We start from the raw sequence: 56628 nt of genomic DNA on the forward strand, positions 1-56628 counted from the left end.
AACGCAGCGTCGCCGAGTATTTTGATTACTACAATCACGAACGGCTGCATTCCAGCATCGACTACCAGACGCCCTATCACCCTCACCAACAGCTTCTTCAACTTAGTGCCCTAAACTGTCCAGCGTAACTAGACCACCTCAAATTTATATGAGCTTTACGCTCTTATACATACTGCAAACGACTTCTTGCAGTATGTGGAATCCATTCTCTTCATACCGCTATCGATTTCCAACGCTGCCTGTCAACTTCCTACGCTACCGCCAGCGCCAGCAGCAGCCCCGCCAGCGTAGCCCCCAGCTTGGGCCAATTCAGCCGGTGCTCGGGGCTGGTTTCGAAGAGGATGGTGGTGGAAACGTGCAGGAAGTTGCCCGCCACGAGCCCCAGCAGCGTGGCGTAGAGGCCGCCGCTCAGCAGCTGTTCCAGCGCCACGTAGTTGCTCACGAGGATGCCCACCGGCGAGGCCAGCGCAAACACCAGCAGCCAGGGCCACACCCGGTTGAAGCTGCCAAACCGCAGCCGCAGCAGCGTGGCCAGCGCAAACGCCGCCGGCATGTGGTGCAGGGCCACGCCCACCACTATGGCGTAGAAGTTCTGGCTCATGTGGCCCACCTCGGGGGTATGCACCAAGATGCTGCCTTCCAAAAACGAGTGCACCACCAAGGCGCCCAACAGCAGGAAGGGAACCCGGGCGCCCGCGTCGTGCGGGCCGTGCGCCGGTTCGTGGTGCACGTGGCCGTGCTCTACGCCCTGCGAAAGCACTTCCAGCAGCAGCTGGCCAAAAAAGCCGGCCAGCACCCAGTAGCCCACGCGCGTGGGGTGCTCGGGGAGCATTTGCAGGGCTTCGGGCAGAATGTGCGTGACGGTGAGCGTGAACAAGTACGCCCCGCTAAAAGCCAGTAGCGGCTTCAGCCACTGGCTGCCCCGCGCCACGGGCACCCGCGCCGCCGCCGCGCCGGCGCCGAGCACCGTGAGCAGCAGCAAAAAAATAGCAAACCCCATCAGAGAAAAATGAAGAATGAAGAATGAAGAATGAGGAATGAATCGGGCCCGAGGGCTCGTTCTTCATTCCTCATTCTTCGTTCTTCATTCAAAGAAAGCGGCCGGCTTGCTCCCGTTAACCGGTGAGCAGCGCGGCTACTCGAAAAGACGTTGCGGCGACGTGGCCAGCCGCTTAGCGCTGTACCTCGTGGCCGTCCGCCGTGGTGTCGGCCTGGCTGGACTTGCCGGCGTCGTTCATCTTGCCGCGCTTGCGCAGGCCTTCCTCGGCGTTGGCCGTAATGGCCGACTCGGCCGACGGCTTGGGGCGCTGGTCCAAATCAGCTGCCGAGCTGATGGGCTTGGTGATGGCGCCGCCCTTGGCCTGGTTGGGGGCGTACACGGTGTTCTGGTCGAAATTGTCGGACGGCCGCGTGCCGGGCGCAATCATGTCGAGCGATACTTTGTCGTCGGGCCGCCAGTCGGAGGGCTCGCTGCTGCAAGACGACAGGGCCAGAGAAGCGGCAGCCGCGGCCAGCAACAGGGTGTGGGTCAATTTCATCGGGGTAAAATTAGCAGGGTAAGAAAAGACGAGATAACGTGGGCCGCGCAGCGCGGCCCGGCCTCCCAAAACGGCGGCGAGCCTTACACGGTTGTGGCGCCGGCCTCGGCCGGCAACAGGTTTTTGCGCCGCAGCAGGGCCTCGAACAACTTCACATCGTTGGGCGAATTGAAGATGCGCTGGGGCAAATGTAAAAACACCGGCACGTCGAACGTGCGCGCCAGCCACAGGCGCCACGCCGCCAGGCCTTCCGGCGGGGTGCCCGGCTTGAGGTAGAGCAGGTAGGCGTCGGGGTCGCGACGGGCGCGGCCTATCATGTCCCAGGTCAGCTGCATGGCTTTTTCGGGGCCCACGCGCAGCAAGAGCTGCTTCTGGTCCATCTCGAAGCTCATGCGCTCAAACAAGGGCTTGCTCTGCTCCATCTGCGTCACGCCGGTCACCTGGGCCGAGCGGAACAGCACAAACAGCACCGTGAGCACCACGGCCAGCACCAGCCACCACCACGAGGGCGCAAAAATGGCGGGCAGCAGGCCCAGGGCAAACGGAATCAGGGCGTACACCCAGTCTTTCTTCCACACTTCGCCCATCACCATGCGGGTGTAGGCGTCGGTAGTGAGTTGCGATTTCTTGGTGCGAATGGCCAGCGGCGAAGCCTGCTGGGCCTGGCGGAAGCCGCCGCCTCCGCCGCGTTGGTTGGGTTGGTTCATGGTTGGTTGTCAGGTGTTAGTTGTCAGGTTCCTGCTGTTGGTGTCATCGGTGTTTCCTGACAACTAACAACCAATGACTGACAACTAGTTTAATACGCTTTCAAGCTCAAATCGAGGCTTTTTACGGAGTGGGTGAGGGCGCCCACCGAGATGTAGTCGACGCCGGTGCGGGCCACGCTGGCAATGGTTTGCTCCGTGATGCCGCCGCTGGCTTCCGTGGGGAAACGGCCGTCGATGAGCGCCACGGCTTCGCGCAGCTGCTCGGGGGGCATGTTGTCGAGCATGATGCGGGCTATGCAGCCAGCGTCCAGCGCCTGCTGCACTTCGGCCAAGGTCCGGGTTTCGATTTCGATGGGCATCTGGCGGCCGGTTTGGGCCAGGTAGGCGCGCGAGGCGGCAATGGCCTGGGCCACGCCGCCGGCATAGTCCACGTGGTTATCCTTCAGGATAATCATGTCGAAGAGCCCGTAGCGGTGGTTCACGCCGCCGCCAATGAGCACGGCCCACTTCTCGCACAGGCGGAAGTTGGGCGTGGTTTTGCGGGTGTCGAGCAGTTTGGCCTTGGTGCCGGCCAGCAGCGTGTTGAGGTGCGCCGTGTAGGTGGCGATGCCGCTCATGCGCTGCATGCAGTTGAGCACCAGCCGCTCGGCCGTGAGAATGCTGCGCGCGGGCCCTTCCACCGTGAAGGCGATGTCGCCGTGTTTTACCGGCGTGCCGTCGGCGAGCAGCGGCGTGAGGGTCAGGGCCGAATCCACGGCGTGGAAGATGAGCGGGGCCAGGGCCGCGCCGGCCAGCAGGCCTTCGCCCTTTACCAGCAGGTGGGCGCGGTTGTGGGCGTCGGCCGGGATGGACGACAGGGCCGAATGGTCGCCGTCGCCCACATCCTCGGCCAGCGCCGTGCGGATGAAGGTAGCCAGCGCCTCGGGCGTGAGGTAGGAAGCTTGGGGGATTTGCACGGCGCAAAGGTACGCCCCCTGCCTTTGCGGATAAAAACGAACTGCCAGAAGAACCGCCCGTGCGGCGACATAAAAAAAGCCCCAACCTGGAAAGGTTGGGACTACAGATTATTCTTTAGTAAAATCCATGGTGTCAATCTCGGGCGCCCCGCGGGAGGGCTTCAGCTTGACGAACACCCGGTAGGTGCCGCTGGCGCCGGTATAGCGGCCAATGGCGTACTGAATGTGCTCGCGGCTCTCGCCCTGGTGAATAAACTCAAAGCTGCTCGGCGCATTCTTGCCAAAAAAGTCTTTCACGACGATTTCGGCCTGCGTGGAATTGTAGGTTTTTTTATCGCCGTCGAAGCCAATCTCTACGGTAGAGGCCAGGTACTGCGACAGCTCGCGGGACGAACCGTTGCGAATGGCGCTGCGCACCGGCGCCAGGTTGTCGGCCTGCGCCTGGGCGGCGCCGGCACCAAAGAGGAATAGCCATCCTAAAAATAGCGTCCTAATCAAATAACGTTTCATTTATCGGAGTAATAAGTGCGTCATGCGCGGCGGGTTGAAAGCGAAAATGGTGCCAGTAAGTGAAAGGGACTGTTAAACAATCCGTAAACCAAGTTAACGGCCAAGTGGCCGCAACGTTGGGCAAGAGGCAACAGGAAATAGCCCGCGAAGGTAGATAATTCCAACCTGAAGGCGAGGCACCCGTATCTTTACGCCATGAATAAACAGGTTTTGTTGGTGATTCTGGACGGATGGGGAATTGCGCAGAATTCGGCGGTTTCGGCGGTGGATGCAGCCAATACGCCATTCTATCACGCGCTGTTGCAGCGTTTTCCGCATAGCAGGCTGCAAGCGTCGGGCGAGGCCGTGGGCCTGCCCGAAGGCCAGATGGGCAATTCGGAGGTGGGCCACATGAACATCGGCGCTGGCCGGGTGGTCAACCAAGAGCTGGTGCGCATCGGCAAGTCCATCCGGGAGCGGAAGCTGGGCCAGATGCCGGCTTTGGTGAAAGCGTTTGAATACGCCGTGGCCAACGATAAGCCCCTGCACCTCATCGGCTTGCTGAGCGACGGCGGCGTGCACTCGCACATCGACCACGTGAAAGCCCTGTGCACCATTGCCTACGAAGCGGGCGTGCGACGCGTGTACGTGCATGCCTTCACCGACGGCCGCGACACCGACCCCAAAAGCGGCGTGCGCTACCTCAACGAGCTGGAGCAGTCGCTGGAACGGAGCGGCGCCAAAATCGCCTCGGTGGTGGGCCGCTACTACGCCATGGACCGCGACCGCCGCTGGGAGCGCGTGAAGGTGGCCTACGACTTGCTCACCCACGGCATCGGCACGCCGTCGCAAAACCTGATTCAAACCATTCAGGAGCAGTATAAAGAAGGGGTAACGGATGAATTTCTGAAACCCATCGTGAAAACGGGCGGCGACGGCCAGCCCCTGGCCACCATTCAGGAGGGCGACGTGGTGCTGTGCTTCAACTTCCGCACCGACCGCGGCCGCGAAATCACGGAGGTGCTGACCCAGCAGGACATGCACGCCTTCCAGATGCAGCGCCTCAACCTGCACTACCTCACCCTGACCAACTACGACGACACGTTTGTGGGCGTGACGCCGGTGTTCGAGAAGGACAACCTGGACAATACGTTGGGCCAAGTGCTGGCCGCGCACGGCAAAACCCAGATTCGCATTGCCGAAACCGAGAAGTACCCGCACGTCACGTTCTTCTTCTCGGGCGGCCGCGAGACGGAGTTTGAAGGCGAAAAGCGCATCCTGCGGGCCTCGCCCAAAGTGGCGACTTACGACCTACAGCCCGAAATGAGCGCCGCTGACCTGCGCGACGCCCTCATCCCAGAGTTGCAAGCCAAGTCGGCCGACTTTATCGTGCTCAACTTTGCCAACCCCGACATGGTGGGCCACACCGGGGTGTTTGAAGCCGTGGTGAAGGCCGTGGAAACCACCGACGCCTGCGCCCAGGCCGTGGTGGAAACGGCCCTGGCCAACGGCTACGCCAGCATCATCATCGCCGACCACGGCAACGCCGAGTTCATGCGCAACGCCGACGGTTCGCCCAACACCGCGCACACCACCAACCTGGTGCCCTGCATCCTGGCTGACCCCGATTACGTGGGCACCCTGGCCGACGGCAAGCTCGGGGACCTGGCTCCCACGATTCTCGAATTGATGGGCTTGCCCCAACCCGTGGAAATGACGGGTCAGAGCTTGTTGCGTCGCAGCGTTGCAACTGTACCGAATGCGTAAGCGCAAGGCCAGGCCAGTAAGCCTTGTACCCCGAAATTTCATTTCGGCCCGTCAATACGTTTCCATGGGCCGAAATGAAATTTCGGGGTACTCGTTCCTAATAGGACTGGTAGCGGTGTGGACGCTGGCCGGCTGTGGCGACTCCGCGCCGGCAGCCGCGCCAAACCGGCGCCCGCTGTACTTCGATGTGAAGGGCTTGCTGACGCAGCAGGTGGAGCAGTTGGCCCAACGCCGGGCTGCTGTGACCAAGCAGGTTAGCCTGCGCGGTGGCGCTCTGGAAACGGTGCGCGTGCCCGCTGTGAAGTGGAACGATGAGCTGCAAATCTTCTTTCAGGCCGACATCAACAAAGCCGCGCTGCGAGGCGCCTACCGCGTCGACTCGATGCCGATGCCCAATGGGCTTTTGCGCCGGACCTACACCCGGCTGCCCGGGCAGCCCAATGCGCCCGTGGCCCGCCTGACCGTGGTGCAGCAAGGCGCGGTGGCGCAGGAAGTGGCCGCAACCATCGTGCAGGACAACCCGCTGTTTTCAGCGCAAAAGCAACTGCGGTTTCAGCTGCAGGACGGCAAGCTGCGCCGCTACGAGGTAGTGGGTACCCAGAAACTGGTGCTCTTTGACACCCTGCGCTACGCTGCCAGCGGGCAGGTGGAGTAGGGGAGCAGCGTGGGTAGCCGTTGCTCTATGGCTTGAACTCGTAGGCACCCATGCTCGGCTGCGCGAGGCGTTGCAGGTTCAACAAATCCGGTAAATGCGGGGGAGGCCCCGCGGCCACACTCCGACGGACTGCCGACGGCGAAGTGAGTTGCAGGCTATAGTCGGGGCGACTGCTGACCAGCGACGTGCGCTTAAATAAAGGGTCCTCGTTGACCAGGTTGTTGGCGCTCGCGCCCCCTATTACCGAGGGCGTGGTGGCGTATTCCTTGGTTCGCAGCAAGGAGTTGGTGATGACGACCTTGTAATCGGCCGCCGTGCCCGTGTAGTTTTTAAAGAACAGCTCGTCGTCGAACGAGCCCCACACGATGGAATTGCGAATGCGGATGTCGGTGAACAGCTTCACCCGCTCGTCGGTTGCTTTCTCGTTGGTGAAGCTGAACGAGGAGGTTTCGCGGCGGAAAGAAGGCGTGAAATTGGCCACCGTGCAAAAGTTGAAATCGTACACGCCGCCGCCCACGCCCACCACAGCGTACTCACCGCAGTTCGTGAACAGGCAGTTGGTGGCCGTGACGTCGCCCGAGTAGCTGATGACCCCACCGCCGGCGCTAGCCGTGGCATTAGCGAAGGATATATTGGAACCCGATATGTTCTTAATGACCGTGTTTTCGAGCCTCAGGTTGGGGCGCGCGTTGGGGTCACCCTCGGGGTTGAAAAGCAGTGTGCCAAATGTGGCGTTCTTGATTTCGGCGTAGCGAATGCGGTTGCCGCTGCTCCCGGCCGTGAACACAATGCCGCCCCACTGGCCTGGTATATCTGCGTAGAACGGCTCCAACCGGTCGCCCTGAAAGCGCACAATGTTGGGGTTGGTGGCTTTCACCGTATCTGTCGGGCCGGTGCCGGGCAAGAAGTTCTGGCCTACCAGCAGCCGCCCGCCTACCAGTAGGAGGGCGCCAGCGTGGGAGTAGATGCGGGCGCCACTCGGGATGGTGAGCGTTGCCTGGGGCTCAACCAGCACGCCGAAGGTGGAAGGCGCCGTTTGACCGCGAAGCACCTTGCTGGCATTGAAAATGACGTGCGGCTTATCGGTGCGCCAAGTGGTGTTGGCACTGATGATATCGGCGCGGTGGAAGTAGGCGTTTTGCCCATAAGCCACCAGCTTGGCGCTCTGCTCGTTGCCGTTGGTGCGGAAGCGGACTTCATCGGTCACAATGAACTGCTTGGGCGTTGTGGCCTGGCCGTTGTCGCCGAGCACGGCGCGCACCAGCACCAGCAGGCTGTCTTTGCCCCGAATGGTCACGCCGCCCACGGCAGGGCCCGCGTCGCCGTTGATGACCAACGAATACGTGCTGCCCGCGGTGCCGCCCAGGCTCACGTCGGTTTTTACGGCGCCCGCGTTGCGGTTGTACACCCACAGGCGTTTCGTCACGGTTTTGATGGTGGTGAACACCGTGTCAAAAAGCACCGTGTCGGCCGCTAATTCCAAGCTGCCCGATGTTTGCACCATGTCTTCCTTGGGCTCGCAGCCGGGCAGGAAGGTGAGCAAACAACTGAGAACGATGAACAGCGGGAAGAGGTGACGCATAAGGTAGCGAGAGGCGGTCAACTCCCCTCCTTACCAAGGGAGGGGACGCGGCGCAAAGCGGCCGCTGGGGTGGTTGTGAACGTTGAACGAAGCCGGAACGACCGCCGGAACGAAAAAGTGTGCTTGTGCTCCGCCGTGCGGGGTTGGGGAATGTTGACCCTGAGAACCGTTCGTCCATCGTTCAACGCCCACAACCACCCCCGTTTTTGCTGCGCAAAAACTCCCCTCCTTGGCAAGGAGGGGAGTGTGCTGGTCCTACTTTTTACTTCGTCACGCCTTCCTGCAGGCGCTCGGCGCTTTCGGCGATGCGGAGCTGCTCCACAAAGTCGTCCACGTTGCCTTCCATCACGCTGGCCAGGTTGTACACCGTGTAGCCGATGCGGTGGTCGGTCACGCGGCCCTGGGGGTAGTTGTAGGTCCGGATTTTGTCGGAACGGTCGCCGCCGCCAATCATGCTTTTGCGCACCAGGCCGTCGGCTTCGTTCTTCTTGGCCAACTCCATCTCGTACACGCGGGAGCGCAGCACGGCCAGGGCTTTGTCGAAGTTCTTGAGCTGCGACTTCTGGTCCTGGCACTGGGCCACGAGGCCCGAGGGCAAGTGGGTGAGGCGCACGGCCGAATAGGTCGTGTTTACAGACTGGCCGCCGGGGCCGCTGGAGCAGAAATAGTCCTTGCGAATGTCGCTCATGTTGAGTTCGATATCGAACTCTTCGGCTTCCGGAATCACCACCACCGAAGCCACGCTGGTGTGGATGCGGCCCTGGGTTTCGGTGGCCGGCACGCGCTGCACGCGGTGCACGCCGCTCTCAAATTTGAGCTTGCCGTACACGTCCTCGCCGCGCACGCCCACAATGATTTCCTTGTAGCCGCCCGCCGTGCCTTCCATGGCGTCGATGAGCTCCATTTTCCAGCCCTGCTTTTCAGCAAAGCGCATGTACATGCGTTGCAAGTCGCCGGCAAAAATGGCCGCTTCGTCGCCGCCCGCGCCGGCCCGGATTTCCATGATGACGTCTTTCGAGTCGTTGGGGTCCTTGGGCAGCAGCAGGTCTTTGATGACTTCTTCGAGGCGCTCCTGCTCGGGCTGCAGCTCGTCGAGCTCGTCCTTGGCCATCTGGCGGAAGTCTTCGTCTTTCTCGGTGGAAACCACCGCGCGGGCGTTTTCAATGTTGCTGAGCACGCTTTGATACTTGCGGTACTCGGCCACAATCTTGCCCAAATCCTTATATTCTTTGTTGAGTGCCTTGTAGCGTTTTAAGTCCGACATAACGTCGGGCTGCATCAATTCCTCGTTGACGTTTTCGTAACGTTGGCTGATGGCTTCTAATTTATCTAGCATCGGGTGTTCGGTATTTAGTCAGTAGTCTGCAAAGATACTGAATCTAAACACCGCTATGTAGGCCAGACGTTCCTTCGGAGCAAGGGTCAGGCAGCAAGACACGCGAGCCAGCGCCCTTTGTGCCCTACACCGCTGGCTGACCGGCAGAGACGACGCACCCACGGTAGCCTATGTTTCTCAACATAAAGGCAAAAGCTGCCGTGTTTTGCAGTAGCTTGCTGGAGAAATTCAATTTTAGCTATAATTAATTCCAGCCGCGGGAAGTAGCTCTCTGCGTGGTGCCGCTTGCTGCCTATGCGCTACACTGTACTGCTTCTGAGCCTGTGGCTGCTGATTCCAGCTGTTGGGGCCACTGCCCAAACCCCCGACACGCTAGCTCCGCTGGTCAAAAGCACGCGCTTGCTGTTTGGCAAAGCCTGGCGCGTGCGGGCCGGCGACAACCCGGCCTGGGCCCAACCCGGCTTCGATGCCAGCGCCTGGGACACCCTCAACCTAGCCCAACTCGACGGCCCCTTGCCGCGAGCCACCCAAGCAGAGGTGTACTGGCTGCGGCGGCGCTTCCGGCTCGCCGACAGCCTGCGCCAGCGGGCGCTCGTGTTCCAGCTTTACCGGTTGGGCACGGCCGACGTGTACCTCAACGGCCGGCTGCTGACCGACAGCACCCGCCGCAACCGGGTGCGGGGCCTGGGCCAGGCCCCTGGCCTGCTGGAAGTGCCCGCCCAGGGGCCGGCCGTGCAGGTGCTGGCCGTGCGCTACCGACCCTGGCAGCCGCCGCGCTGGCTGCTGGGGGTGCCGCCGGGGCCACGGCTTTCTATGCGGCTGCTTACCGGGCCGCAGCAGCAACAGGGGGAGGCCGAACGGGCGACTGCGACCGCGCTCTATTGGGTGATGGCCGCGGTGTTTCTACTGCTGGCCCTATTGCATTACACCTTCTACCTCTACAACCCCACGCAGCGGGCCAACCGCTATTTTGCCCGTTACGCCCTGGCCCTGAGCTTATCCTTCGGGTGCACGACCTACGGCGGTGCTTTTACTGCCTTGCTGCCGTCGTGGCAATGGGCCCTGGCCGTTTGGGTTGTGCAATTTGGGTTGCTGTGGGGGGGGCTTCTGTGGTTCGTGCGGGCCGTGTATGCGCTGTTCAGCTTCCGGCCCGGCCGGGTGTGGGCGGGCCTGCTGCTGAGCGGGGGCGTACTGCTGCTGGCCCAGCTCACGACGCTGGTATCGCGCTGGTACCTGTACCCGCTGCTGGTTTTTGGGGTGCTGGTGCTGGCCGAGGAGCTGCGCCTGACGGGGCAGGCCCTGCGCCGGCGCCGGCGCGGGGCGGGCCTCATCGCCGGCGGTTTCGCCGCCGGGCTGCTGCTGATGCTGGGCTACATCGGGCTGCGGGTAGCGGGGATACGGCCGCCGGGCGTGACGGGAGACCTGATGCTGTTGTCCAGTGTCGTATTTCCGGCGCTGGGCATCTCCTTATTTCTAGCCCGCGAGTTTGCCCTTGATTCCGAGTTGCTGCTGGTCAAGTTGGGCGAAGTAGAACGGCTTTCGACTCAAACCATAGCCCAGGAACAGGAAAAGCAAGCCCTGCTGGCCGCCCAGAACGAGACCTTGGAGCAGCAGGTGCAGCAGCGCACCGGCGAGCTGCAACGCTCCCTGACCGACTTGCGCGCCACCCAGGCCCAACTGATACAGAAAGAAAAGATGGCTAGCCTGGGCGAGCTCACGGCTGGCATCGCGCACGAGATTCAGAACCCGCTCAACTTCGTCAACAACTTCTCGGAGGTATCGAGCGAACTGATGAGCGAGCTTGAAGAAGCCCAGGCCGCCGGCGACGCGGAAGAGGTCGCGGCCCTGGCGGTGGACGTGCGGCAGAACCTGGGCAAAATCACCGAGCACGGGCGCCGCGCCGCGGCCATCGTCCGCGGCATGCTCGAACACTCGCGCACGAGTGCCGGCGAGCGGACGCCCACGGACGTCAACCGCCTGGCCGACGAGTACCTGCGCCTGGCCTATCAGGGCCTGCGCGCCAACGACAAGACTTTCAACGCCGCGCTGCACACGGATTTTGCGCCAGAGCCGGCCCCGGTGAACATCGTGGGGGCCGACGTGGGCCGGGTGCTGCTCAATCTGTTCGGCAACGCGTTCTACGCCGTGCGCCAGCGCCAACGGGCCGGTGAGGCGGGCTACGCGCCCACCGTGAGCGTGTCGACCCAGCGGGTGAACGGGCACGTGGCCATCCGGGTGACGGACAACGGCACGGGCATGTCGGCCGCGGTGCAGGCCAAGATTTTCCAACCCTTTTTCACCACCAAGCCCACCGGCGAGGGCACAGGACTGGGTTTGTCCTTGAGCCACGACATCATTGCCCAAGGCCACGGCGGCACCCTCACCGTGGAAAGCGCGGTGGGCGAGGGCACCGCCTTTACCATTTGCTTACCCACTTCCCCCGTTTAGTCAATGCGCGCATTTCTACTCCGCCTCTTTTGCAGCCTGGTGTTGCTGTTGCTGTTGGGTCCGGCGGTACGGGCCCAGCCTAGCCCGGCCGACAAGGCCCAGTTCCAGCGCCGGCTGCGCGCCATCCGCTTCGACCACCGCTACTGGGACGCGCGGCCCGATTCGTTGCGGCGCGTGCTCGCTAGGCAGCGCGTGGACTCGCTGCGCCTGCAAACTATTGAGCACCTGCTGCACATAACGAGCACGACGGAGGCGGAAGACCAGGATGCCCTGGCTTTGGCCGCCCGGCTGCACTACCCCGAAGAGGAAGCGTTGCACCTGATTTTGGCAGGTGACAAACTAGCAGCCACGAAACCCCTGAATCTGTCAGCCTTGCTTGATAACGCACAGGCTGTTGTGAACTACTACGATGCCCTGGGGCCCGCCCCGCAGCCCTTGCTGCTTGCGAGCGTTCGAACTATCTACGACCATTTGCAACAGCCGGAAGCAAAGCGGGTGTACTTCCAGCAAAAGCTGGCTTACTACCAGCAGCACGGGCCGGTGGAGAACGTGGCCACGTGTTACCGCGTCCTGGGTGGCTATTACGGCTCGCAGGGCGACTACAACCAAGGTATTAGCTACCGGCTGCGGGCAACTGAACTGTACCGCAACTTCTCCAATTTTTGGCACTACAATGAGATTGGCGTGATTGGGGCTCAGTACGCCGATTGGGGCAACAGTGCCCGCGCCTTGCCCTATTTGCAACAGGCGGCTAGCTGGCGGGGCGTCAGAACTGGTAGCTGGGCATTCCTAAACCGCAGCATTGCCAGCATCTACCAGCGGCAAGGGCGCTACGCGCTGGCCCTGCGTTACACAACTCTGGCGCTACGCCCCCGCACGCCGAGCGACACGGTGGCAGCTAGTGAGAAAGCCGTGGGCCTAGTACAGCAAAGTGCTGTGCTGCTGGCCTTGGGTCGGGCGGCTGAGGCGCGCCCCTTGCTGCAGCACGCCCAGCATCTGGTTGATTCGCTGCAACTACCTCTGTTTTCAAGTAGGGGGAGCTGCGAATTAAATGCCACCTGGGCAGGGTACTACGCGGCCACAGGCGACTACTCCCGCGCGGAGGCAGCCTGGCAAACGGCCTACCGCCAAGCCCAGCAGGAACACCAGACGCCGTTGCGCTTGGCCTACCTGCAGGCCCTGGCTCGCTTCTACCAGCAGCGCGGCCAGCCCGCTCGCGCTACACCGTATGCCCTGGCCGCGCTGAGCCTGACCGACACGCTCAATACGGCCCAAGCCGCTACCCGCGTGGCCCAGTACGAACTCACCCAAGCTGACCGCGCCCAAGCCACGCGCATTGCCGGCCTGCGCGCCGAGCAGGCACAAGCCGCCGCCCGGGCGCGGCGCCAGCGTTGGGTGCTGGGCGGCGTGCTGGTGGTACTGGGGTTGTTGGCCGGGCTGGGCTTCGTGCTCTGGCGCGCCAACCGCCAAAAGCAGCGGGCCAACGCGGCCCTCAACCGCCTCAACGAAGCCGTCACGGCCCAAAAAGGGGAGTTGCAAGTGCAGCGTGACCAGCTTGATACTTCGCTCACGGAGCTGCGCACCACGCAGGCCCAGCTCATCCAGAAGGAGAAGATGGCCAGCCTAGGCGAACTCACGGCCGGAATCGCGCACGAAATTCAGAACCCGCTCAACTTCGTCAACAACTTCTCGGAGGTGAGCGCCGAGCTGCTCGACGAGCTGGCCGAGGAGCAAGCCCGTCCGGAACGCGACCCGGCCCTGGAAACGGAGCTGCTGGGCGACTTGCGCAGCAATTTGACCAAGATTACGGAGCACGGCAAACGGGCGGCGGGCATCGTGCGGGGCATGCTGGAGCACAGCAGCCCCAGCACCGGCGAGCGCCAGCCCACCGACCTCAACGCCTTGTGCCAAGAGTACCTGCGCCTGACCTACCAGGGCCTCCGCGCCAAGGACAAGAGCTTTAATGCAGAGCTGAAAACGGATTTGGCGCCCGACTTGCCGCTGGTCGAGGCCGTGGGGGCCGACCTGGGCCGGGTGCTGCTCAACCTGTTCGGCAACGCCTTTTACGCCGTGCGCCAGCGCCAGCGGGCCGGTGAGGCGGGCTACGCGCCCACCGTGAGCGTGTCGACGCAGCGGGTGAACGGGCACGTGGCCATCCGGGTGACGGACAACGGCACGGGCATCCCCGACGGCGTCAAGCAGAAAATCTTCCAGCCCTTCTTCACGACCAAGCCCACGGGCGAAGGCACCGGGCTGGGCCTGTCGCTGAGCCACGACATCGTGACCCAAGGCCACGGCGGCACGCTCACCGTGGAAAGCCAGGAAGGACAAGGCACCACTTTTTCCCTCAAGTTGCCCAACGTCCTCTCGTCCTGAGCACCCAACCGAACAGGCAGTCATGCCGAGCGCCTATTCGCTACGTGAGCCGCCGCTAACGTTTTGCTTAACCAGCTCACGGTCCTGCTTGGCGGCTATGGTCCCTTCGCTCAACTCGGCCCAAAGGCATACCGGCGATGTACAACTTGCACGGCCAAGCAGTACATTGCGCGGGTCTGTACCGCCTCGCCCGGAAGGGGGAGGGGTCGCGGACAGGGGTTTCAGCAACGTTTCTGGCCCGGGCAACCTGTTTTTGCGCTCCTTCGGCGCTCCGAGGCCAGTTGGGTAGCGGTTGGTTTAGGCCGGCTGTGGGCTTGGGTGCTGCGGCCGGAGCGGGCGCAATTCTCAAAGCGACATCCCGCTTATGCAAGTATTGAAGTTTGGGGGCACCTCCGTGGCCTCCGCCGAGAACATTCAGAAATCCATCGCCATTGTGGCCGCTGCCGCGGAACACGGCCCGGTGGTAATGGTCGTGTCCGCTCTCGGCGGCACCACGGATGCGTTGATTGGCGCCGGCCGCATTGCCGCGCAAGCCGACGAGACCTACCGCGAGGCGCTGCAGCAGCTGGAGCAACGGCACGTAGCCGCCGCCCAGCACTTGCTGGACAATGCCGGCGGTCAGCCCACCGCCGTGGCCCTGATTCAAGCGCAGTTTGAGGAGCTGCGGCACCTGTGCAACGGCATTTTTGCCCTGGGTGAATTGTCGAACCGCACCCTCGACAAGTTGATGAGCTACGGCGAGTTGCTGTCGTCGCGCCTGATTGCGGCCGCGGCCCAAGCCCAAGGATTAGATGCGGAGTGGGCCGATGCCCGGCAGCTTATCCAGACCAATTCCCGCTTCGGCATGGCTGAAGTGAACGTGGCCGCCACTGAAAGGTGCGTAGCTGATTTCAAGGCCAGCACTTCGGCCCGTATCTGGGTTGTGCCTGGCTTCATTGCGGCCGACGCCCACGGCACGGCCACCACGCTCGGCCGCGGCGGCTCCGACTACACCGCCGCCCTGTTGGCCGCGGCCCTCAACGCCGACAAGCTGGAAATCTGGACCGACGTGAGCGGCATGATGACCGCCGACCCGCGCCTGGTGCGCAACGCCCGGCCCATTGCGCGCATTTCGTACCACGAGGCCATGGAGCTGTCGCACTTCGGCGCCAAGGTGCTCTACCCGCCCACCATTCAGCCGGTGATGCGGCAAGGCATTCCGCTCTGGATTAAAAACACCTTCGCGCCCGACGACTACGGCACGCTGGTGGAAGTGGAGCCGCCCCGCGCGCCAGCCGTCATTCAGGGCATTTCCAGCATCGGCAACCTGACCTTGCTCAACCTGGAAGGCAGCGGCATGGTGGGCATTCCGGGCTTCTCCATGCGGCTGTTTGCGGCCCTGGCCCGCGAGCGCATCAACGTGGTGCTCATCACCCAAAGCTCGTCGGAACACTCCATTTGCGTGGGCGTGAACGCGCAGGACACCGAGCCGGCCCAGGTGGCCGTGGACGAGGAGTTTGCCGTAGAAATTGCGGCCGGCCGTATCGAGCCGTTGCGGCCCGAGCGGGGCCTGGCCATTGTGGCGCTGGTGGGCGACAACATGAAGGACCACCCTGGCATCAGCGGCAAGCTATTCGGCGCGCTGGGCCAAAACGGCGTCAACATTCGGGCCATTGCGCAGGGCGCTTCGGAGAAAAACATCTCGACCGTCATTCGGGCCGAAGACGTGCGCAAGGCCATCAACGTGCTGCACGAAGCCTTCTTCGAGGCCACCAAGAAGCAGGTCAACCTGTTTATTCTGGGGCCGGGCAACGTGGGCAGCAAGCTGCTGGGGCAACTGGCGCAGCAGCAGCAGCACCTGCTCGAAAAGCTGGGCCTGCAGGTGCGCGTGGTGGCCATTGCCAACAGCCGCCACTGCCTGGTGAACGAAGCCGGCCTCGACCTCACGGCCTGGCCCGAAGCGCTGGCCGAAGCGCCGGCGCAGTCGCTGGAGGAATTCACCAAGCTTATCATCGACCGCAACCTGCGCAATTCCATTTTTGTGGACGTGACGGCCAACCCCGCCGCGGCGAGCTGCTACCCCGGTTTGCTGGAGAAAAGCATTGCCGTGGTGGCTTGCAACAAGGTGGCTGCTTCCGCCGATTACGCCAGCTACGCCCGCCTGAAAAGCCTCTCCAAGGAATTCAACGCCAGCTTCCTGTTCGAAACCAACGTGGGCGCCGGCCTGCCCGTCATCGGCACGCTCAACGACCTCACGCGCAGCGGCGACGTGGTGCGGCGCATGGAGGCCGTGCTCTCCGGCACGCTCAATTTCGTGTTCAACAACTACGACGGCAGCCGGCCCTTTGCCGAAGTGGTGCGCCAGGCCCAGGACGAAGGCTACACCGAGCCCGACCCGCGCCTCGACCTGAGCGGCAGCGACGTGGCCCGCAAAATCCTCATTCTGGCCCGCGAAGCCGGCCAGGTAATGGAAATGAGCGACATCACCATCGAAGGCTTCCTGCCACCAGCGTGCATGGAAGGCGACGTGGAAGCTTTCTACGCCCAGATGGCCGCGCACGAACCCCATTTCCGGGCCCTCTACGACGCGGCGCAAACGGCCGGCAAGCGCCTCAAATTTGTGGCGCGCTACGCCGACGGCCGCGCCGCCGTGGGCCTGCAAGCGGTGGCGCCGGGCCACGACGTGTACGACCTGCGGGGCAAGGACAACGTGGTGCTCTTCTACACCGACCGCTACGTGGAGCAGCCGCTCGTAGTGAAAGGCGCCGGCGCCGGGGCCGAAGTCACCGCCTCCGGCGTATTTGCCGACATTGTTCGCGCCGCAAGGCTGTGAGCCAATGAGGAAGGAAGAATGAGGAATGAAGAATTGCTTCGCCTGATTCATCGGTAACAATTCCTCATTCTTCATTCCTCATTCTTCATTGATGACTGTTCTTGTTCATTCTCCTGCCACGCTTTCCAACCTTGGCTGCGGCTTCGATGTGCTGGGCTTAGCCCTTGAAGCTCCCTACGATGCCATTCGCCTGCACCGGACCGATGAGCCCGGCATCCGCATCCAGCACCTCGACTCCTACAACCTGCCCACCGACCCAGCTCACAACGTAGCCGGCGTTGCCTTGCAGGCGCTGCTACGCCAGGTGCCGGAGCAAATAGGTTTCGACGTGGAAATCACCAAAGGCATTAAACCAGGTAGTGGGGTGGGCAGCAGCGCAGCTAGCGCTGTGGGCGCGGTAGTGGCCGCCAATGCCTTGTTGGGACACCGGTTCAGTAAAATGCAGCTGGTCGATTTTGCCATGGAGGGCGAGGCCGTGGCCTCAGGTGCCCGCCATGCCGACAACATTGCGCCGGCTATGTTTGGCGGCTTCACGCTGGTGCGGGCTCTTGAACCGACGCTGGACATCGTGGCCCTGGCTGCCCCGCCGCTGTGGGTGGCCGTGGTGCACCCCCAGATTGAAGTGAAAACCAGCGACGCCCGCAAAGTGCTGCCCACGGCGGTGCCGCTGGGGCTAGCGGTGCGCCAGTGGGCCAACGTGGCCGGGCTAGTGGCCGGCTTTACTACTGCTGATTATGAGTTAATTGGTCGCTCGTTGGACGACTACATCGTGGAGCCCGCGCGCCTGCCGCTCATCCCCGGCTTGGCCGAAGCCCGGGTGCGGGCCCTGGCGGCGGGCGCCATTGGCGGCGGTATTTCCGGTTCGGGCCCGTCCATTTTCATGCTGAACAAAACCGAGGCGACGGCGCAAGCCGTGGGCGACGCCATGGGCAGCGTGTTCACAGAGTTGGGCATTGCGTTTAATGTGTACGTAGGGCCGGTGGGCACGGAAGGCGCGCGAGTAATACACGAATTATAATTTCCTATCATTTCACTCCGCGGACCTCAGCGCAACCACTGCGGACCTCCGCGAGCAACTGCGCTCAACCGGTTTTCTCGCAGAGGTCCGCAGTGGTTGCGCTGAGGTCCGCGGAGGCAAGATGTTCTCTTCAAATGAAATACTACAGCCTTCGCCATCAGTCCCCGCTGGTTGATTTTCGCCAGGCCACCATCACCGGGCAGGCGCCAGACGGCGGCCTGTATTTCCCCGAAACCATCCCGAAGTTCTTGCCCGGCTTCCGGCGTGAGCTGCGCACGCTAAGCAAAGCCACCGTAGCTCTGAACGTGATGCGCCCCTATGTGGGCAGCGCCATAGCTGAAGCCGACTTGCAGCGCATTTGCGCCGAGGCCGTGGACTTTGAATTCCCCTTGGTGCCGGTGGCGGAGGGCGTTTCGGCCCTGGAGCTGTTCCACGGGCCTACGCTGGCGTTTAAGGACGTGGGCGCGCGGTTTATGAGCCGCTGCCTGGGCTACTTCGCGCAGCGCGGCGACACCCCGCCCGTGACCGTGCTGGTGGCCACCTCTGGCGACACGGGCGGGGCGGTGGCCAGCGGCTTCCTAGGCGTGCCGGGCGTGGAAGTGGTGATTTTGTACCCCGCAGGCAAGGTGAGTCCGGTGCAAGAGCAGCAGCTCACCACGCTGGGCCAAAACATCACGGCGTTGGAAGTAAACGGCACGTTCGATGACTGCCAGGCGCTGGTGAAGCAGGCGTTTCAGGACCGTGAGCTGGCCCAGCAGCGCTTTCTTACTTCGGCCAATAGCATCAACGTGGCGCGCTGGCTGCCGCAGCAGCTGTACTACTGCTTTGCCTGGCAGCAGTGGCCGGCCGAGGCGCCCGCGCCGGTGGTGGCGGTGCCGAGCGGCAACTTTGGCAACCTGTGTGCCGGGCTGCTGGCCCAGGCGTCGGGGCTACCGCTGGGGCACTTCATTGCCGCCTGCAACGCCAACGAGCCCGTGCCGGCCTACCTGCGCACCGGCACGTTTACGCCGCGGCCGGCCGTGCCCACGTTTTCCAACGCCATGGACGTGGGCAACCCCAGCAACTTTGTGCGCATTCTGGAGCTGTTTGGCAACGACGTGACCAAGCTGCGGGCCGCGCTGCACGCCGAAACCGTGAGCGACGAAGACACCGTGGCGGCCATTCGCAGCGTGTGGAACGAGCGCGGCTACCTCCTGGACCCGCACGGCGCCGTGGCCTACACCGCGTTGCGGCGCTACCAGGCCCAGCACCCGGAGGCCGAAGGCCTGCTGCTGGCCACCGCCCATCCCGTCAAATTTCCTGACGTGGTGGAACCCATTCTCGGCCATGCCATCGAATTGCCAGCCGTGGTGCAAGCCTTGCAAGGCCGCGCCAAACGAAGCGTGCCGCTGGCGGTTAACTACGAAGAACTCAAAGCCTATCTGATGTAGAACGTGCTGCGGCGCTTTCCGGGTTTGCATAAACGGCATGCTACACTCAAATTTGAAGACCCTTTTTCACCCACCTTCTTTGCTCGCCGGGATGGCCAGCGCGGGAAAAACGCTTTTTTGGCTGCTTGCGCTGGCACTTGGCGCCACGGCCTGCCGGCCCGACCAGATTGAGCACATCAAGGACACCAAGCGCATTGGCGCGGAAACGGCCAACTGGGAGGTGAAGCGCATCATGCCCAAGGAGCTGCTGAAGTCCGCGCGCTGGGCGGGCGACTCCCTCACGGCCACCGCCGACACGCTGCTGCGCCAGACGATGGCCCGCGAGCTGGCCGCCGGGGGCGTGGCCCAGGCCATGGACTATTGCCGGCCCGAAACCTACCGCGCCGTTGATTCGCTGGCGGGCGTCTTCAAGGCCACGGCCCGCCGGGTGAGCGAGCGGCCGCGCAACGCCGCCCAACAAATGACACTGAGCGCCGACGCCATGCGCACCGATACCACCCGCACCGTGACGCGCGAATCGCAGGAGGTCTTCTTTTACCAGCGGCCCATTGTGCTCAACAATGCGCTGTGCCTGCGCTGCCACGGCGAAGTGGGCAAAGACATTGCACCGGCGGATTACGCCCTTATCAAGAAGCAATTTCCGCAGGACCAAGCCACGGGCTACCGCTTGGGCCAGCCCATGGGCGCCTGGCAGCTCAGCCTGCGCCGCGACGGCGTGGCCGAGTTCTGGACGATGAAAACCCGCAAAAAGTGGAAGGAGCACAAGATGCCCAAGCTGTTCTGAGGCTAGCTTTGCGCAAAACGTTTTCTATGTTCCAACCTTACTCTCTCTACCATACTTTGGTGGCATGTAGCATGACGCTTGGCTTGCTCGGCGCAACTTCTCTGGCCCATGCGCAAACCTCGGATAAGGCGCTGGAAGTGGCCGACTGCGTGAAGGTGATACGGGCCGACAGTGTGCACATGTTTTTTGATGAGAAGTATGCCCTAACGCCGCCTGCCTGCGCGTCCATCCGCCGCGAAAGCCGCATGGACGCCGCTTTGGGTGTTTTTGTAGGCGAAGCGCGAGACTACCGCCAAGCCGATAACGCCCTGCTGAGCAAGATGCATTACTCCCCCGATGGCCTCCGCAATGGCCTTTACGAGCAGTATCACCAAAACCATCAATTAGCGGTGCGCGGTGAATTTGCGCAGGGCAACCCTAGTGGCGCCTGGCAGTTCTGGTACCCCAATGGCCAGGCGCAGCAAACCTTGGAATGGACGGGCCGTGAGCAGCCTCAGCTTCGAATTATGGCTTACTGGAATCCCGAGGGCAAGCAGGAAGTCGTGGATGGCGCGGGTACGTGGCAAGGAACCACGGGCGGGTTCTTGCCAGCTCGCTTTGGTGGGCGCGTGGCCAACGGCTACCAACAAGGCAATTGGGAAGCCCGAAGCCAACGCAATAACGATTTGGTGACGGTAGAAAAGTTTCGTGACGGGCAACTGATGGAGGGCCAGCAATACGTGGGCGGCAATCAGCAAAACGATAAGCCGCTGCTGTACAAGAACAAGCCGTCGCTGGAACCAGCTATTGACGTGTCGTCCGTAGCTGCCGAACCGCTGCATTTAGGCAAAACCTGTGAAGAACAAACACGTTCCTCTTACGAACTGACTGCGGGGGAAAAACTTGTTATAACGGCACCACAACCCCAGCAGGACCCGAGTAGCTATCAGAAAAAGGTACTTCGCCAGTTGAGGGAGTTTAACAACTTGACCCAATCAATGCCTCGAACCGACGGGCAAGCTGTTGTGGTCACGGCTGACATTGATGCCAAAGGCCAAGTACACAATTTTGCATCGTCTGAAAACGTAATAGCGGCGGCGTTTGCATCGTTTGTTCCAAGCTTGGGCGCTTGGCAGCCCGCCACGGCCGTGGGGGTTCCAGTACCAGGTAAGGCCAAGTTTACGCTCGTAATGCACAGCACGCAGATACGATGTCAGTTGCAGACGGCAGTTGCCTACCCTCTGCCGATGGAAGTTCTCAAGAATTTTAAGAAAAGGTAGTTCCGCTTATGCCAGTTCAAAAGCCCATTATCATCATCGGCGCGGGCATGGCGGGCTTGGCCTGCGCCACTTGGCTGCACCGGGCCGGCCGGTCGGTGGTGGTGCTAGATTCGGCCAGCGCCGTAGGCGGCCGCGTACGCACCGACGTCACGCCCGAAGGCTTTCGGCTCGACCGCGGCTTTCAGGTGCTGCAAACTAATTATCCCGAAGCCCGCCGCATTTTCGACTACGGCGCGCTCAACCTCAAGGCCTTTCGCTCCGGGGCCGTCATCCGGTTGGAAAATGGGCAGGAGACGACACTGGTCAACCCGTTGCAGCAGCCTTTGTCGGCGTTCTCGGCCCTGTCCTCGCCCATTGGCTCCCTCACCGATAAGCTGCGCATTGTGAGCTTGGTGCGCCACGTGCTCAAGTACACGCCCGAGGAGCTGCTGGCCCGGCCCGCCACCGACACCCTCACGTTTCTGCGGCGCTACGGCTGGAGCGAGCGCATGATAGACTCGTTCTTCCGGCCGTTTTTCGGCGGTGTGTATCTGGACCGCGACCTGAGCACGGCCAGCAATTTCTTCGAATTCATTTTCCAGCAATTCGTGACCGGCGAAGCCGCCATTCCGGCCCTGGGCATTCAGCAGCTGCCGGAGCAGCTGGCCGCGCGCCTGCCCGAGGGCAGCATTCGCCTGAGCACGCCCGTGGCGGGCATTGTGGACGGCACCCAGGTGCGCCTCGTGTCGGGCCAGGTGCTAGAGGCTTCGGCCGTGGTGTTGGCCACCGACGGGCTGGCTGCGCTGCGCCTCCTGGCCGGCCGCAGCGGCAACCCCGACGACAGCGCCAGCACCCAGGCGGCCAGTTTCCACACCGCCGCCCGCCTCACCACCTGCACCTACTTTGCCACCGAGGGCGGCCACTCGCCCGGCCGCAACGACAAGCTGCTGCGCCTGAACGCCTGCTCCGGCGCCCTGGCGCACAACCTGTCCTTCCCCTCGGACGTGAGCGGGGCCTACGCGCCGGCCGGCCGAGCCCTGGTGTCGGTCAGCACCCACGGCGAGCGCAGCCTCAGCGAAGCCGAGATTGTGACCGGGCTGCGCGAAGAGCTGGCGGCGTGGTATGGGCCCGCGGCCCGGCAGTGGCAGCACTTGCGGAGCTACCGCATTGCGGCCGCCTTGCCCGTGTACCTGGCCGGGCAGCCCGTGCGCCAGCCCTTGAAGCTGGCCGACGGCCTGTACCGCTGTGGGGACTGGGCGGCCTACCCGTCGCTGAATGCCGCGCTGGCCACAGGCCGCGAAGTGGCCGAAGCGCTGCTGGCTTAAACGCTTTTTTGCCGACAAAAACCTTGATAACGGTGTGGAGACGCAACGCGCTGCGTCTCCACACCGTCTCAGCGGCCCACGGAATCAACCCGAACGGCTTCTTGGGCTTCGGCCCAGGTGTAGCGCCGCTGCTTCCACACAATGTGGCTTGGCCACAGCGTGTAAGCCAGCACGGCCAGCGACATGATGCAGAGGTAGAACTCGTAGAGCAGCAGCACGCCCAGGTTTTCGCGGTGGCCGGCCTGCCGGAGTGTTATCAGCAAAAACAGCGTTTGCAAACCGATTTTGAGCAGATACAGGGCCGCCACCCACTGGTCCGTCAGGAACCCTGGCCAAAACAGAACCACGTAGAACGCCCCGTATATCCCAAAAAGGCCCGTGAGGTACCAGGGCAGCGAGGTGGCGCCGTTCATCCACCGCTTGCGCTGCAGCAGCAGGGCGCGCACCGTGGGCTGGGGCATGGACACGCCCAGCGCCTGCGGCTCGCACAGGTTGCGGAAGCCGTAGCCCTTCGCCGTCACGGCCTGAAACAGTTGCAGGTCGTCGCTCACGGTGAAGTCGAAGCTCTCGAAGCCGCCCGTGCTCTCGTAGGCGGCGCGCGTCACCAGCATGTTGTTGCCCACGGCCGAGGCGGGCAGGCCGCGGTCGGCCAGTATCCGAATCAGGTTCAGCCCGAAGAGCCAATCGAGGCCTTGGAGGCGGCCAAAGAGGTTGCCTTCGGCCGTGGTGATGCCCGTGACCACGCCCACTTCGGGCGTGACTGCTCCCACCATGGCCGTCACCCAATCGGGCGAGACGGTCATGTCGGCGTCCGTAAACAGGAAATAGTCGGTGGTAGCGGCGCGGCAGAGGTGGGCCAGGGCGTTGCCCTTGCCGCGGGCCGAGCCGAGCCGGTGCGTCACCGAAAGCAGTCGAAATTGGGGCTTGTCGCGGATAAAATCGGCCACGACGCCCGCCGTGTTATCCGTGGAACCGTCGTCGGCGATGATGATTTCCAGGCGCCCGGCGGGGTAGTTGAGGGCCGCCAGCGAGCGCAGGCACCGGCCAATGTCGGCCTCCTCGTTGCGGGCCGCCACCAGGATGCTCACCCGCGGGCGTGGCACCCGGCCCCGCTGCCGTCGCGACGGCCGGCGCAGCAGCAGGAGCAGACAAGCCAGGCAAATAGAAAAGAAGACCCCAAAGAAAACAGCCGCCAGCACCATGCAAAACCGGAAAAGTGTCTTCCAGAATACGCAAAGGAGGCGGGCGGCTGTTGCCGGGGTAAATGCGGGTTTTACCCCAAAAACCGGTGGAAATACGCAGGGTTAAATACCCAGATTACACTTCGGGGTTGGCTTGGCCCAGCGTGTTGTAGCCCAGCGTGGCCGCGGGCTCTTCCAGCGGCAGGCGGTTGTCGTCGTCGGCATCGTTCACTCGCAGCGTGAGCAGGCCGGCCAGCACCATGGAGGCGCCGCCCAGGGCAATGGTGTGCAAGGTATTGCCTTGGAAGAAATGCATGGTGCAGAAACCCAGGATGGTAGCCGCCACAATCTGCGGAATGACGATGAAGAAGTTGAACACCCCCATGTAGTACCCCATGCGGTTGGCCGGCAGCGAGCCCGCTAGGATGGCATAAGGCATCGACAGGATGCTGGCCCAGGCAATGCCCACCATGGCCATGGACACGATGATGAAGACTGGGTTGGTGATGACTTGGAGCGAAAGCAGGCCCAGGCCGCCAATGAGCAGGCAGAGCATGTGGGTTTTGCGGCGACTGGTCCGCGCGGCAATCATCGGGATGATGAAGGCAAATAGCGCCGCCACGCCGTTGCGCACCGACGACGTCAGGCTCAGCCAGTCGGCGCCGTCGTTGTACTGCTTCTTCACGCGCTCTAGTATGGCTTTTTCTTCTGGCGTCACGTCCCCCTTGCTCGAGTAGTAGTTGGCTAAGTTGACGGTGAGAATCTTGTTGGGGTTGTCGGCTTGGAACTGCTTGATTTCCTTGGTGTCTTGCTGCAAGGCCTTCAGCTCCTTGGCTTCCTTCTCGGTGTTGGAGGGCTGCTGGGCGCGGCTGTCCACAAAGTCGCTGATGCGGGCGAAAAAGGCCGTGTCGACCTTCATGTTGTAGATGTTGCTGGTGACGGCGTTGGTGGCGTAAATCCACATCGAAAACAGCGCGAACCACGTGAAAAACTGCACCAAAGCCAGCTGGCGCATGGCCGTGGGCATCCGGAAAATGCCCATGAAGGATTCCTTGATGCCGTCCCAAATGCCGACCTGCGCGTTTTCGCGGCGGAATTCCTCCATGTCTTCGGGCGGCGTTTCCGAACTGGTGAACACCGTGTACATCACGGCCAGCAAGAAGGCCGCGGCCCCGAGGTAAAACGACCATTTCACCGAAGGCGGGATTTCGCCGCTCGGGGCCGTGTTGCTGAAGTGAAACCAGTTGGTGAACATCCAGGGCAGCAGCGCCGCAATCACGGAGCCCACCCCGATGAAGAAGCTCTGCATGGCAAAGCCGGCCGTGCGCTGCTCGCTGGGCAGCTTGTCGCCCACAAACGCCCGAAACGGCTCCATGCTGATGTTGATGCTGGCGTCGAGAATCCAGAGCATGCTGCCCGCCATCCACAGGGCCGAGGAGTTGGGCATGACCAGCAGGGCCAGCGTGGCCAGGATGGCCCCCACCAGAAAGAACGGGCGCCGCCGGCCCCAGTACGGGTGCCACGTGCGGTCGGAGAAATAGCCAATGATGGGCTGCACCACCAAGCCCGTCAGCGGCGCCGCAATCCACAGAATGGGAATGTCGTCCTTGTTGGCCCCCAGCGTTTCAAATATGCGGCTGATGTTGTTGTTCTGCAGCTCGAAGCCGAACTGAATGCCCATGAAGCCGAAGCTCATGTTCCAGATTTGCCAGAAGCTCAGGCGCGGCTTGGCGCGCGTGCTGGCGGAGGGTGCGGCGGTGGGAGCAGCCATGGGGAAAGCGGGAAAAGGGTGAAGGCTGCTTCCCCTCGAAAGTATCCAGGGGAGGCAGCCTTCAAATCTACTGATTCGCTGTGATTTTGGCCGCTTTAGCGCGGCTTTATCTCGAAAACGTGGGCCGAGAGCGGCGCCAGCGTCAGGTTGAGGGTGTTGAGGGCCGCGCCGCCGTTCAGCAAGTCGGTGTAGGTGTAGAACTTTTTGTCGCTCAAGCCCATGGCTTTCAACGCGTCGGCCGGAATGTTGATGACGGGGCGGTAGGTTTTGTCGGCCGAGAAGTTGACCACCACCAGCAGCTGCTGGGTGGGGGTGTGGCGCAGGTAGGCGTAGAGGTGGCGCTGGTTGTACTCCTTGCCCAGGTTGTTGGCGTCCTGCAGCTCGTAGAAGCGGCCCTTGCGGATGGCCTCGCTCTTGCTGGTCAGGTTGAGCAGGCGGCTGTAGAAGTCGCGCAGGTCCTTCTGCTCGGGGCTGAGCTTGGCGCCGTCAAACTTGCCCTGGTTCATCCATTTCTGGTGTTCGGGCACGCCCCAGTAGTCGAAGATGGTGGTGCGGCCGTCTTCGCTGCTGAAGCCCTCGGCGCCGCGGGCGGGCTCGCCCACCTCCTGCCCAAAGTAGAGCATCACGGGCCCGCTGGCCAGGGTGGCCGTCACGGTCATGGCCGGAATGGCGCGGCGCGGGTCGGTAGCAAAGTCTTTGGAGGCAATGCGTTGCTCGTCGTGGTTTTCCAGAAAGCGCAGCATCTTGGAAGAAAATCCATTGCTCTCCTCTTTCCAGATTTTGGTGATGTCTTCGGTGGTGCCTTCCTGGCGCATCAGTTTGCGCAGGTTATCGTAGAGGCCCACCTTATCGTACAGGTAATCGAATTTGCCCTTGGTCAGGTAGGCGTTGTACTCCTTGGGGTTGTAAGCTTCGGCGATGAACACTATGCCGGGCTTCACCTTCTTCACCTCGGGAATGACGTAAGCCCAGAACTCAAACGGCACCATTTCGGCCATGTCGCAGCGGAAGCCGTCCACGTTTTTGCCGGCCCAAAACACGAGGATGTCGCGCATTTTCTTCCAGGTGTCAGGCACCGGGGCGAAGTAAGTTTTGCGGCCGTTCTGGTAGTCCACGCCGTAGTTCAGCTTCACGGTCTCGAACCAGTCGTTGATGCTGGGCGCTTCCGAAAACACGTCGTTGCCGGTGGCTTTGGCAGGCGTTTCCAGGTACTTGCCGTCCTCGCGCGCGCCTTTCAGCGGGCCCAGCGGGTTGTAGCCGGCGGGCACCACAAAGCTTTTGCCGGGCAAGTAGTAGAAGTTGTTGTTGGGCGCGAAGGACTTTGTCTGGTCGTCCATGGCGCCCAGGTCCACCACGCCCGCGGGCTTGGCGTCCGATTTGTAGGAGCGGGCCACGTGGTTCGGGATGAAGTCCATGAGCACCTTCAAGCCCTTGTCGTGGGTGCGTTTGATGAGGGCCTCGTACTCGGGCATGCGGTTTTTCACCACCACGGCCAGGTCGGGAGCCACGTCGTAGTAGTCCTTGATGGCGTAGGGCGAGCCCGCGCGGCCCTTCACCACGTCGGCGTCGTCGGCCGGAATGCCGGCGGCGGTGTAGTCCGTCATGGTGGCGTGCTCAATCACGCCGGTGTACCACACGTGGCTCACGCCCAGCTTCTTGATTTCGTCGAGGGCCTTGTCGGTGATGTCGTTGAATTTGCCGCAGCCGTTTTCGGTGATGGTGCCGTAGGGCTTGTTCAGGGCCACTTTGTTGCCAAACAGCCGCGTCATCAGCTGGTAGATGACGAGCTTGTTGTCTTGCGGCGCTTCCGCGGTGGTGTTGGGGTCGGTGGTGGTTTGGGCCACGGCAGATGGAGCAGGCAAAAGGATGGAGGCTAAGGCGAAAGTGCCAGCAGCAATGAGTAGGGGTTTTCTCATAAGGGGCGTAAGATAACGCTCTGATTAGTGGTTAACGATTAGCGGTTAATGATTAATGATTATCCGTCATCTGGTTCATTGAAAATTACTCATTGTTCCCAGTCATTCATTAACCACTAACCGTTAACCACTACCCATCACCATTCCTGCGTGGTGGGGTGCAGCATCAGCTCGTCGACCACCACGTGGGGCGGTGCTTCGAGCACGTAGCGCACGGCCTGGGCGATGTCGGAAGGGCGGAGGTGCGTCTTTTCGGCCTCGGCGCTGCCCGGTTTGGTGTCGTTGAAATAGGTATCGACCAAGCCGGGATAAATGGTGCTCACCTTGATGCCGTGGGGCCGCACTTCCTTGCGCAGGCTGCCCAGCATGGCGTCCTGGGCAAATTTGCTGGCTCCGTAGGCCGTGCCGTGGACGAAGGTGCGCCTGGCGACGTCGGAGCTGATGCCCACGATGTGGCCTTTGCGGCGCGCTTTGAGATGCGGAACCACGGCCTTGCACATCAGGAAGGTGCCCTTCACGTTGGTGTCGAATATCCGGTCCCACTCCGAGCTCGTGAAGTTCTCCAGCTCGTTGAACGAGCCCACGCCGGCGTTGCACACCAAAATGTCGAGCCGGCCGTAGTGCAGCAGCGTGTTTTCCACCACCTGCAGCGCGTCCGATTCCATGGTCACGTCGGCTACCAGTCCCAGGCCCTGGGTTTTGTGGGTCAGCTCGGCCAGCTCTTCTTCGCTGCGGGCCACGGCCACCACTTTGGCGCCTTGCAGGGCCAGCAGGAGTGCCACCGCCCGGCCAATGCCGCGGCTGGCGCCGGTTACGATGGCCACTTGGTCGGTGAGGTCGGTCATGTGCTTTCGGGGTTTCTCGCTGAGGTCCGCAGAGGTTTACGCAGAGGTGCGCTGAGACTCTTCCAGGCCGTTGACGATGCGCAGGATGCCTTCTTTAACGTGTACTACGTTGAAGTTGATGAGCAAACCGAGTTTGCAGTGCGACAGCTTCAAGTAAGTGAGTAACTGTTTTTTGTGAACATCCAATATGGAATCCACCGATTTTAGCTCGACAATTACCTTTCCATTCACCAACATGTCGATGCGGTAGCCGATGTCAAGCTGCTGTCCTGCATACACCATGGGCAAGCCTACTTGTGTACGCACCTCAAAGCCAGCGGTTCGCAGTTCGTAAAGCATGGCCGCCTCATATGAAGACTCCAGCAGCCCAGGCCCCAAGGCAGTGTGTACCGCAAAAGCCGCTTTACGAACATTAAACGAAATGTCATTCTCGTGCATAATCTCAGCGGACCTCAGCGTAAACCTCTGCGGACCTCAGCGAGAAATATACATGAAATTACTTCCGCAATTCCACCACCCAAGCCGTCTGAGCCGGCACTCGCAGCACCTTCAAGTCCGCAAGCGCAGCCCCGCTCATCACCTCAACCCCTGATGAAAACCCCGCCGTGCGCTCCGCAAACCGGTTGCCATCCACCTGCTTTTCGGTCTTGGTGTTGTTGGCAATAATCATCACGCACTCGCCGGCGTCGTTGTAGCGGAAGTACGTGTACACGCCGTCCTGCGGAATAAACTGCATCAGCTTGCCCATGCTCAGCACCGGGTGCGCCTTGCGGTAGTTGGCCAGCTTGCTCACGTAGTCGAATGTTTCGCCCGCCTGGCCCGGCCGCGACGTGAAGTAGTTCGCCTTATCACCGGCCCAGCCGCCGGGGAAGTCCGCGCGTACCAGCCCGTCGGGGTTCGAGAAGTTCTTCATCAGCACCTCGGCCCCGTAGTAAATCTGGGGAATGCCGCGCAGGGTGAGCAGCCAGGTCATGGCCATTTTGTACTTGTTGAAATCTTCGCCAATCACCGAGTAGAAGCGGCTCATGTCGTGGTTATCAAGGAAAAGTACGTTGCGCGACGCGTCGGTGTACATCCAGTCCGACTGCAGCGAGCGGTATAGGTTGGCCAAGTCGCCGTTGTCGCCTTTCAGCGCGTCGCCGATGGCCGCCGTGGTGATGAAGTCCAGCACCGCCGGCAAATTCGACTTGAAGCCATTGACGGGCGGCAGGATGTTTTGGGCAAAAAACGCCTGCTCGGCCGACGTGTATTCCCAGGCCTCGCCAAACATGGCCAGCTTGGGGAATTCCCCGGCCAGTGCTTTGCCGAAGGCCATGAGGAAGTTCGGCTCCGAATACGGGTAGGTGTCGATGCGGAAGGCGTCGATGCCCGTCGACTCCACGCACCAGATAAAGTTCTGAATCAGATAGGTAGCTACCGCGGGGTTGCTTTGGTTCACGTCGGGCATGGTCGTGTCGAACCAGCCGTCGTTGAACAGCGTGTAGTCGCGCTTAGAGCCGTACGGGTCGTTCAGGGCGTAGGCGTTGTAGTTGCTGCGCGTGAAGGCAGGGAACTGATGAAACCAGTTGGCCGCCGGCTTGTCGAGGAACAAATAATGGAAGCTGCCCCAGTGGTTCAGCACGATGTCCTGCACCACTTTCAGGCCCTGGCCGTGAGCGGCTTGCACAAACTGCACGTACTCGGCGTTGGTGCCGTAGCGCGGGTCGATGCGGTAGCCATCCGTGACGGCGTAGCCGTGGTAGCTGGCCTTGGGCATGTTGTTCTCGACCAGTGGCGTGGGCCAAATAGCCGTGACGCCCAGCTGCTTGAGATGCCCAAAATGGTTCTGGATGCCGCGCAGGTCGCCACCGTGGCGGGCGTACATCGAGTCACGAGCAATGTGGTTGACGCGCGTGCCCTTCACCACGTCGTTTTTGGGGTCGCCGTTCGAGAAACGGTCGGGCATTAGCAGGTAAATGAAATCGGCCTGGGTGAGGCCCTGCGTGCGGCTGGCGTCGGTGCTGCGGGCCCGCAGCTCGTACTCATATTTCACCTTTTTGGCGCCCTGGAACTGCAAGGGCAGCTTGCCTGGCTTGGCCGAGGGGGAAACGGTGAGGTTGACGAGCAAGTAGTTGGGGTTCTCCACTTTCTCTACCCCATCTACGGTCACGCCCGCGTAATTCAGCGTTACCGTGCTGCTGCCAATGCCCGCGCCGTGCACCAGCAGCTGCAGCTTGGGGTTCTTCATGCCCACCCACCAAAACGTGGGGTCAACGCGGTCGATGGCGGCGGCCTTTGCATCGGCGCTGCGGGGTGTGGCTACGGCCGGAATGTAAACGGCGGCCGAAAGCCACAGCGCCACGAGCGGCAAGAAATGAGACAGTTTCATGGGCAAGCAGGAAGAATGAGGGTGGGTCTGGAGCGCAAAGTAACAGGCCAGCCGTGCCCAGTGCAATCGGTTGCTCAAACGTCGCAAAAAAGCCCGCCACCGGAACCGGCAGCGGGGCTTCATTAATTAAGCAACGCTCAAATAGCGGCACCGAGCAACTGTTCCCGTGCCGCCAGCGGCTATTGCAGTTTGGCGAGCCAGAGCGAGGCGTTGAGGTGCAGGCGCGGGTGGCTCACGTTCTCGCCCCAGCCGTCGTACACGGTGTTGCCGGGCGAGCCGGTGCCGTCGTCGGCCGGCGAAGAGTCCCCGACAATCACCACCCGGCCCGCGCCGTAGGTGCAGCTGGCCGCCATGGCCAGGCTGTTGCCCTGCGTGGCTGTGCTGCGCCAAATGAGGCCCTGCACTGAGCTGTTGGCGGTGGGATTGAGCGTCATGGTCGCGCCGTTGTGGAACGAGAGCTGCGACACGGCGCCCTGCGAGCCGTTGAGGATGGGGTTGGCGCCGGCGCGCACGTTGCTGCTGTTCTCCACGATGTTGTCCAGGTTCACCTTGAAGCCGAAGGGGTTGGCCTGCACCGAGTTGTTGGCCATCAAGTCGTTCCAGATGTCGGGCGAGTCGTAGCCGTCGTTGTTGCGGTCCGAGACGTCGTGGTCAGAAATCATGAACAGGCCGCCGCCGTTCTTCACGAAGTTTACAATGGCCGTTTTCTCGCTGGCCGTGAATATGATGTTGGGCTCATCCACCACAAACACGCTGTAGTTGGCCAGGTCCTGCGGGTTGGCGGTGTTGCCGTAGCTAATGGCGCCGCCCGCGGGCAGCTGCTCCACGGTGTGGCCTTGCTTGGCCAGGGCCACCCCCCAGGCCGAGATGGCGCCCGTCCAGTAGGTTTCGGGGCTGCTGCTTGTGATGCCGCTTTGGGCGGGCGAGGGGTAGCGCGAGGCCACGCCGCTGTTCACGTCCAGCACCCAGTCGGCGTTGCCGGCCAGTTCGCCGTGCGAGCCGTCGAACAAGAATTTCTTGGCCGTGCCGGTGGGCGGCGGGGGAGTGGTGCCACCGCCGTATTGCTGCACGTCGAAGTTGTCGAGGTTGAGGCGGTTGGTGCCGCCCGACACCTTGCGCACCTGAAAGCGCAGGCTGCCGCTCTGGTTCACGGTGAAGGTGGCGGTGGCCAGCGCGGTGCTGCTAGTGGTGACGGTGCTGCCCACTTTGGCGTAGGTCGCGCCGCTGTCGGCCGATTTCCATAGCTCCCAGGTGCTGGCGCCGTCGGTGCCGTACACGGCGTGGCTCACGGTCACGGTGCTGGCGCCGGTAGTGGTGTTAAAGTTCATGCCCACCACGCCCAGGTTGCGCACCCGTACCGACTGCGTGCCGGTTTTGGGGTCGGCGGTGGTGTTGCCCAGCAACGCGTCGTTCAGCGTCCAGGAGCCCGAACCTAGCGTCACGCTGCCGGTGGTGTAGGCCGTTTTGGTGCCCGTGTCAAAGCCTTCGGGAAAGCCGGTGGCCGAGGCGCTTTGGGTAGTTGGCGCCACGGCCGGAGCCGGACTAATCGAGGTGAGCTCAGACTTGGAGCAACTGCCCAATAGGACTGCGCCAAGCAGCGGCGCTATCAGGCAGCGGGCGGAAAATGTCATGCGCATGAGGTACGAGAAAGGGGTTGGAAATGAGGAAACAACGCGCCAAAGCTAGCCCCTGCCCAAAGGGTTGTTGGTATTGGAGAAGTTATAAGATTGTGTCTTCTGATGCAGGAGATGTCAAACCACATGGTCAGCCATTATATATGAATTGCATTTATTAAATAATAAATGGTGATTGCCAACTCCTGATAACCTGCTGCCGTTAGCCTCTACGGATTGGCTTTGTCTGCCGCACGCAAGGCGGCGAATGCCAATTCCCCCATTCTCCCTTTACACCCCCTCTCATGACTGAAAACACTAAACTCGCCGATACCCTGAACGAACTGGCCCTCTTCGTAAACGACCGAATCGAAGGCTACAAAACCGCGGCCAAGGAAACCAAAGACTCCGAAAACCAAGCCTACTACCTGCAGCTGGTGCAGCAGAGCGAACAGTTTGTGCAGGAAATAAACGGTTTTGCCAAAGCCGCCGGCGGCACCGCCGAGGACAGCACCACCCTCAAAGGTAAATTCTACCGCGGCTTCATGGACGCCAAAGCCGCCGTGACGGGCCGCAATGAAAAGAGCATCCTCGATTCCAACATCTACGGCGAAGAATGGGCCATCAAGGCCTACACCGAGGCCCTGGCCGACGACAACCTCACCGGCCCTGCGCGCCAGGCTGTGGAGCGGCAGCACCAGGCCTCGCAGCAAACCCTGCGCAAGCTGCAGCAGCTAAAAAGCATTGCGAGCGTGGGCTAAGGGCCGACCATTGGTCGGCGTGTCTTCGCTTCAGCCCGGAACTGCAGCGCGGCTCTGGGCAATGCCGGAGCCAGTGTCTGTTCCGGTCCGTTAATGTTGAAATTGCTGTAGGAAAACACTTCTTAAGCCGCGCTGCGGCGCGCCCGCCCGTCAAGCTTAATATTAGGCTTCCGCTTTATTTGTCGAATCGTTTGCACATTGCGGCTTCGTCGAGTCACCGCTTGGCTGATAGCATTTCATTTCTCAACCCGCATTTCTCTTACCTACCGGCTCCGGCCGGTCCCTTACATTTCTATGGCTTTTACGTTCAACCCCTACGCGCCCGCGGCTAAATACAAGACCGCGGCCGCGTATTTCTCGATGGAATTCGCCATCGACCAACCCTTGAAAACCTATTCTGGCGGCCTGGGCTTTTTGGCGGGCTCGCACATGCGCTCCGCTTTTGAGCTCAAGCAAAACCTGGTGGGCATCAGCGTCCTCTGGAGCTTTGGCTACTACGACCAGGGCCGCAACCCCGACCAAACCATGCGGGCCGACTTCCGCCGGAAATACTACTCCTTCCTGGAAGACACGGGCCTGGTGTTCCCCATCACCATTCACGGGGCCGACGTGCACGTGAAAGTGCTGTACCTGGCGCCGGAGGTGTTCGGCACGGTGCCCATGTTCTTCCTCACCACCGACATTGAGGAGAACGACTACATCTCGCGCACCATCTCGCACCACCTCTACGACCCGGACGCGGCGGCCCGCGTGGCCCAGAGCATCCTGCTGGGCGTGGGCGGCGGGCGGCTGCTCGACCTGTTGGGGCGCAAAACCGACGTGTACCACCTCAACGAGGGCCACGGCCTGCCCTTGGCGTTCTACCTCTACGAAAAGCACGGCCGCGACCTGGCCGAGGTGCAAAAGCGCCTGGTGTTCACCACGCACACCCCCGAGCTGGCCGGCAACGAAGAGCGCCCCATGAAGCTGCTCACCGACATGACCTTCTTCGGCACCATGCCGGAAGAGGACGTGCGCCGCGTGGCCCGCATCGAAAACGACGCCCTCAACTACACGCTCACCGCCCTGCGGTTTGCGCGCAAGGCCAACGCCGTGAGCAAGGTGCACGGCACCGTGGCCAACGAAATGTGGAGCCATTACGAGGGCACTTGCCCCATCATTCCCATCACCAACAGCCAGAACGGCCTGTACTGGCGCGACCAGCAGCTGGCCGCCGCCCTCAAAAGCAAGGACGACACCGCCCTGCTGGCCCGCAAGCGCGAACTGAAAAAGGAGCTGTTTAAGATAGTGGCCGACCAAACCGGCAACCTCTTCGACCCCGACGTGCTGACCATCGTGTGGGCTCGTCGCTTCGCGGGCTACAAGCGCGCCGACTTGATACTGCGTCACTTCGAGCGTTTTGTGGCGCTGGCCGCCAACGCCAGCCGGCCCATTCAGGTGATTTGGGCCGGCAAGCCCTACCCGTTGGACCAAAGCGCCATCGACCTGTTCAATAAAATCATCACCAGCACCGCGCATTTGAAAAACTGTGCCGTGCTCACCGGCTACGAGCTGGGGCTGTCGGCTGCCCTCAAAAAAGGCTCCGACATTTGGCTGAATACGCCCCGCTTCCCGCGCGAAGCCAGCGGCACGAGCGGCATGACCGCCGCCATGAACGCCAGCGTCAATCTGAGCATCGCCGATGGTTGGATTCCGGAATTCATCCGCGACGGTGAAAACGGCTTTGTCATCACGCACTCCGACGAAAGCCTGCCCGAAAACGTGAAGGACGACCAAGAGGCCACCGCCCTGCTCGATGTGCTCGAAAACAAGGTGCTGCCGCTCTACTACGAGCAGCCCAAGAACTTCCTGAAAGTGGTGAAAACCGCCATGAAGGACGTGGAGCCCGCCTTCGAGTCGGGCCGCATGGCGCGGGAGTACTACGAGCTGTTGTATAAAGTCTGACCACAGATTGAACGGATTTTAACGGATTGAACGGATTTTTTGTGGTTCCGTAAGAAAAGCCTCAACGCGGTTATTGCCGGGTTGGGGCTTTTTGCTGCGAGTATCCTGGTAATTCGCTCCTCGGCCAGCAACCACAAAAAATCCGTTCAATCCGTTAAAATCCGTTCAATCTGTGGTCTTATGTGTGGTCGCTATACCTTCATCGCTCCGGCCCCCACGGCTGAACAGCGCTTCGACGCCAAGTTCACCGAGCCGGCGCCAACCACCTACAACGCCGCGCCTTCGCAGCGGCTGCCCATCATCACCAACGCCGCGCCGGGCCAGATTCAACTGCTGAAATGGGGCCTCGTGCCCAGTTGGAGCAAGGACCCTGCCGCCGGCCCCAAGCCCATCAACGCGCGGGCCGAAACGCTGGCCGAGAAGCCCTCGTTTCGGCAGCTGCTGAACCGGCGGCGCTGCCTGGTGCTGGCCGATAGTTTCTTCGAATGGCAGGCCACGCCAGCGGGCAAGGTGCCGCACCGCATTTTGCTGCGCGACGAGCAGCCCTTCGCCTTTGCTGGCCTCTGGGACGAATGGCTCGACCGCGGCACTGGCGAGCTGCACCCCACGTTCACCATCATCACCACCGAGCCCAATGCGCTGATGGCCAGTATCCACAACCGGATGCCCGTCATCCTGCCCAGCCGCGCCGCCGAAAAAGCCTGGCTCGACGACGGCCTGGGCCTGGCCGAGCACCAGCAACTGCTCATGCCTTACGATGCCGCCGCCATGCAGGAATACGTCATCAGCAAGCGCGTGAATTCACCCGCCAACAACGACGTCGAGGTGCTGGCCGCCGCTTAATGAAGAATGAGGAATGGTCATTGCACGCCGCAGGCCGTGGCAATCCGTCCTGTTCTCAGCGACTAGCCTGGTAACGCGACAAACTCAATTGGAAAGCCCCACCGGGTACGACTCCATCGCTGTGCAGTGTCGGGGCCGTTCCGGTGGGGCTTTTCGCATCTTTAAAATGCCTGGTTTTGACGGGACGGATTGCCGCGCTGCGCTCGCAATGACAGAACTGCCTTTCCCATCAATCGCAGCGCCTACATTTGCTCGCATGAACTGGCGTAATCCTTGGCTCCTGCTCCTCTTGATTTTTGTGCTGGCTTCGGCGGTGCAGCTCGACTTACCAGAATGGAGCTTGGCCGCCGTGGCGTTTGCCGTTGGGTTGGTTTTGGCGCCTTCGGCGCGGGCGGCTTTCGGGGCCGGTTTCGGCGGGGCCGCGCTGAGCTGGGTAGTGCCGGCCGCCTGGCAGTCGTACCAAAACAACGGGCTGCTGGCCCACCGGATGGCCGAACTGTTGCCGCTGGGCGGCTCGCCCGTGGCGTTGGTGCTGGTTGCCGGCCTCATTGCCGGTTTAGTCGGCGGCCTGGCCGCCCTGGCGGGCACGTGGCTGCGAGCGGCTTTGCAGCCCGCAGCGGTGCGCAGCTAGGGGCTTTAAAGCTGGCCGTTATTGGCAAAAAAAGATGAGCTTATTTGTAGGTGTACCACGCCAGCACTTCCAGCCCGGCAGCGTCATCTTCGGCTTCGACCACTTCATCCATTACGTGCTGGATTTCGGCATCCGACCAGTCCTCGTCCTCGGCGGCGCGCACCCACAGGTCGAGCGCGGCGTAGCGGTTGGTGTTGGGCGGCAGCGTCCAGCGGACTTTTTTGCGAATGTTCATGGCTTCAACAGGGCAGCAATGGCGCGTTAGCGAGAGCCCGCGGGCTTGAGGACGGTGACCACCACGGGCACCACGCCGGCCTCGATGATGTCGAGCTGCACGGCGGCCCTTCGCGACACGTCCACGATGTAGCCTTTGGTGTGCGGGCCGCGGTCGGTCACGGTCACGTCCACCGACTTGCCGTTGCGGGTGTTCGTCACCCGAATTACGGTGCCGAAAGGCAGGGTGTTGTGCGCGGCCGTCATTTCGCCGGGGCGGTACACCGAGCCGCTGGCCGTGGCCCGGCCCGCAAATTTGTTGGCGTAGTAGGAGCCCAAGCCCTTTTGGGTGTAGGCCCCGCGCGGGACTCGGGAGCCTGTGCTAACGTCGCGGCTGCCGCTACACGAGGCCAGCAGCACAAGCACCAGCAGGGGCAGGAAGCGGGTGCTCCACCAATAGGCGCGCAAAAAGTTGAGGGTCAAATTTCTCATCGGCTAAGCTCAAAAGTAACCAACCGGCTGACACATTTGATGCCAACCACTCTTGAGCTTAGCCACCACAGCGGTTTAATTGCTGCTTAGGCGACGGTTTTTAGCCGGAGTAGGCGGCTGTGCCTCCGGTATGCGCAGGGCCTGCAGTGCCGAGAAATTGCCCTGGAACACGTTGAAATCCACTACTCCACGAATGCCAGGCACGTGAGACTCGTCGGAGTGCTGCCAGATTATCCACTTGTTGCGGGGCATGGCGGGGCGTTCTACTTCGTAGTGCGCCAGCCAGAGCGGGTAATTGTCGAAATGCCCGGCCAAGTGGCGCTTGTAGAAGCTGTGGTTGGAGTACAGAATGGGCCGCACGCCGTAGTGCGCCTCGATGAGGCGCAGCCAGCGGGCCACTTCGCGGCGCATCACGGCCACGTCGTGGAAGTTGGCAGCTTCCACGTCGAGCACGGGCGGCAGGTCGCCGGGGGCCAGGGGCACGGTGCGGGCAAAGAGGTCGGCCTGAATCTGGCCGCCGCGGTTGGGCTGGAAGTAGTGGTAGGCGCCGCAGAGCACGCCGGCTTTGCGGGCCTCGCGCCAGTTGCGGGCAAAGCGCTGGTCGCGCAGCGTAGCTCCTTCGCTGGCCTTGATGAAGGCAAAGCGCACTCGGTTGCGGGCCACCTCGGGCCAGTCGATGCGGCCCTGGTAGGCCGACACGTCGATGCCGTGCACCGAGTAGCCGGCCAAGAGCGGGGTTTTTTCGCGCCCCGTGAGGCCGCCGCTGGTGAGGGTGGCCCAGGTGCGGCGGGCGTAGCGGTTCACCTGCACCCGGTGGCGGCTGTAGTACACCACACTCAGGAACACCAAGCTCAGCAGTGCCGCCAGCAGCCCGCGCCGCCACCACGGCCAGCGCGGGCGCGGTACATGCTTGGCGGAAGGGGCGGTGCGGGTGGGCATGGGCTGGGGGACGTGTCAAAAATAACGCCCGGCCGCGCGCCATCGTGCGCCGGGCCCGCGCTTTTCGCGAACTTTACGTTTCCCGCTCCTCAATATTCTCCCATGTCTTTCCTCCGCGCTGCCGACGCCCGCGACGAATCCGGCCACCTCATCAGCGAGCTGCACGGCGTTACGCTCGCCAAAATTCTGGAGTACCTCGTGGCTGCCTACGGCTGGCCCGAGCTCGACGCCCGCCTGCGCATGAACTGCTTCGCCGACAACCCCAGCATCAAGTCGAGCCTGACGTTTTTGCGGCGCACCCCCTGGGCGCGCACCAAGGTCGAAGAACTGTACATCAAAGCCCGCTCGGCCGAAGTGCAAGGGCGGCCCCGCCCGTAACGCCCATGGCCGAGCTATCCGAAAAATCTTCGAAGTCGTCCCTGCTGGTGGGGTTTCTGCTGTTTGTGGCTTTCGAGACCGTGGCGTTCTACAGCCTGCAATACCTCACCTCCGGGCTGGGTGAGTCCAATCAGTACCAGCCCGAAAATACCATCGTGAGCAATTGGGTGAAGACGATGGTGTTTTTCGTAGCGCACTTGGGCCTGATTATCGCGGCCGTGCTGGTGCTCAGCAACCGCCTGCCGCGCCGCTACCGCAGCCAGCTCATGGGCTGGTTCTACCTGGCGCTGGTCATGAGCTTCGTGCTGATTATTCCCCTGTTCGGGACCACAGATTGAACGGATTTTAGCAGATTACAACGGATTTTTTGTGGTTCGGCTTTTACATTTTTGATTATTGAGAAAGGCCACAAACTGATTCTTCAGCGTGTTTTCTTCGGCTATTGCAGCAACTTCAATTGTTAGATTAAGTGAGCCGAACCACAAAAAATCCGTTGTAATCTGCTAAAATCCGTTCAATCTGTGGTCCAAAACAAAACCACCGCTGTGGGCGGTGGCTCAAGAGTGAACTCCAAAAGACGTGGGTGGCAGCCGGTCGGTCCCGGCGTTATCATTAGACTGCGGTGCCGGTCGGTCCCGGCGTTATAAAAAGTCATGAGTAGTAGGTAACAAGTAGTTAGACAATTGCTTGCCTGTCAAAGTATGCACCTTGTTACTTACTGCTAAATTCCAACTACTTAGTTGTGGCGAATATCGATTTCGCGCTGCTGGTCGGTGGGGTTCAAAAAGGGGATGCGCACCTGCAGCTCGTCGCCCTCGTGCACGGCGTCGATGCGGGCCAGGTCGAGATTGTCGGGCAGGTTGAGCGTTTGCACGAAGAGCGGGGCGGCCAGCTGGTCGGTGGGCTCGTGGCGGAACTCGCCGAACACGGTGAGGCGCTGCTTGTCGAGCACCACCCGGAAGCTGTCGGCCGGCACGGTGGGCATGGCCACGCGCACAATCACGCCTTTCGGGCGCCGGTCGATGCGCAACTGGGGCTGAGCCACGCCGCCGCCAATAGTGTTGAGCAAGTCAAGCTGCGGGGCAATGGTACGGATGAATTTCGGGCTGATAAATTTCATGGCAAGGAGCCGGTTTTAGGAGCGGCTTCGGGCTTGCTATGACAAATGATGTACCAATCTTAATTGAGGGTTACATGCGCTGGTAATCAGCCGTATTGACCGGTTTTTTACCCCGTTTTTTTCTGCTTCCGCCACACTGGCGCAGTCACGATTTTAAACCTGCCAAACCCGACGAAATGACGGGAAAGTAACGCGGACTTTTAGTCCGCGAATTGCAAGAACAGGTGAGCTGTTACGCTTACTCGCGGACTAAAAGTCCCTGCCGGGCACGGCCGCGCTACATCAAAAGCGGCTCGTCAGGCCAAAGTGGATTTTCGAGGCATTGAACCCGAATTTCTGGTTGATGGTGGTCGACTGGCCCAGCGAATACACGAACTGGAACATGCCAGCCGCCGTGCGCAAGCTCAGGCCGGCGCCGAGGCCGGTGGGCTGGTCAAAGTAGCGGGTTTCGGTGATGTAGTGCTTCAGGTAGGCTTGGTCGGCAAATAGAAACACGTAAGAATCGGCCCCAATGAATTGCCGGAATTCGGCTGTGGCCACCGCGTAGGTGCTGGTGTAAAACTGGTTTTCGTTGAAGCCGCGCAGGGAGTTCAGACCGCCCAGGCGCAGCAAGTCATTCGTAAACAAGCGCGGGTTGAACAGGCCCTCGCCACGCAGGCGGAGGAGCAACACGCCGGCCCGCTTCACCGGAAAGTAGCGCTCAGCCCGCAGGCCGAACGTGTACTGCGTGGAGCGCAGGGCCACGCCCTCGTAGAGTTCGGGGCGAAGCTGGGCGTTTTGCCGAATGGTTTTGGTGCCCACCGCGCCCTGCCCGCTCACCAGGATGCCGCGCCGCGGGAAAAACAAATCATCCAGGCTGTTGAACGCATAGCCCAGGCCGTAGGAATTGTACTGGGAATCCAGGTTTTCGGGCAGCAGGGTGGTGTCCTTCAGCGCGTCGATGATGGAGCCGCGCTGCTCCGCAAAGAAGCTGACGCGCCCCGCCCGCGCCGTGGGGTAGGTGACTTGCAGGCGCGGCCGAATGGTGGTAAAGTCCTCGGTCTGCTTATACAGGTTGAAGGTGCCGGCCACTTCCAGCGGCGTGCCGAAGAAGTTGGGGTGCACGTACTGGGCGTCGAGCAACTGCGAGAGGGCATCGGTTTTGCGCCACTGCAGCCCCAGCTGCTTGCCGCCGCCCTTGATGTTGCGCAGGTTGATGGTGACGTCGCCCGTGAACTGCACGCCGGTTTTGTTGGCGTCGGCGTTGGGCAACACGCCCACAATGGCGTCGAACTGGTTCGAGGGCCGGTCGTCGAGCAGCAGGTACACCCGGGCGCGGCCTTGGGCAAAGCGCACTTCCGGCTCAGCTTTAAGCTTGAGGTAGGGCAATTGGCGCAGCAGCTGGGCCGCCGCCGCCAGCCGCTGCTGGCTAAAGGGCTGGTTGGGGAATATTTGCAGGTACTTGGTCAGGAACCGCTTCTTGGTCTTGGTGTTGCCCACAATCTGCAGCGAGTCAAACACCACGGCCTGGCCGCGTTTCAGCACCACGCGGCCGGCAATGTCGCGGTCACTCAGCTGAATGGAGTCGAGCCCCACGGTGGCAAACGGGAAGCCCTGGTTTTCGGCTTCCATCAAAATGCGCTCTTGCAGCTTGGCCCAGTCTTCGGGCCGGAAAGGCGTCTGGCGAAAAAACTTCTCGCGAAACCCGGCGCGCGCGAGCAGGCCGTCGCCCAGGTTGCCGTTGCGCAAGTAGGCCCAGCGGAATTGCGCCCCCACGTAGAGGCGCACCCGCACGGTATCGCGGGTCCAGCGCATGTCGTCGGCCGAGGCAGTGAGGTAGGCGTCGTTTTGCAGGGCCAGCACCAATTCCCGCACTTCGCGCAGCGCACTCAGCGAGTCGGGCACCGTGGGGCGCACCTTGTAGCGGCGCAGCACTGGCCGGTCGGTGGCTTCGGCGTCGAGCAGTAGCGCGCGGGGCCGTGCCAGCACCCGCACGGGGGCCGCGGGCGGAGCCGGCGTAGGCGCCGGGGGCAGGGGAGGAGACGCCAGTCCCGGCTGATTGGGCACGTTGGGGTCGAGCGTGGGCGTTTGGGCCCGAGCGGCCAGCGACCCAGCCAGCCAGCCCACGAGCAGCATTCCCCAAAAGCACAGGCGAGACCGGGTTGTCATTTGGGGAGATAACGCGAAAGCGGACGTTTAATTCCTCGAAGATAACCTGTGCCTTGAAGCTGGGCTTCGTCCGGTGTGCTAGTTGGGTTCTGGGGTAGAAGCGAAACGCTCAGGCATAAGCTCGGTCACCTCTGCGGCCCTTGTTGCAGCTGAAGCCCGCTTGTTCGCCTCCTCGCCCGCCACCACCAGGAAACCGTAGCCGAACACGAATAGGTTCAGGCCAATTTGCAGGCTCAGCATGTCCGCTACCATCATCACGGTAGCTTGGGTAAGGATGAAAAAACAAATGGCCGGATTGCGCCGTGCCCACGCCTTCGTGAGGGGCCACAGCAGCACCGCCAGCCAGATGCCCAGACCAATCAAGCCCCCGCCCATGAGGGCTTCTAGATACTGATTGTGCACTTCCACGCGGTTTTTAAGGCTTAGGCCGTAGTCTCGCCAGGCGTATTGCCGCTTCATGGCGGCGTGGGTATCGGCGGGGCCCACGCCCACCAGCCAGTTTTCGCTGATAACGTAGCCGGCCGTTTCGGCGGCAGCCAGGCGGCGCGCCAGCGAGTAGTTGTTAATGTCGTGGCGAAGCTGGAACTGCTGCACATCCCACACGGTGGCGCCCACTCGTTCGCGCACCGAGGGCAGCGCCTGGTACGCCAGCCGGGGCGCCGCAGCCAGCAGCAGCAACACGCCAAGGCCCAGCGCTACGTGCCGCCGCGTGAGCAGCCAGCCCGCATACGCCAGCAGGCCCGTGTAGAGCACCAACAGCCCCGTGCGGTACGCCAGCACGTGCAGTACCACCACCGCTACCACGGCCGCCGCCAGCAACGCCCGCCGCAGCCATAAACCGGCCAGCGGATGGCGCCGCAACAGCAGGCCCCAGAAGAAAGCCTGCGCCAGCATCAGCCCAAACGGCACATGGAAAATGAGCGTGATGGCCTGCATATTCTGACCGATTTTGATGGCTGCGTTGGCCGCTTCCGGGTGAAGGAGGTATTGGCCCAAAGTAGCCAAGCCCACGCCCGCCGTGCCCAACACAAACAGCGCCCCCACGGCCAGCCGCTGCCCGCCTGCCAGCGGCACCGCCGCCGTGAAAGCCAGCGGCACGCCCAGCCAGGTCAGGCTGCGAAAAACCTCGTGCCGCCACACGGGCCATTCGCTGGTATACAGGCTGCTCAGCAGCAGAAAAACCACAATGGCGGCCGCGCGCATGGCCGCGCCGTTGCGAACGTAGCGGGACAGGTCGCGGCGCAAATCGGGATTGGCCAGCACGGCAAGCACGCCCATGACCGGTGCCAGGGCCACCAAAAAACGCGCCGCTAGCAAGCCTACCACGCCCGCCACGCAGGCCAGCCACAGGAGGTATTGCGAAAGACGCCCGGACAGGTAGTACTGCATTGCGTGGATAGTGAAAGCATCCGCTTTTCAGCTCGAAGTCTTTGAAGCGGAGCGTTAGGTCTTGGCCGTTTCCAAGTTCAGCTTGCCCGTGAGGGCGGCTACGGCTTCCGGCGCCTCAAGGCGCTTTTGGTACTCCACTATCAAGTGGCCGCCGGTGAGCACGTTGAGGCTTTGGTTGAGCTGCGCGATTTCGGCGTAGGCTTCCGGGCGGGAGGCGACGGGCTGCCCGCGCCGGAGGCCGCGCCGCCGGGCCATCCAGCCCGCCAGCCGCATCCAGGGGTAATAAAAGGGCAGCAGAAACAGCGAGGTGTAATTGACCCGGCTGGGGTGCACTTCCACGATGCGCAGGCCCGAGAGTGCCGCCAGCACGCGTTGCTTGGTGACGTTGGCAAAAAAGATGTGACCTAAATACACGTCGTGGATGGTACTGGCTTTCTCCGACGCCCAGATGGAATCGGCCTCGTTCGGGGCCATGAGCTTGTAGGCCTCGCTCTCGAGCAGCAGGTAGCTCAGGCGGGTACGTAGGTTGGAATAGTTGGGCGTGGTGATGATGGCCCGCCCGCCGGGCCGCAGCACTCGGTTCAATTCCTGAAACAGGTGCAGCTGGTTGGGCATGTGCTCGATGCCTTCTTGGCAAATTACGAAGTCGAAGCTGGCGTCGGCAAAGGGCAGCGTGTCGTTGAGGTTGGCCCGCACACACTCGATGGCCGGGTAGCGAAAAAACTCTGGGTACAGGTCCGACGCCTTCACCTTGGCGCCCAGCTCCAGCAGCAGTTGGGCGGTGTCGCCGTTGCCGGCCGGCACGTCCAGCATGTCCTTGCCCACAAATTCGGCCTTGCGCCGCCGCAGCATGGCGGTCAGTAGCACTTTGATGTCCTTGCTGCCGGAGAAAGCAGGGGGAGAAAAACGAATCATCGAGGAAAAGAAAAGGGAGAAACCACAAAGCAAGCTAGCAAAAACTTACGGCTGGCTCCGGGCGCAGGTGCTGCGTTTACCCCGGCGGACGTCGCGTGAGCGGTTTCTACCTTTGCCAGGCGTTTTCGTCGGGCGCCGGCGGAATTATTAGGGCGGCGCGGCCCGTTTGAAAGGTTTGCCTTTCATTTTCGCATTTTCATGGCTGGCCTGTACCTCCACATTCCTTTTTGCAAGCAGGCTTGTCATTATTGCGACTTCCACTTTAGTACTTCGCTGGGGCTGAAAAGCCGCTTGGTGGAAGCCATTGTGCGGGAGGTGGAATTGCGGCGCGACTACCTGCCCGCTGGCACCGAATTGCAAACCATTTACTTCGGGGGCGGTACGCCGTCCTTGCTCACGGCAGGGGAATTGGACGAGATTTTCACGGCCATCCACCGCCACTTCACCGTGGCTCCGCATGCCGAAATCACCCTCGAAGCCAACCCCGACGACCTGAGCGCCGCCAAGCTGCAGGAGCTGCGGCGGACTGGTATCAACCGCCTCAGCATCGGCCTGCAAAGCTTCTACGAGCCCCACCTGCGCCTGATGAACCGGGCCCATACCGCCGAAGAGTCCACCACGGCCGTGCGCCGGGCGCAGGACGCGGGCTTCGAGAGCATCTCGATTGACTTGATTTACGGCGTGCCCGCGCCGGGCCACCACATTTGGGAGGCCGACCTGGCCAATGCGTTTGCGCTGGGCGTGCCGCACGTGTCGGCCTACGCCCTGACCATTGAGCCGGGCACCGCTTTCGGGCACCGCCTGCAGAAGGGCACGTTCCGGGCGGCCCCGGATGAGTTTGTGGCCACGCAATTTGAGATGCTGCTGGCCGCCATGCGCGCTCACGGCTACGAGCAGTACGAAATCAGCAACTTCTGCCAGCCCGGCCGCGAGAGCCGCCACAACGGCAACTACTGGCGCGGCGTGCCCTACCTCGGGCTGGGCCCCAGCGCCCACAGCTACGACGGCGAGAACCGCCTGTTTACGCTGGCCAACAACCCGCAGTACGTGGCCGCGGTGCTCGAGCGCGGCGAAGTGCCCGTGACCGTGGACGCCCTCACCGCCACCGACCGCGCCAACGAGTACCTGCTCACCACGCTGCGCACGGCCCGCGGCTGCGACCTCACGCATTTGCGCACGCACCACGGCCTCGACCTGCTGGCCACCCGCGCCGACTACCTGGCCGAGCTGCAAGCCAACGGCTGGGTCCGCATCTACCAGGAAGTTCTTACCTTGACCGACGCGGGCAAGCTGCTGGCCGACCACATCACGCTGGAGCTGTTCGAGACCACAGATTAAACGGATTTTAACGGATGAAACGGATTTTTTGTGGTTGCCGCGTAGGGGGCCTGGGAGATAAACCGCCGGAAGACCATACGCTTGCCAACAGCGCTGACAGACTGCCAAAACCCGGCTGAGCTGTTGTGACAAGACCAGAAGCGGCACCACAAAAATCCGTTTCATCCATTAAAATCCGTTTAATCTGCGGTCCTATGAACCTCTTGAGTGACAGCATTGCCGACGAAGCCGACTTCTTCGTCGAACAAGTGTACATCGTGGCCATCGTCTTCGACAACACCGACGACGTGACCGTGTGGGCCACCACCTTCTTCGACAACGACACGCACTTTTTTCATCTGGCCCTGCCGTTCAAGGCCCTCGATACGCTCCTGAGCCTGGCCCACGACCGCGCCGAGGCCATGCGCGACGAAGTAGCCGAAGCTCTGGCCGCCGGCAACTGGCCTGCCCTGCTGGAGTATAATTCGGACGAGAAGCCCCCGGTGCCCCTGCCCAGTGTGGCCCTCAAATTATCAGTAACTTACCCCGCCACGGAAGACGGGGAGGCCGAGGGCGAAGAAGGCCTCGACGACCCGCAGCCGCACAACATCTTCTACCTGGAAGGCGTGTTTGTGCGCCTCGATTCGTAGGCTTGCCCGGCAGCTTATGGTCGCGCATTCGCCTGCTTTTTACCTGGTTCCCGGTCTTGGGGCCGATGAACGGGTGTTCCGAGGCTTGCAGCTAGCCGGAGAAGTGCGCGTGTTGCGCTGGCTGCCGGTGCAGGCGCCCAACGAGGCCTTGCCGTATTACGCCGCCCGTTTGGCGGCTGGTGTGCCGGCCCACCAACCTTGCTGGCTGGTGGGCGTTTCCTTCGGCGGCGTCTTGGCCCTGGAAATAGGCAAGCTGCGTCCCCTGGCCCAAGTTGTCCTCATCTCCAGCTTAGCTAGCGCCAATGAGTTGCCATGGCCCGCCCGGATGGCCCGCGCCACCGGCCTGCACCGGCTGGTTCCTCCGCAGTTGCTGCCGCTGATGCCCCGGGTGGCGCAGTGGTTTTTCAGTGCCAGGAACGGGGCTGAATACGAGCTGTTGCGCCAGATTCTTCGCGACACAGACACTGTGTTTGCCCGGTGGGCCATTGCGCAGCTGGTGGACTGGCAAAACCAAGTGCCTCCGCCCACCGCCCGCATTCACGGTACGCACGACCGGCTGCTGCCTGCTGGCACTGCTCGCAGCAAGTACGTGCTGCCCGGCGGGTACTTTATCATTGTAAGTCAAGCAGCCGCAATCAGCCGTATTTTGAATGAGCTGGCGACTGATGTTGGCTGATAAGAAGCCAGTGAATTAGCACACTAAACATCCTGCCGTCACGTCGAGCGCAGCCGAGACATCTTGTCTCGGAAAACTAATCACTACCACACGCGAGATGCTTCGCTGCGCTCTGCATGACCGTTCTTCTAGCTCCTTATCTCCTCTTCACTTCCAGCCCTTGAACTCTCCCACATTTCCTCACGCCGGCCGCATCTATACCTATGACCCGTCCGCGCCAATTGATGTTTCCCTGCCCTTGCAGCCGGGCGAAAACCAGGTGAATTGCTTTTGGGCCGAGCCGGTGCAGTTCGACACCATTCGGGTGGGCAGCTTTGTGGGGAGCGTGGCACTGGGCGGCAGCACCAACTACCAGCGGGTACACGTCACGCCCCACGGCAACGGCACGCACACCGAGTGCTACGGCCACATCTCGCCCGACCCGGCCGTGACGCTCAACCAGTGCCTGCGCCGCTTCCTGTTCGTAGCCCGGCTGGTGAGCGTGGCCCCGCGCCCGCAGCCCAACGGCGACCGCGTGGTGATGCTGGCCGACGTGCAAGCCGCCTTGGCCACGCAAGCAGACCGGTTCGTCCCCGAAGCGCTGGTGTTGCGGACCCTGCCCAACCACGCGGCGAAGCGCCACCGCCACTACTCGGGCACCAACCCGACGTACACCGAGCCCGCGTTGGCGGAATGGCTAGTCGAGCACGACGTTCAGCACTTCCTGCTCGACCTGCCCAGCGTGGACCGCGAAGAAGACGGCGGCCAGCTCCTGGCCCATCACGCTTTCTGGCAGTACCCGACGCAAACGCGCCAAGGCGCCACCATCACCGAATTAATCTTTGTGCCCAGCGAAGTCAACGACGGACTCTACCTACTCAATATTCAAATAACTAGTCTTGAACTCGATGCCAGTCCCAGCAAGCCAGTGCTGTATGTGTTGATGCTGCAGTCGGAGGGGTAACCTCAGTACCCAAATGCAACCGAGGCCAGGGGTGCGGTATCTCCCAGATGAATTTCCGTTTCATCTACTCACCCCCTTATGCGACTTCTCCGTCCTCTCCTGCCTGGCTTCTTGTTGGTAGCCAGCGCCACCTGTAGCCTGGGTCAAACGGCACCGGTTTCGCCCGCTGCTGCCGCCACGGTTCCAGCCGAGCCCGCTGCGGCGCCCGACAAGCTGCTGCTGAAAGTGGGGGTGAACGCAGGACGCGCCTTTCGGTGGGGCAGCTACGAAGGATGGATTTCCCGGGTGCCTGTTTCCGCCGCGGCCGAATACGCGCTAAGCTCCAAGTTCACGGTGTACACCCAGCTCGACGCCGACATCAGCCTGCGCCGACGGGTTTCTTACTACGGCGAACGCAGCAATCTACTGGCATCGGGAGCGGTGGGCGTGGGAGGCCGCTATTATTACAACCAAGCCGGCCGCGCCCGAAACAACCGGGCCCACGGCCCGTTCATTGGCAACTACCTGGCCGTGGAAGCGCACACCGAAGTGCGCCGCCTCTACAACCAGACGGCTGAGTTCGGGCCGTCCATCAACCTGCTGTGGGGCATGCAGCGCCGCATCAATCGCAGCTTGTTGTTCGATTTAAACGCTGGCATCGGGCTGGGCGCTAACCGCTCGGATGCGGTGCTGGGCACGCCGGGCTCTACCACCATTACCACCCAGCTCAACGCCAGCCTGTACTTCGGCCGGTAAGCAGTTAGGCCACTCAGCCCCAACGCGAAAAAGGCTGCCTCTTGCGGGGCAGCCTTTTCTGGTTTCAATCAGTCAGCAATTAAGCCGGTACCGACACTACTTCGCGGGGAACAACCGTCACGAACGAACGGTCTTTGCGGCCTTTCTTGAACTGCACTTCGCCGTCAACCAACGCGAACAGCGTGTGGTCTTTGCCCATGCCTACGTTCTCGCCGGCGTGGTGCTTGGTGCCGCGCTGACGCACGATGATGTTGCCGGCAACGAGGGCCTGGCCGCCGAAGATTTTTACGCCGAGACGTTTGGAATGCGATTCGCGGCCGTTGTTGGACGAGCCGACACCTTTTTTGTGAGCCATGGTATTTAAGCTAAAGCTACCGGCAAATGGCCCGTAGCGGCTGGTTTAATAAGAATAGAATCAGATAGCGAGCAAACGGCCCAAACTAGCCGATGCTGTTAATCAGTACTTTGGTGAACGACTGGCGGTGACCGTTCATCTTCTGGTAGCCCTTGCGGCGCTTCTTCTTGAAGACGAGCACCTTGTCGCCCTTTACGTGGGCGAGGATGGTGCCGGTTACGGCTACGTCCAAAGTGGGCGACCCAACGGTGATGGTGCCGTTGTCATCGGTCAGCAGGGCGTGGCCCAGCGTTACGGTGTCACCGACGTTGCCGGCCAGTTTGTGAGCGTAAACGAATTTGTTGGCCTCAACCTTGGTCTGCTGGCCAGCTATGTTGACAATTGCGTACATCAGCTTTCGCGGGTTTTTCTAAAATGGGAAGGCAAAAGTACGACTATGGTTTGGGATTTCCAAGCCTAAGTTGTTAATCATCATTGGCTGGCCTCGATGCAACGCCTCAGAAGTGCCCTCAAGCAAGTGAAGCGCAGATTAAGACGCGGTTAAGAAACGACGAGAGTACGTACGTACAAGGCTCTGATTTGGGGACAAGTAAGCTTATCCACAGGCGCAATGTGGATAAGTGGGCCAAAAGCGTCTGATTTTGAGCGGTATTGCAAGAGAAAATAGGACTGTAAGCTCGGCGGGATTTGGCGGCTATGTACCGAAAAAAAGGCGAGCCTTAGGCAAAAATTAACAAAGAAAAAACCCCGACGGGGTGCCAATCGGCCCTGACGGCCGGGCTATATTTGATGCAGGAAGGCCGCCCGCATTTCTGGCGCATGGGGCAAACATCTGCCCGAGTTCGGCAGTTAGCTTGCCGTCTTCCTCGACGAAACCTGCCACTAAGACCCCCGAATTTTATGGAGCCGCTCCTCGCCGAAAACCCCAACCGCTTCGTGCTTTTCCCCATCCAAAACGATGAGGTATGGCAGTACTACAAGAAGTCGCAGGCCTCGTTCTGGACGGCCGAAGAAATTGACCTCTCGCAGGACCAGAAGGACTGGAACGGCTTGAACGACAACGAACGTCATTTCATCAAGCACGTACTGGCCTTCTTCGCTGCCTCCGACGGCATCGTGAATGAAAACCTGGCCGTCAACTTCATGCAGGAAGTGCAGATGCCCGAGGCGCGCTGCTTCTACGGCTTCCAGATTATGATGGAAAACATTCACAGCGAGACGTATTCGCTGCTGATTGATACCTACATCAAAGACCCCAAGGAAAAGGATTACCTCTTCAACGCCCTCGAAACCGTGCCCGCCGTGCAGAAGAAAGGCGAGTGGGCCCTGAAGTGGATTAACTCCGAAAACTTCGCCGAGCGCCTCATCGCCTTCGCAGCCGTGGAAGGCATTTTCTTCTCGGGTTCGTTCTGCTCTATCTTCTGGCTGAAGAAGCGCGGCCTGATGCCCGGCCTCACGTTCTCGAACGAGCTGATTTCGCGCGACGAAGGGCTGCACTGCGATTTCGCCTGCCTGCTTTACGGCTACTTGCAGAACAAGCTGAGCGAGGAGCGGGTGCAGAGCATCATCCGCGACGCGGTGACGATTGAGCAGGAGTTCGTGACCGACGCCCTGCCCGTGAGCCTCATCGGCATGAACGCCAAGAACATGTCGCAGTACATCGAGTTCGTGGCCGACCGCCTGCTGGTGGCCCTGGGCTGCGGCAAAATTTACAACGCCACCAACCCCTTCGACTTCATGGAAATGATTTCGGTGCAGGGCAAAACCAACTTTTTCGAGAAGCGCGTGGCCGAGTACCAGAAAGCCGGCGTGATGAGCGAGCGCACCGAGAACATGTTCTCGCTGGACGAGGACTTCTAGGCCGTCCGTCTCTGTTTCGACTTAAAAAAAGCCCGCCCTACTTGCGTAGTGGCGGGCTTTTTTGCGAGCGGCGTACAACAGGCACCTGCTTAGTTGAAGGCAGGAGCTGGAGCGGCGGCTAGCACCACGTTGGCCGGGGCCGGAGCAAACAGCTTGCGCAGCAGCAGGTGCGTGGGGAGGTATATCACGACCAGCAGGGTGGCCATCCAGCCCAGGAGGTAGAGCGGGTCGGGCAGCCAGGTTTGGGCTTTGGCGTCGTCGAAGCCGAAGACGTAGTTGATGTTGACCGGGATTTTGGGGTCGGGCATGATGGCGCCGGCGGGCGGGAGCAGGAAATAGGCCACCAGGCACAGGCCCCAGCCCAGGGCCGTCCACGACCACAGGGCCCGGCGGTCGTAGCCCAGGCGCTTCACCAGGAACACCAGTAAGAAAGGCAGCCAGCCGTGGAAGAAGGACAGCCCGCGCAGAAACAGCGAGCGGTTGGGGTCGAACATGTAGGCCGTCAGGCCGACGAGGTGCACGCCGAACAACTCGCCCAGGAAGTCGAGGCACCACAGGGCTTGGGGCAGCAGAATGCCCACGGCGGCCATGGAAGCCGGCAGCGCCCGCTCGGTCCAGAGGCTGATGAGGCTAAGCAGCAGGGCCACGTCGCAGAAGTACAGGAAGTTGGTGGGGCCGTAGTTGACGTAGTACACCGGCAGCAGCACGGCGATGAAAGCGGTAACCGCTAGTTTGAGCCAGAGCGGCAGGCGGGAAGCGGAGGCAGTAGTCATGAGCACGAAGGCAAAGTGAAGGCGTGAACCCAAGCTGGCGGGAAGGCTGCTGGGGAAGCCGAGGCGAAATACAGGCGCTAAACACGAAGTACCATGCTCATATTCGGGACAGTAAGACTTTGTGCGCCGCGCAGAATAGTTACAAGTAGTTGATAATTAGTGCCGAGTGTCGAGTGCGCCCGACTTTATAAGTCCACTTTATATTCGTGCCAGCACGCTGCCAAACTCGGGAGCTACCGGATATTTGCCAACTCAACAGCGCCACCCCCATGCGTGAACTCTTCAATGCCGAAGTAGTGCTGACCCGATTTCCGGGCAAAGGCGGCTGGACCTATGCGGCGGTGGGCGAGCTGCCCTTTCAGGTGAAAACGCATTTCGGCACCCTAGCCGTGAGCGGGCAGGTGGATGACGTGGTGCTGGAAGGCGCCCAACTGATGCCCATGGGCCAGGGCCGACGCTTCTTGCCGGTTAATGCTGCGCTACGCAAGCAACTGGGGAAGCAGGCCGGCGACGTGGTGCACCTGCGCTTGTACGCCGTGGAGCTGGCCCCAGCGCTGACTGTGTCGATGGCCGATTTGGTGGATTGCCTGGCCGAGATGCCGCCGGCGCTGGCGGCATTTCAGAGACTGGGGCCAGCGGCGCAGCAGCAGTGGCTGACCTGGGTGGAGCTGGCCGAAACGGACGAGGGAAAAACGGCGCGGGTGGAGCAGGCCATCGAGCGGCTGGCGCAAGGTGTGCTGGCCCCACCCAAGGCGTAGCGGGTGAGCCTACGGTTGAGGCAACTCGCGAGCGAAGGCTTTGCCACTATAATTAGTATTGGAAAATGCCGCGTACCCGTTCGTTTGGGTCCTTTGTGGAAAACTTCTATATTTTTTACTTGGCCCCCCCAAACCCATTGGGTAATTTCCGGGATTGAAAGAATCAGGTGTGCCGCTCAAGGGCGCATTTGGCACTACGCTTTCACAACTGCGCGAACGAGTTGCGGCTGAGTCTCCCCAGACTGGCCGTTTTTTATACGAAAAAACCCACGACCAAACACCACTGGTATGCTAGTAATTAAACGCGACGGGCGCCGCGAGTCCGTGAAGTTTGACAAGGTCACGGCCCGGATTGAGAAGCTGTGCTACGGCTTGAATCAGGACTTCATCTCGCCGATTGAGGTGGCCAAGAAGGTGATTGACGGCATTTATGATGGCGTGAGCACCATTGAGCTGGACAACCTGGCCGCCGAGACGGCCGCCTCGCTCACCACTCGCCACCCGGACTACGCCATTCTGGCGGCCCGCATTGCGGTGAGCAACCTGCACAAGGTGACTTCGAAGTCCTTCTCTTCGACGATGAAGCGGCTTTATACGTATGAGGACCCGAAGAATGGCGACAATGCTTCGCTGCTGGCCACGGACGTGTGGGAGGTGATTCATAAGAATGCCCACACCCTGGACTCGGCCATTATTTATGACCGGGACTACAACTACGACTTCTTTGGCTTTAAGACGCTGGAGCGGAGCTACCTGCTGCGCCTGGAGGGCAAGGTGGTGGAGCGGCCCCAACACATGCTGATGCGCGTGTCGGTGGGCATCCACAAGGAGGATATTGACTCGGTTATCAAAACCTACAATCTGCTGAGTGAGCGGTGGTTTACCCACGCCACGCCTACGCTGTTCAACGCGGGCACGCCGAAGCCACAGATGTCGAGCTGCTTCCTGCTCACGATGAAGGACGACTCGATTGACGGCATTTACGACACGCTGAAGAACTGCGCGCTGATTTCGCAGAGCGCCGGTGGCATCGGGCTTTCGGTGAGCAATGTGCGGGCCACAGGCTCCTACATCAAGGGCACGAACGGCAATTCCAACGGGCTGGTGCCCATGCTGAAAGTGTTCAACGACACGGCCCGCTACGTGGACCAGGGCGGCGGGAAGCGCAAGGGCGCCTTCGCCATTTACCTGGAGCCCTGGCACGCCGACGTGTTCGAATTCCTCGACCTGAAGAAGAACCACGGCAAGGAGGAAATGCGCGCCCGCGACTTGTTTTACGCCCTCTGGACGCCCGATTTGTTCATGAAACGCGTGGAGGAAAACGGCGACTGGACGCTGATGTGCCCCCACGAATGCCCCGGCCTGGAAAATTCCTGGGGCCCGGAGTTCGAGAAGCTGTACATGAAGTATGAGCGCGAGGGCCGCGGCCGCCGCACCATCAAGGCGCAGGAGCTGTGGTTTGCCATCCTGGAAAGCCAGACCGAGACGGGCACGCCCTACATGCTGTTTAAGGACGCGGCCAACGGCAAGTCGAACCAGCAAAACCTGGGCACGATTAAGTCGAGCAACCTCTGCACCGAGATTATTGAGTACACCGACGCCGACGAAATTGCGGTGTGCAACCTGGCCTCGCTGGCGCTGCCCCGCTACCTCGTGACCGACGCGGCCGGCAACACCACCTTCGACCACCAGAAGCTGTACGAGGTGACCTACCAGGCGACGGTGAACCTGAACAAGGTGATTGACGTGAACTACTACCCGGTGCCCGAAACGCAGAAGTCGAACTTCCGCCACCGGCCCATCGGGCTGGGCGTGCAGGGCCTGGCCGATACGTTCATTGCCCTGCGCATGCCCTTCGAGAGCGACGAAGCCTCGGGCCTGAACAAGGACATTTTCGAAACCATCTACTTCGCGGCCATGACGGCCTCGAAGGACCTCGCCGTGAAGGACGGGGCCTACGAAACCTTCCCCGGCTCGCCCCTGAGCCAGGGCAAGTTCCAGTTCGACCTCTGGGGCGTGACGCCCGACTCGGGCCGCTGGGACTGGGAAAGCCTGCGCGCCGAGGTGGTGAAGCATGGCGCCCGCAACTCGCTGCTGGTGGCGCCCATGCCCACGGCCAGCACCGCCCAGATTCTGGGCAACAACGAGTCGTTTGAGCCCTACACGAGCAACATTTACGTGCGCCGCGTGCTCAGCGGCGAGTTTATGGTGGTGAATAAGCACCTGCTGAAGGACCTGGTGGCCCTGGGCCTGTGGAACGACGCCATGAAGCAGGAAATCATCGCGGCCAACGGCTCGGTACAAAATATCCAGCGCATTCCGCAGCATATCAAGGACCTGTACAAGACGGTGTGGGAGATTTCGCAGCGCCGCATCATCGACCAGGCCGCCGACCGCGGCGCCTACATCTGCCAGAGCCAGAGCCTGAACCTGCACGTGCAAAACGTGAACTTCGGCAAGCTCACCAGCATGCACTTCCACGCCTGGAAGCGCGGCCTGAAAACCGGCATGTACTACCTGCGCACCAAAGCCGCCGCCGACGCCATCAAGTTCACGGTGGAAAAGCAAGCCGCCGAAACCCTGGAGCCGCTGGCCCTGGTCGAGCAGAACCAATCCGACATGGCCTGCTCCCTGGATAACCCGGACGGCTGCGAGGCCTGCGGGTCGTAAGGGAAGAGAAACAATAAATAAACAAAAGCCGCATTTCTAACTGAAATGCGGCTTTTATCTTAAAAACAAAAATGGAAGCTGAAGCAAAGTTGCCCGAGTACTCTAAGCTGTTCCTCGACTTTCCTCTTTATAATAAATTTAAAGTTGAATCAGATGGTCCGGCATGTTATTACCTGTATCACTTACTGACTTTTAATGGTAATGTTGACGCTTTTTGCCCTTCCTGTGGTAGAATGAGTACATTCCAGGGTATAGGTGCGGAGAATGTAGTGATGACTTCTGACGGCCATCGGATGGATTTAATGAGGCTAGAGCAACATGGTATGAGGATGAACATCGAGTTCTTTGAAAATAAGTCATGGCATGTAAAAATGCACTGTACTAGAATAAAGGAACATAGAATGCTGTTTAGCTTTCATATTGCCGATAGTACAATTATAAAAGTAGGCCAATATCCTTCGCAGGCGGACTTGACACTGCCCGATTTCCGCAAATACCAGCGTATTCTGAGTAAAGACAAATTTCATGAACTTAATAAAGGCATAGGCCTAGTTTCACATGGGGTCGGTATTGGTGCCTTCGTTTATCTGCGAAGAGTGTTTGAAGACTTAATTGAAGAGGCACATCAATTAGAGAAGGCTGAAGAGCACTGGGAAGAAGAACTCTATAAAGCTTCTAGAATCAAGGAGCGTATCCAACTTTTACAGCATAGACTACCTAGCTTTTTAGTTGAGCATAACTCTATGTACTCAATTCTGAGCAAGGGTATCCACGAACTTAGCGAGAAGGACTGCCTTGACTTTTTTCCTGCAATGAGGTTAAGTATAGAATTGATATTAGATGAGAAGCTCGAACGTTTCGAGAAGCAGAAGAAGATTGCAGAGGCAAAAGCTTCAATTGCTAAAATTCAAGCTCAGTTGGCGCAGGAATAACAAACTGGAGTTTGATGAAAAGGCTGGAGAGCTAAATACATTTTCGAATGTATAGAGCCAAGCTAATAAAAAAGAAGGGCCAGCATTTACTTATGCTGGCCCTTCTTTTTTATTAGCTTGGCGTTACTGAGCCCAAACTGCGCAAGTCCAACGGCCCGTATTGTCACTCTTTGCAACGTTATTCTTCCAATGTAAGGGTTGAAGGTTGCTGACGTCACTACTGCCTCCTAAAGATTTAGGATAAATGTGGTCAGCTTCCCAACCATGGTCAGAATTGCGGTTGCCATGTTCTGAATAGGAAATCCATGCTCCGCATTGGTCTTTCCGTACAAAGTTGGGGTCGTAACCTGCAACAATAGTTGCTTTGTTCCAGACGGAACGGAGTGTAGCTTCATTAAAGCTTTCACGAAGTGGGTATAAGGGTGTCATAGGATGTTTTTTGCAGATGTAAGCTGATTTGCTCAATCGGTATTATAAGTACTTATTGATATTTTAAGTTCCAGCTAGGTTAGGCAAATGCTAAAGCTTCTTTAGTATCATGCAGCCGCTGGAGCCCCGGGAGCGGCTGGTTTGGTTTTGAGGAAGCTCGCGCGGAATGGCAAGAAACACTAAGCATCGCCCAGCCGCTGCGGCGCCGGGGGCGGCTGGGTTGGGGTTGGGGGCCGTGGGGCCGCTTTCGTATCTTAGCCACATGGAAGCACCCGTTTCGGCGGCTCACCCCCGCATCACGCTCGACCCAAATATCTGCCACGGCCAGCCCACGGTGCGTGGCCTGCGCTACCCCGTGCAAAACGTGCTCGAATACCTGGCCTCCGGCATGACAGAAGCCGAAATCCTGGCCGATTATCCTGATTTGGAGGCTGAGGACCTGCGCGCCTGCCAGGCCTACGCGGCCGATATGCTGCAAGTGCGGTCCATCTTCCGGCTGGCTTCGTGAGCACCGCCGAGCCGCTGCGGTTTCTGGTCGATGCGTAGCTGCCGAAACGGTTGGCCGATTTCCTGGCCTTTCATACCGGCTGCGACTGCCTACA

53 protein-coding genes (1 of these 53 only partly in view) are annotated in these 56628 nt (G+C 61.1%); 28 read left to right on the top strand and 25 right to left on the bottom strand.

Going from position 1 to position 56628, the window contains the following annotated elements:
• Positions 1-128, top strand: a 128-nt coding sequence (locus VF629_RS25730; protein ID WP_414653840.1) for an integrase core domain-containing protein, incomplete at its 5' end; no start/stop codon positions are given.
• A gap of 122 nt (positions 129-250) precedes the next feature.
• Here VF629_RS25730 and VF629_RS01700 read toward each other — a convergent pair.
• The 5 genes from VF629_RS01700 to VF629_RS01720 all read right to left on the bottom strand — a co-directional run bounded on the left by VF629_RS01700 (position 251) and on the right by VF629_RS01720 (position 3711).
• Positions 251-1000, bottom strand: a complete 750-nt coding sequence (locus VF629_RS01700; RefSeq protein ID WP_331056710.1) for a ZIP family metal transporter — start codon at positions 998-1000, stop codon at positions 251-253.
• Between the two features lie 172 nt (positions 1001-1172).
• Positions 1173-1538, bottom strand: a complete 366-nt coding sequence (locus VF629_RS01705) for a hypothetical protein (protein ID WP_331056711.1) — start codon at positions 1536-1538, stop codon at positions 1173-1175.
• An 83-nt stretch (positions 1539-1621) separates the two neighbouring features.
• Complete coding sequence (locus VF629_RS01710; RefSeq protein ID WP_331056712.1) at positions 1622-2245, bottom strand: hypothetical protein; 624 nt, start codon at positions 2243-2245, stop codon at positions 1622-1624.
• Between the two features lie 89 nt (positions 2246-2334).
• The gene (nadC, locus tag VF629_RS01715; RefSeq protein WP_414653841.1) at positions 2335-3195 is read right to left on the bottom strand and encodes a carboxylating nicotinate-nucleotide diphosphorylase; all 861 of its coding nucleotides are present in this window, start codon (positions 3193-3195) and stop codon (positions 2335-2337) included.
• A 114-nt stretch (positions 3196-3309) separates the two neighbouring features.
• Entirely contained in the window at positions 3310-3711 is a 402-nt protein-coding gene (locus VF629_RS01720) for a DUF4783 domain-containing protein (RefSeq protein WP_331056714.1), read from the bottom strand.
• Between the two features lie 195 nt (positions 3712-3906).
• Here VF629_RS01720 and gpmI point away from each other — a divergent pair, with 195 nt between their 5' ends.
• A complete protein-coding gene (gene gpmI, locus VF629_RS01725; protein ID WP_331056715.1) occupies positions 3907-5457 on the top strand; it encodes a 2,3-bisphosphoglycerate-independent phosphoglycerate mutase in 1551 nt (516 codons plus the stop codon).
• A 64-nt stretch (positions 5458-5521) separates the two neighbouring features.
• Positions 5522-6112 (top strand): hypothetical protein, encoded by a 591-nt coding sequence (locus tag VF629_RS01730; RefSeq protein ID WP_331056716.1) that lies wholly within the window; start codon positions 5522-5524, stop codon positions 6110-6112.
• 25 nt (positions 6113-6137) lie between these two features.
• Here the strand turns inward: VF629_RS01730 and VF629_RS01735 are convergent, their stop codons facing one another.
• The gene (locus tag VF629_RS01735) at positions 6138-7694 is read right to left on the bottom strand and encodes a hypothetical protein (RefSeq protein WP_331056717.1); all 1557 of its coding nucleotides are present in this window, start codon (positions 7692-7694) and stop codon (positions 6138-6140) included.
• A 262-nt stretch (positions 7695-7956) separates the two neighbouring features.
• Positions 7957-9030, bottom strand: a complete 1074-nt coding sequence (prfA, locus tag VF629_RS01740) for a peptide chain release factor 1 (RefSeq protein WP_331056718.1) — start codon at positions 9028-9030, stop codon at positions 7957-7959.
• Between the two features lie 294 nt (positions 9031-9324).
• Here prfA and VF629_RS01745 point away from each other — a divergent pair, with 294 nt between their 5' ends.
• The 8 genes from VF629_RS01745 to VF629_RS01780 all read left to right on the top strand — a co-directional run bounded on the left by VF629_RS01745 (position 9325) and on the right by VF629_RS01780 (position 22461).
• On the top strand, positions 9325-11478 hold the full coding sequence (locus VF629_RS01745; RefSeq protein WP_331056719.1) for a sensor histidine kinase: 2154 nt from the start codon (positions 9325-9327) through the stop codon (positions 11476-11478).
• Between the two features lie 3 nt (positions 11479-11481).
• Entirely contained in the window at positions 11482-13854 is a 2373-nt protein-coding gene (locus VF629_RS01750; RefSeq protein WP_331056720.1) for an ATP-binding protein, read from the top strand.
• 364 nt (positions 13855-14218) lie between these two features.
• Positions 14219-16666 carry a bifunctional aspartate kinase/homoserine dehydrogenase I gene (gene thrA / locus VF629_RS01755; RefSeq protein ID WP_331056721.1) on the top strand — a complete coding sequence of 816 codons (2448 nt, stop codon included), beginning with the start codon at positions 14219-14221 and terminating at the stop codon, positions 16664-16666.
• A gap of 91 nt (positions 16667-16757) precedes the next feature.
• Positions 16758-17684, top strand: coding sequence for a homoserine kinase (locus VF629_RS01760; RefSeq protein WP_331056722.1), 927 nt, complete (start codon positions 16758-16760; stop codon positions 17682-17684).
• Positions 17685-17818: 134 nt separating this feature from the next.
• A complete protein-coding gene (gene thrC / locus VF629_RS01765; protein ID WP_331056723.1) occupies positions 17819-19114 on the top strand; it encodes a threonine synthase in 1296 nt (431 codons plus the stop codon).
• A 79-nt stretch (positions 19115-19193) separates the two neighbouring features.
• Positions 19194-19898 (top strand): c-type heme family protein, encoded by a 705-nt coding sequence (locus VF629_RS01770; protein WP_331056724.1) that lies wholly within the window; start codon positions 19194-19196, stop codon positions 19896-19898.
• A gap of 71 nt (positions 19899-19969) precedes the next feature.
• Positions 19970-21157, top strand: coding sequence for a hypothetical protein (locus VF629_RS01775; protein WP_331056725.1), 1188 nt, complete (start codon positions 19970-19972; stop codon positions 21155-21157).
• 8 nt (positions 21158-21165) lie between these two features.
• Positions 21166-22461, top strand: a complete 1296-nt coding sequence (locus tag VF629_RS01780) for an NAD(P)/FAD-dependent oxidoreductase (RefSeq protein ID WP_331056726.1) — start codon at positions 21166-21168, stop codon at positions 22459-22461.
• Between the two features lie 68 nt (positions 22462-22529).
• Here VF629_RS01780 and VF629_RS01785 read toward each other — a convergent pair whose 3' ends face one another.
• From VF629_RS01785 to VF629_RS01815, 7 genes are all read right to left on the bottom strand, one after another.
• Complete coding sequence (locus VF629_RS01785) at positions 22530-23663, bottom strand: glycosyltransferase (RefSeq protein WP_331056727.1); 1134 nt, start codon at positions 23661-23663, stop codon at positions 22530-22532.
• A gap of 115 nt (positions 23664-23778) precedes the next feature.
• Entirely contained in the window at positions 23779-25413 is a 1635-nt protein-coding gene (locus VF629_RS01790; RefSeq protein WP_331056728.1) for an MFS transporter, read from the bottom strand.
• Between the two features lie 95 nt (positions 25414-25508).
• Positions 25509-27329, bottom strand: coding sequence for an alpha-amylase family glycosyl hydrolase (locus VF629_RS01795; RefSeq protein WP_414653838.1), 1821 nt, complete (start codon positions 27327-27329; stop codon positions 25509-25511).
• A 137-nt stretch (positions 27330-27466) separates the two neighbouring features.
• Complete coding sequence (locus tag VF629_RS01800; protein ID WP_331056729.1) at positions 27467-28174, bottom strand: SDR family oxidoreductase; 708 nt, start codon at positions 28172-28174, stop codon at positions 27467-27469.
• Between the two features lie 36 nt (positions 28175-28210).
• Positions 28211-28612 (bottom strand): GxxExxY protein, encoded by a 402-nt coding sequence (locus tag VF629_RS01805; protein ID WP_331056730.1) that lies wholly within the window; start codon positions 28610-28612, stop codon positions 28211-28213.
• Between the two features lie 58 nt (positions 28613-28670).
• Positions 28671-30542, bottom strand: coding sequence for an alpha-amylase family glycosyl hydrolase (locus VF629_RS01810; RefSeq protein WP_331056731.1), 1872 nt, complete (start codon positions 30540-30542; stop codon positions 28671-28673).
• A gap of 179 nt (positions 30543-30721) precedes the next feature.
• Positions 30722-32173, bottom strand: a complete 1452-nt coding sequence (locus tag VF629_RS01815) for a hydrolase (protein WP_331056732.1) — start codon at positions 32171-32173, stop codon at positions 30722-30724.
• 287 nt (positions 32174-32460) lie between these two features.
• On the opposite strand from VF629_RS01815, the gene VF629_RS01820 reads away from it, so the two are divergent.
• The 4 genes from VF629_RS01820 to VF629_RS01835 all read left to right on the top strand — a co-directional run bounded on the left by VF629_RS01820 (position 32461) and on the right by VF629_RS01835 (position 36334).
• A complete protein-coding gene (locus VF629_RS01820) occupies positions 32461-32916 on the top strand; it encodes a PA2169 family four-helix-bundle protein (RefSeq protein WP_331056733.1) in 456 nt (151 codons plus the stop codon).
• Between the two features lie 294 nt (positions 32917-33210).
• Positions 33211-34860: an alpha-glucan family phosphorylase gene (glgP, locus tag VF629_RS01825; protein WP_331056734.1), complete on the top strand. Its 1650-nt coding sequence runs from the start codon at positions 33211-33213 to the stop codon at positions 34858-34860.
• Between the two features lie 180 nt (positions 34861-35040).
• The gene (locus VF629_RS01830; RefSeq protein WP_331056735.1) at positions 35041-35703 is read left to right on the top strand and encodes an SOS response-associated peptidase; all 663 of its coding nucleotides are present in this window, start codon (positions 35041-35043) and stop codon (positions 35701-35703) included.
• A 256-nt stretch (positions 35704-35959) separates the two neighbouring features.
• Entirely contained in the window at positions 35960-36334 is a 375-nt protein-coding gene (locus VF629_RS01835) for a hypothetical protein (protein WP_331056736.1), read from the top strand.
• Between the two features lie 40 nt (positions 36335-36374).
• Here VF629_RS01835 and VF629_RS01840 read toward each other — a convergent pair whose 3' ends face one another.
• The 3 genes from VF629_RS01840 to VF629_RS01850 all read right to left on the bottom strand — a co-directional run bounded on the left by VF629_RS01840 (position 36375) and on the right by VF629_RS01850 (position 37978).
• Positions 36375-36569, bottom strand: coding sequence for a hypothetical protein (locus VF629_RS01840; protein ID WP_331056737.1), 195 nt, complete (start codon positions 36567-36569; stop codon positions 36375-36377).
• 26 nt (positions 36570-36595) lie between these two features.
• On the bottom strand, positions 36596-37039 hold the full coding sequence (locus VF629_RS01845; RefSeq protein WP_331056738.1) for a septal ring lytic transglycosylase RlpA family protein: 444 nt from the start codon (positions 37037-37039) through the stop codon (positions 36596-36598).
• Between the two features lie 75 nt (positions 37040-37114).
• Complete coding sequence (locus VF629_RS01850) at positions 37115-37978, bottom strand: glycoside hydrolase family 25 protein (protein WP_331056739.1); 864 nt, start codon at positions 37976-37978, stop codon at positions 37115-37117.
• A gap of 102 nt (positions 37979-38080) precedes the next feature.
• On the opposite strand from VF629_RS01850, the gene VF629_RS01855 reads away from it, so the two are divergent.
• Entirely contained in the window at positions 38081-38356 is a 276-nt protein-coding gene (locus VF629_RS01855; protein WP_331056740.1) for a VF530 family protein, read from the top strand.
• Between the two features lie 5 nt (positions 38357-38361).
• Positions 38362-38694, top strand: coding sequence for a hypothetical protein (locus VF629_RS01860; RefSeq protein WP_331056741.1), 333 nt, complete (start codon positions 38362-38364; stop codon positions 38692-38694).
• A gap of 398 nt (positions 38695-39092) precedes the next feature.
• Here VF629_RS01860 and VF629_RS01865 read toward each other — a convergent pair whose 3' ends face one another.
• The 4 genes from VF629_RS01865 to VF629_RS01880 form a co-directional block, all read right to left on the bottom strand.
• Positions 39093-39476, bottom strand: coding sequence for an Hsp20/alpha crystallin family protein (locus VF629_RS01865; protein WP_331056742.1), 384 nt, complete (start codon positions 39474-39476; stop codon positions 39093-39095).
• Positions 39477-39758: 282 nt separating this feature from the next.
• Positions 39759-41624: a BamA/TamA family outer membrane protein gene (locus VF629_RS01870; protein WP_331056743.1), complete on the bottom strand. Its 1866-nt coding sequence runs from the start codon at positions 41622-41624 to the stop codon at positions 39759-39761.
• A gap of 78 nt (positions 41625-41702) precedes the next feature.
• Positions 41703-43013 carry an O-antigen ligase family protein gene (locus VF629_RS01875; protein ID WP_331056744.1) on the bottom strand — a complete coding sequence of 437 codons (1311 nt, stop codon included), beginning with the start codon at positions 43011-43013 and terminating at the stop codon, positions 41703-41705.
• Between the two features lie 54 nt (positions 43014-43067).
• Complete coding sequence (locus VF629_RS01880; RefSeq protein WP_331056745.1) at positions 43068-43928, bottom strand: class I SAM-dependent methyltransferase; 861 nt, start codon at positions 43926-43928, stop codon at positions 43068-43070.
• Between the two features lie 198 nt (positions 43929-44126).
• On the opposite strand from VF629_RS01880, the gene hemW reads away from it, so the two are divergent.
• From hemW to VF629_RS01905, 5 genes are all read left to right on the top strand, one after another.
• Positions 44127-45266, top strand: a complete 1140-nt coding sequence (gene hemW, locus VF629_RS01885; protein ID WP_331056746.1) for a radical SAM family heme chaperone HemW — start codon at positions 44127-44129, stop codon at positions 45264-45266.
• A gap of 194 nt (positions 45267-45460) precedes the next feature.
• Positions 45461-45895, top strand: a complete 435-nt coding sequence (locus VF629_RS01890) for a hypothetical protein (protein ID WP_331056747.1) — start codon at positions 45461-45463, stop codon at positions 45893-45895.
• A 16-nt stretch (positions 45896-45911) separates the two neighbouring features.
• Entirely contained in the window at positions 45912-46571 is a 660-nt protein-coding gene (locus VF629_RS01895; protein WP_331056748.1) for an alpha/beta hydrolase, read from the top strand.
• Positions 46572-46731: 160 nt separating this feature from the next.
• Positions 46732-47514, top strand: coding sequence for a cyclase family protein (locus VF629_RS01900; RefSeq protein ID WP_331056749.1), 783 nt, complete (start codon positions 46732-46734; stop codon positions 47512-47514).
• 78 nt (positions 47515-47592) lie between these two features.
• Positions 47593-48249, top strand: coding sequence for a hypothetical protein (locus VF629_RS01905; protein ID WP_331056750.1), 657 nt, complete (start codon positions 47593-47595; stop codon positions 48247-48249).
• 79 nt (positions 48250-48328) lie between these two features.
• On the opposite strand, the gene rpmA is transcribed toward VF629_RS01905, so the two are convergent.
• Together rpmA and rplU are read right to left on the bottom strand one after the other, a co-directional pair.
• Entirely contained in the window at positions 48329-48604 is a 276-nt protein-coding gene (rpmA, locus tag VF629_RS01910) for a 50S ribosomal protein L27 (RefSeq protein ID WP_331056751.1), read from the bottom strand.
• 85 nt (positions 48605-48689) lie between these two features.
• Positions 48690-48995: a 50S ribosomal protein L21 gene (gene rplU, locus VF629_RS01915; RefSeq protein WP_331056752.1), complete on the bottom strand. Its 306-nt coding sequence runs from the start codon at positions 48993-48995 to the stop codon at positions 48690-48692.
• A 509-nt stretch (positions 48996-49504) separates the two neighbouring features.
• On the opposite strand from rplU, the gene VF629_RS01920 reads away from it, so the two are divergent.
• A complete protein-coding gene (locus VF629_RS01920; RefSeq protein ID WP_331056753.1) occupies positions 49505-50464 on the top strand; it encodes a ribonucleoside-diphosphate reductase small subunit in 960 nt (319 codons plus the stop codon).
• A gap of 89 nt (positions 50465-50553) precedes the next feature.
• Here the strand turns inward: VF629_RS01920 and VF629_RS01925 are convergent, their stop codons facing one another.
• Positions 50554-51237 carry a membrane-associated protein gene (locus tag VF629_RS01925; protein WP_331056754.1) on the bottom strand — a complete coding sequence of 228 codons (684 nt, stop codon included), beginning with the start codon at positions 51235-51237 and terminating at the stop codon, positions 50554-50556.
• A 269-nt stretch (positions 51238-51506) separates the two neighbouring features.
• On the opposite strand from VF629_RS01925, the gene VF629_RS01930 reads away from it, so the two are divergent.
• The 3 genes from VF629_RS01930 (at position 51507) to VF629_RS01940 (ending at position 55597) form a co-directional block, all read left to right on the top strand.
• The gene (locus VF629_RS01930; protein ID WP_331056755.1) at positions 51507-51995 is read left to right on the top strand and encodes a YdeI/OmpD-associated family protein; all 489 of its coding nucleotides are present in this window, start codon (positions 51507-51509) and stop codon (positions 51993-51995) included.
• 288 nt (positions 51996-52283) lie between these two features.
• Positions 52284-54665 (top strand): ribonucleoside-diphosphate reductase subunit alpha, encoded by a 2382-nt coding sequence (locus VF629_RS01935; RefSeq protein WP_331056756.1) that lies wholly within the window; start codon positions 52284-52286, stop codon positions 54663-54665.
• A 71-nt stretch (positions 54666-54736) separates the two neighbouring features.
• Positions 54737-55597 (top strand): hypothetical protein, encoded by an 861-nt coding sequence (locus tag VF629_RS01940; RefSeq protein ID WP_331056757.1) that lies wholly within the window; start codon positions 54737-54739, stop codon positions 55595-55597.
• Between the two features lie 123 nt (positions 55598-55720).
• On the opposite strand, the gene VF629_RS25735 is transcribed toward VF629_RS01940, so the two are convergent.
• Positions 55721-56026 (bottom strand): HNH endonuclease, encoded by a 306-nt coding sequence (locus VF629_RS25735; RefSeq protein WP_414653839.1) that lies wholly within the window; start codon positions 56024-56026, stop codon positions 55721-55723.
• A gap of 262 nt (positions 56027-56288) precedes the next feature.
• Between VF629_RS25735 and VF629_RS01945 the strand changes: the two genes are divergently transcribed.
• Together VF629_RS01945 and VF629_RS01950 are read left to right on the top strand one after the other, a co-directional pair.
• Positions 56289-56534: a DUF433 domain-containing protein gene (locus VF629_RS01945; RefSeq protein WP_331056758.1), complete on the top strand. Its 246-nt coding sequence runs from the start codon at positions 56289-56291 to the stop codon at positions 56532-56534.
• A 50-nt stretch (positions 56535-56584) separates the two neighbouring features.
• On the top strand, positions 56585-56628 hold the start of the coding sequence (locus VF629_RS01950) for a DUF5615 family PIN-like protein (RefSeq protein ID WP_331056759.1). 277 nt of this gene lie beyond the right edge of the window; 44 of the gene's 321 nt are visible here — the first part of the coding sequence; it begins with the start codon at positions 56585-56587; its stop codon lies beyond the right edge, outside the window.

Origin of the sequence: Hymenobacter sp. (assembly GCF_036388155.1) — a bacterium.
Taxonomy (GTDB): domain Bacteria; phylum Bacteroidota; class Bacteroidia; order Cytophagales; family Hymenobacteraceae; genus Hymenobacter.

Coding starts and splice junctions, on each gene's coding strand:
- VF629_RS01700 (WP_331056710.1), bottom strand. CDS start 1,000: ATGGGGTTTGCTATTTTTTTGCTGCTGCTCACGGTGCTCGGCGCCGGC.
- VF629_RS01705 (WP_331056711.1), bottom strand. CDS start 1,538: ATGAAATTGACCCACACCCTGTTGCTGGCCGCGGCTGCCGCTTCTCTG.
- VF629_RS01710 (WP_331056712.1), bottom strand. CDS start 2,245: ATGAACCAACCCAACCAACGCGGCGGAGGCGGCGGCTTCCGCCAGGCC.
- VF629_RS01720 (WP_331056714.1), bottom strand. CDS start 3,711: ATGAAACGTTATTTGATTAGGACGCTATTTTTAGGATGGCTATTCCTC.
- gpmI (WP_331056715.1), top strand. CDS start 3,907: ATGAATAAACAGGTTTTGTTGGTGATTCTGGACGGATGGGGAATTGCG.
- VF629_RS01730 (WP_331056716.1), top strand. CDS start 5,522: ATGGGCCGAAATGAAATTTCGGGGTACTCGTTCCTAATAGGACTGGTA.
- VF629_RS01735 (WP_331056717.1), bottom strand. CDS start 7,694: ATGCGTCACCTCTTCCCGCTGTTCATCGTTCTCAGTTGTTTGCTCACC.
- prfA (WP_331056718.1), bottom strand. CDS start 9,030: ATGCTAGATAAATTAGAAGCCATCAGCCAACGTTACGAAAACGTCAAC.
- VF629_RS01745 (WP_331056719.1), top strand. CDS start 9,325: ATGCGCTACACTGTACTGCTTCTGAGCCTGTGGCTGCTGATTCCAGCT.
- VF629_RS01750 (WP_331056720.1), top strand. CDS start 11,482: ATGCGCGCATTTCTACTCCGCCTCTTTTGCAGCCTGGTGTTGCTGTTG.
- thrA (WP_331056721.1), top strand. CDS start 14,219: ATGCAAGTATTGAAGTTTGGGGGCACCTCCGTGGCCTCCGCCGAGAAC.
- VF629_RS01760 (WP_331056722.1), top strand. CDS start 16,758: ATGACTGTTCTTGTTCATTCTCCTGCCACGCTTTCCAACCTTGGCTGC.
- thrC (WP_331056723.1), top strand. CDS start 17,819: ATGAAATACTACAGCCTTCGCCATCAGTCCCCGCTGGTTGATTTTCGC.
- VF629_RS01775 (WP_331056725.1), top strand. CDS start 19,970: ATGACGCTTGGCTTGCTCGGCGCAACTTCTCTGGCCCATGCGCAAACC.
- VF629_RS01780 (WP_331056726.1), top strand. CDS start 21,166: ATGCCAGTTCAAAAGCCCATTATCATCATCGGCGCGGGCATGGCGGGC.
- VF629_RS01785 (WP_331056727.1), bottom strand. CDS start 23,663: ATGGTGCTGGCGGCTGTTTTCTTTGGGGTCTTCTTTTCTATTTGCCTG.
- VF629_RS01790 (WP_331056728.1), bottom strand. CDS start 25,413: ATGGCTGCTCCCACCGCCGCACCCTCCGCCAGCACGCGCGCCAAGCCG.
- VF629_RS01795 (WP_414653838.1), bottom strand. CDS start 27,329: ATGAGAAAACCCCTACTCATTGCTGCTGGCACTTTCGCCTTAGCCTCC.
- VF629_RS01800 (WP_331056729.1), bottom strand. CDS start 28,174: ATGACCGACCTCACCGACCAAGTGGCCATCGTAACCGGCGCCAGCCGC.
- VF629_RS01805 (WP_331056730.1), bottom strand. CDS start 28,612: ATGCACGAGAATGACATTTCGTTTAATGTTCGTAAAGCGGCTTTTGCG.
- VF629_RS01810 (WP_331056731.1), bottom strand. CDS start 30,542: ATGAAACTGTCTCATTTCTTGCCGCTCGTGGCGCTGTGGCTTTCGGCC.
- VF629_RS01815 (WP_331056732.1), bottom strand. CDS start 32,173: ATGACATTTTCCGCCCGCTGCCTGATAGCGCCGCTGCTTGGCGCAGTC.
- VF629_RS01820 (WP_331056733.1), top strand. CDS start 32,461: ATGACTGAAAACACTAAACTCGCCGATACCCTGAACGAACTGGCCCTC.
- glgP (WP_331056734.1), top strand. CDS start 33,211: ATGGCTTTTACGTTCAACCCCTACGCGCCCGCGGCTAAATACAAGACC.
- VF629_RS01830 (WP_331056735.1), top strand. CDS start 35,041: ATGTGTGGTCGCTATACCTTCATCGCTCCGGCCCCCACGGCTGAACAG.
- VF629_RS01835 (WP_331056736.1), top strand. CDS start 35,960: ATGAACTGGCGTAATCCTTGGCTCCTGCTCCTCTTGATTTTTGTGCTG.
- VF629_RS01840 (WP_331056737.1), bottom strand. CDS start 36,569: ATGAACATTCGCAAAAAAGTCCGCTGGACGCTGCCGCCCAACACCAAC.
- VF629_RS01845 (WP_331056738.1), bottom strand. CDS start 37,039: ATGAGAAATTTGACCCTCAACTTTTTGCGCGCCTATTGGTGGAGCACC.
- VF629_RS01850 (WP_331056739.1), bottom strand. CDS start 37,978: ATGCCCACCCGCACCGCCCCTTCCGCCAAGCATGTACCGCGCCCGCGC.
- VF629_RS01855 (WP_331056740.1), top strand. CDS start 38,081: ATGTCTTTCCTCCGCGCTGCCGACGCCCGCGACGAATCCGGCCACCTC.
- VF629_RS01860 (WP_331056741.1), top strand. CDS start 38,362: ATGGCCGAGCTATCCGAAAAATCTTCGAAGTCGTCCCTGCTGGTGGGG.
- VF629_RS01865 (WP_331056742.1), bottom strand. CDS start 39,476: ATGAAATTTATCAGCCCGAAATTCATCCGTACCATTGCCCCGCAGCTT.
- VF629_RS01870 (WP_331056743.1), bottom strand. CDS start 41,624: ATGACAACCCGGTCTCGCCTGTGCTTTTGGGGAATGCTGCTCGTGGGC.
- VF629_RS01875 (WP_331056744.1), bottom strand. CDS start 43,013: ATGCAGTACTACCTGTCCGGGCGTCTTTCGCAATACCTCCTGTGGCTG.
- VF629_RS01880 (WP_331056745.1), bottom strand. CDS start 43,928: ATGATTCGTTTTTCTCCCCCTGCTTTCTCCGGCAGCAAGGACATCAAA.
- hemW (WP_331056746.1), top strand. CDS start 44,127: ATGGCTGGCCTGTACCTCCACATTCCTTTTTGCAAGCAGGCTTGTCAT.
- VF629_RS01890 (WP_331056747.1), top strand. CDS start 45,461: ATGAACCTCTTGAGTGACAGCATTGCCGACGAAGCCGACTTCTTCGTC.
- VF629_RS01895 (WP_331056748.1), top strand. CDS start 45,912: ATGGTCGCGCATTCGCCTGCTTTTTACCTGGTTCCCGGTCTTGGGGCC.
- VF629_RS01905 (WP_331056750.1), top strand. CDS start 47,593: ATGCGACTTCTCCGTCCTCTCCTGCCTGGCTTCTTGTTGGTAGCCAGC.
- rpmA (WP_331056751.1), bottom strand. CDS start 48,604: ATGGCTCACAAAAAAGGTGTCGGCTCGTCCAACAACGGCCGCGAATCG.
- rplU (WP_331056752.1), bottom strand. CDS start 48,995: ATGTACGCAATTGTCAACATAGCTGGCCAGCAGACCAAGGTTGAGGCC.
- VF629_RS01920 (WP_331056753.1), top strand. CDS start 49,505: ATGGAGCCGCTCCTCGCCGAAAACCCCAACCGCTTCGTGCTTTTCCCC.
- VF629_RS01925 (WP_331056754.1), bottom strand. CDS start 51,237: ATGACTACTGCCTCCGCTTCCCGCCTGCCGCTCTGGCTCAAACTAGCG.
- VF629_RS01930 (WP_331056755.1), top strand. CDS start 51,507: ATGCGTGAACTCTTCAATGCCGAAGTAGTGCTGACCCGATTTCCGGGC.
- VF629_RS01935 (WP_331056756.1), top strand. CDS start 52,284: ATGCTAGTAATTAAACGCGACGGGCGCCGCGAGTCCGTGAAGTTTGAC.
- VF629_RS01940 (WP_331056757.1), top strand. CDS start 54,737: ATGGAAGCTGAAGCAAAGTTGCCCGAGTACTCTAAGCTGTTCCTCGAC.
- VF629_RS25735 (WP_414653839.1), bottom strand. CDS start 56,026: ATGACACCCTTATACCCACTTCGTGAAAGCTTTAATGAAGCTACACTC.
- VF629_RS01945 (WP_331056758.1), top strand. CDS start 56,289: ATGGAAGCACCCGTTTCGGCGGCTCACCCCCGCATCACGCTCGACCCA.